Origin of the sequence: Kitasatospora sp. DSM 101779 (assembly GCF_025655475.1) — a bacterium.
Taxonomy (GTDB): Bacteria; Actinomycetota; Actinomycetes; order Streptomycetales; family Streptomycetaceae; genus Kitasatospora.
Genome location: NZ_JAHTIK010000001.1, coordinates 5,056,714 through 5,113,687, shown reverse-complemented (window position 1 = coordinate 5,113,687; position 56,974 = coordinate 5,056,714). Strand labels below are relative to the sequence as shown.

Here is a 56,974-nt window from a genome sequence, read left to right as displayed (position 1 = left end):
CTGGCCAGGACGAGCGCGGCGACCGGCTGCCGCCAGCCGAAGGCGATGCCGGAGACACGGGCGTTGGCGCCGTCGGCGCCGATCGCGGCGGCGGCGAGCAGGGCGACACCGGTCAGCAGAGTGGCCGGGCCGGCCCAGGCGGCGGTGCCGGGGCCGCCGGACGCCGGGGTGACGGTGGTGCCGGCGACCGCGACGGCGAAGACCAGGCCTGCACCGGCCGCGCCCCAGGCGGCGAGCACCGCGCGGCGCCGGTCGGCGCGCAGCAGCGCGGCGAGCGCGGCGAGCACGACGCCCGCGGAGAGCCAGACCGGCGGGGTGCCGGAGCCGCCGGGGTTGGCGAGCAGCAGGCCGAGCGGGGTGGCGGCGGGGCCGCTGAAGACGGGGACGCCGGCCTCCAGCAGCAGTCGCGAGGGGTGCGTCAGCACCTGCAGCGACCAGGGGGCGAGCACCAGGACGGGCACGCCGAGGATGACCAGCACGCGCAGGCCGAGCAGCCGCAGTGCGCTGCCGCCGGAGCCGAAGGCGCCGCCGCGCAGCACCGCGTGGACGAGCGCGGCGAGGCACAGCGGCACCGCGATCGCCCAGGCCAGCGGGACGAAGGCGGTGGAGAGGGTGAGCATGAAAACGGTCATCCAGACCGGCCGCCAGCCGGGCCGGGCGCCCTTGGCGGCGCTCTCGGAGCGGATGCCGAGGCCGGCCGCGATCGCCGCGGCGCGGGCCAGCGGCGGCAGCAGGACGGCGAAGACGGCGGTGCCGATCCGGCCCTGGGCGATCGCGCCGGTGGCGGCGGGCAGCAGCGCGTAGGTGGCGCTGGCCCAGGCGCGGACGATCTTGGACTCGATGAGCGGCCGGGAGACCAGGTACGCGCTGACGGCGGCGAGCGGCACCGACAGCACGACGATCAGGGTGAGCGCCAGGTTGGCGCTGCCGAAGAGCAGCCCGGAGAGCACGGAGAGCACGGCCAGGTACGGCGGGGTCGCGGCGGTGGAGCCGGTGCCGACGGGGTGCCAGGAGTCGGCGTACGTGTGCCACAGCCCGGCCAGGCCGTCGGAGGCCGGGAGCAGGGCGCCGCCGGAGAGGTCGCCGGTGCCGAGCAGGCTGCGGCAGGCGGCCAGGGCGAACACCAGCAGGGCGGCGAAGAGGACCGGCGCCGGGCGCCGGACGAGCTTCTTCAGCAGGACGAACTGCTCGACGACCAGGTCGTCGGCGTCGTCGTCGCCCGGTCCGGACTCGACCGAGCCGTGCCGGCCGGCGCCGTAGTCGTCGGTGCGGCCGATGCCGAGCGAGGAGATCGCCGTCTCGACGGCGAGCCGGGCGGTGGCGCCGGGGGCCGGGAAGAGGCTGCGGTCGTCGAGCGCGTCGGCGGAGCGGGTGCGCTTGCGGCGTTTGCGGGCGAGCAGCAGCCGGGGCAGCCGGATGAGCTCGTGGTTGAGGCCGGCGAGTTCGTCGAACGCCTGCCGGGGGTCCTTGCCGACGAGGTTGGCGAACACCCGCAGCAGGGTGCCGAGGATCATCCGGAGCAGCACGTAGGGAAAGAGCGCGCCACGGGAGTTGGCGAGCAGGGTGTAGACGGCGCCGGCCTTGTCGACCCGGTGCGGGTGCTCCGGACCGCAGTCGATGGCGCGCCGCTCGCGGCTGGCGGCCTCGGCGTGCCGCAGCACGGCGTCGGGGGCGACGACGACCCGGTGGCCGGCGGCGTTGACCCGCCAGCAGAAGTCGACGTCGTCGCGCATCAGCGGCAGCGCCTTGTCGAAGCCGCCGAGCTCCTCGAAGACATCGCGCCGCACCAGCATGCCGGCGGTGGAGACGGCGAGCACCGGGCGGACCTGGTCGTGCTGGCCCTGGTCCTGCTCGCGGCGGTCGAGGCCCGTCCAGCGGCGGCCGGAGCGGGCGATGGTGACGCCGACCTCCAGCAGCTGCCGGCGGTCGTACCAGCTGCGCAGCTTGGGGCCGACCACGGCGGCGGACGGGGTGGAGTCGGCGACCTGGAGGAGCCGGCGCAGCGCGTCGGTCTGCGGCTCGCAGTCGTCGTGCAGCAGCCAGAGCCACTCGGTGGGGTGGACCTCGCGCGGGCCGGTGCGGCCGAGGCCGTCGTCCTGCCGGCCCAGCGGATCGTCGTAGTCGTCCCAGCCGCCGGTGACGGGGTCGTAGCCGGAGGGGTCGAGGCTGTAGGGGAGGTCCTCGGGACGCAGCGGCGGGCTGTTGAAGACGGCCTGGGCAACGGCGTTGCCGAAGCCGGAGCGGCGGCCGAGGACGAGCGGGCCGCTCTCCGGCAGCCAGTCGCCGAGGGTGTCCTGGAGCAGCTGCGGCGAGTCGTCGGTGGAGCCGGTGTCGACGGCGAGGATGCGCTGGACCGGCCGGTCCTGGCCGAGCAGGCCGGCGAGGGCCTGCGGCAGCCAGCGGGCACCGTCGTGCGAGACGATCACGGCGGTGACGAGGTGCCGCGGGTACGCGGGCGGCCGGGCAGCGGAGAAGCCGCTCTGGTGGCTGTAGACAGTCATCGAGTTCGCGGGCCCCAGGGGTTCTTCGGCGGACGCAGCCTTCGGCGGACGCAGCCGGTGGACGACGACGGGTGGTGCGCGCGCCGTCCGGTGGGACCCGGTCCACCGGGGTGGCCGGTGCCCGCGGGGCGGGCGGCGGTGCGCGGGCGCCGGATGACGAGCATCCGGATGGCGCACCACACTAACGGCTCCGCCTCGCGGGGGCGCCGCCGGTACAGGGGAAGGGCAGGCGCGGGGACGCGAAAGCGCCCCACCGATCGGTGGGGCGCCCGGCACAGTGGGGGTTCGGTTCGTCAGACCGCGCTCTTCTTGAGACGACGGCGCTCACGCTCGGAGAGGCCGCCCCAGATGCCGAAGCGCTCGTCGTTGGCGAGGGCGTACTCCAGGCACTCGGAGCGAACCTCGCAGGCGAGGCAGACCTTCTTGGCCTCGCGGGTCGAGCCGCCCTTCTCGGGGAAGAAGGACTCCGGGTCGGTCTGGGCGCAGAGTGCGCGCTCCTGCCAGCCGAGTTCCTCTTCTTCGTCCTCTGCGATGCCGTCACCGATCAAAAGCTCAAAGAGCTCGCTCATCTGGCGCGCCTCCTCTGCCCCTCTTGGCGTCCCCGTGGTGTTGCCGTTGCCTGAGCGGCGGAACGACACGAGTGAAATTACAGTTGCGCCGCTCTGGCCCAGTCAAGCCGAGCTCTGGTATTGGGTCGAGGATTCACTCCCCGGAACCAAGCCGCTACCAATAGTGTACATATCCGGACAACCCGGACATTTGCCCCGGAGTGGACGTAACCGCCCAAAGACTTCGGGAATCTGACGTCGGGTCAGCACCGATCGACCCCGCCGGGACGGTCCGGACGATCGGGCCGCGACCTGCTCCCGATCAAGAAGACGCCCGCGGGGGCGGCCCGGTTGCCCGGGTACCGGGCTGCCTTCCCGGCGATCTTCGCATCGAAACCTAGAGGGTGATTTATCACTCCATCCGGTGGTTGGTGCCTGATCCATCCTGAATGTCCCGGAGATCGGGTTGACACCGGACCCGCAGGTGCGGTCTCCTGTCCACCATGTATCGGTTCGTCTCCCGCCCCGCCGGCCGCCAGGCCGCCCCGCGGGCTGCCTCGAACCAGCTCTGTTGTCGCCTCTGTTCCCGCTGTATCTAGGCGCACGCGTCCCACCGCGCGCCGCACACAGCCCGAACATCGAGGCCGCCCGCGCGACACGTCCCCGAACCACCGCGGATCGGCTCATCCCCCGACCGACCCCGGCCGATCCGAGGACTCCCGTGCGAATGCCCCGCCTCCGCCCGCGCAACCGCGACCGCAAGAAGAACGCACTCGTCACCGCCCGCACCGCCGTGCGCATCGCCGCCCCGCGGCACCCCTGGGCCGACGGCCTGAGCGACGTCTCCATCGCCGGCGACCCGATGGCCTTCCCCCACCTCGCCCGCACCGACCTGCCGCACCACCGGTCCGCCCCGGTCACCGTCGCCGACCGGGCCCGGCTGGTGCGCGAGATCGCCGCCGACCGCGCCCGCTGGGAGCCGCTGGTCCGCTACGACGCCCTCACCCGCTGGTACGCCCGGCTGGAGACCGGCCCCGGCTACGAGGTCTGGCTGCTCAGCTGGCTGCCCGGCCAGAGCAGCGGATTCCACGACCACGGCGACTCCGCCGGTGTGATGGCCGTCGTGCAGGGCGAGCTCACCGAGCGCTCCCTGACGGCGTCCGGCGAGGGCACCCGGGTGCTGCGGCCCGGCACCCAGCGGGTCTTCTCCGGCGGCTACCTCCACGAGATGGTCAACGCCGCGCTGGAGCCCGCCGTCTCCGTCCACCTCTACACGCCCGGCCTGGTGGAGATGAACCAGTACGGCGCCGCCGCCGTGCCGGAGCACCAGCCCGAACCGCGGTAGCCGCCGCACCGGCTGGCAGGATGGCCCCATGCGCATCGTGGCACTGGCTGGCGGAATCGGTGGGGCGCGCTTCCTGCGCGGGCTGAAGGAGGCCGTCGCTCCCGGCGACGAGATCACCGTCATCGGCAACACCGGCGACGACATCCACCTCTTCGGACTGAAGGTCTGCCCCGACCTCGACACCGTGATGTACACCCTCGGGGGCGGCATCCACGAGGAACAGGGCTGGGGGCGGGCCGACGAGACCTGGTCCGTCAAGGAGGAGATGAAGGCGTACGGGGTCGGACCGGACTGGTTCGGGCTCGGCGACCGCGACTTCGCCACCCACATCGTCCGGACGCAGATGATCTCCGCCGGCTACCCGCTCAGCGCCGTCACCGAGGCGCTCTGCCACCGCTGGCAGCCGGGCGTGCGGCTGATCCCGATGAGCGACGACCGGGTCGAGACCCACGTGCGGATCACCGACGAGCAGGGCAGCCGGGCCGTGCACTTCCAGGAGTACTGGGTGCGGCTGCACGCCGAGGTCGCGGCCGAGGCGATCGTGCCGGTCGGCGCGGACACCGCCAAGCCCGCCCCCGGCGTGCTGGAGGCGATCGCCGAGGCCGACGTGATCCTCTTCCCGCCGTCCAACCCCGTGGTGTCCGTCGGCACGATCCTGGCCGTGCCCGGCATCCGGCGGGCGGTCGCCGACGCGGCCGCCCCGGTGGTCGGACTCTCGCCGATCATCGGCGGCGCGCCCGTCCGCGGCATGGCGGACAAGGTGCTGGCCGCCGTCGGCGTCGAGGCCGAGGCCGGCGCCGTCGCCCGCCACTACGGCTCCGACCTGCTGGACGGATGGCTGGTGGACACCGCCGACGAGTCCGCCGTCGCCGCGGTCGAGGAGGCGGGCATCCGCTGCCGCGCCGTCCCGCTGCTGATGACCGACGTGCCGGCGACCGCCGCGATGGCCCGCGCCGCGCTGCAGCTCGCCGCGGAGGTGCGGGGGTGAGCCTGGAGATCCTCCCGGTCACCGGTCTGCCGGAGATCGCACCCGGCGCCGACCTCGCCGAACTCCTCGCCAAGCACGGCACCTTCGAGGACGGCGACATCCTGCTCGTCACCTCGAAGATCGTCAGCAAGGCCGAGGGACGCGTGCTGCAGGCCGCCGACCGGGAGGCCGCCATCGACGCCGAGACCGTCCGGGTGGTCGCCCGGCGCGGCCCGGCGCGGATCGTCGAGAACCGCAACGGCCTGGTGATGGCCGCCGCCGGGGTCGACGCCTCCAACACCGCACCCGGCACCGTCCTGCTGCTGCCCGAGGACCCGGACGCCTCCGCCCGCGCCCTCCGCGAACGCCTCCGGGAACTCACCGGCCGCCGGCTCGCCGTGATCGTCACCGACACCTTCGGCCGCCCGTGGCGCACCGGACTCACCGACGTCGCCGTCGGCGCGGCCGGACTGCCCGTCCTGGAGGACCACCGCGGCCGCACCGACAGCCACGGCAACCCGCTGCAGCTCACCGTCACCGCCACCGCCGACGAACTCGCCGCCGCCGGCGACCTGGTGAAGGGCAAGACCAGCGGCACCCCGGTCGCCGTGGTGCGCGGCCTCGGCCACCTGGTCACCGACGGGCACGGCGAGGGCGTCCGGCCGCTGATCCGGCCCGCCGCCGACGACATGTTCCGCCTCGGCACCTCCGAGGCGCTGCGGCAGGCCGTCACCCTGCGGCGGACCGTCCGCGCCTTCACCGACGAGCCGGTCGACCCGGCCGCCGTCCGGCGCGCGGTCGCCGCCGCGGTCACCGCCCCCGCACCGCACCACACCACCCCGTGGCGGTTCGTCCTGCTGGAGAGCCCGCGGACACGGACCGACCTGCTGGACGCCATGCTGGACGCCTGGCAGCGCGACCTGCGGGAGCTCGACGGCTGGGACGAGGAGCGGATCGCCCGGCGGACGGCCCGCGGGGACGTCCTGCGCAATGCCCCCTACCTGGTGGTGCCCTGCCTGGTCATGGACGGCTCGCACGGGTACCCCGACGGGCGGCGGGCGGCGGCCGAGCGGGAGATGTTCACGGTCGCGATCGGTGCGGCCGTGCAGAACCTGCTGGTGGCCCTCACCGGCGAGGGGTACGGCACCGCCTGGGTGTCGTCCACCATGTTCTGCCGGGACACCGTCCGCACGGTCCTCGACCTGCCCGACGACTGGGACCCAATGGGAGCCGTCGCCGTCGGCCGCCCGGCGCAGGCCCCGAAGGAACGGCCGGAACGCTCGGCGGAGCCGTTCCTGACCGTGCGGTAGCGCTCGCCGCGCCGGGACGTGCAGACCAGGGGCAGCACCTCAGGGGGAGCACCTCAGGGGCAGCACCTCAGGGACGCGTGGGGGCATCTCCCGGCCGAGGTTCGGCCCTGATCGGTCAGGAACACCACCCTCGGACTGCGCAGTTCCCCACGCCCCTGCCGTGCTCTCCGCGGGTGGGACTACCGGTGGCGGTGGTCGTTGGGGGTGAGGCGGGGGCCGTAGCGGGGGGCGCGGGCTCCGGTGAGGCCGATGAGGCGGCAGACGCGGTGCCGCTGCGGGCGGTAGGGCTCCAGCAGTTCGAGCATCTGGGCGTCGTCGCTCCGCGGCCGCCCGGCCAGTGCCCAGCCGACCATGTTCGGCAGGTGGAAGTCGCCGACGGACACCGCGTCGGGATCGCCGTTGGCCCGCTGCAGCGTCTCGGCCGCCGTCCACACCCCGATGCCGGGGACGGCGGTCAGCCGGGCGAAGGCCCGTTCGTGGTCGAAGCCGGACGCCTCCTCCAGCCGCGGTGCGAGCCGGGCCGCCCGGACGACCGTCGCGGAGCGCTTCGGGTCCACCCCGGCGCGGTGCCACTCCCAGCTGGGGATCATCGCCCAGTCGCGGGCGGACGGCGGCACCCGCAGGCCGTCCAGCGGTCCGGGCGCCGTGGTGCCGAAGTCGTGCAGCAGCGTCCGCCAGGCGCGGTAGGCCTCCAGGGTGGTGACCTTCTGCTCCAGGACGGCCGGGACGAGCGAGTCCATCACCAGGCCCGTCCGGGCGAGCCGGACGCCGGGGTGGCTGCGTTGGGCGTCCCGCAGCGGGCCGGGCGGGAGGACGAGCGCGCCGGGGTCGTCCTCGGCGCCGAGCAGCCGGGGCAGTCCGTCGAGCAGCCAGTCCGCGCCGGGGCCCCAGGCCTGGGCCTCGATCTCGGCGGAGCGCGGGGTGATCCGCAGGGTGCCGGGGCCGGCCGGGGTGCGCGAGGCGCGCCAGACCGAGCCGTCGGGGGTGGTGCGGAAGGACGGGTCGGCGGGTCCGCGCCGGAGCGGGAAGAGGGTGCGGCCGAGGTCGAGCGGGTGGCCCGGGCGCCACCGCCGTACCGTGCCCGGCATCACGCCTCACTCCCTCTCGTCCTCGGTGCCCGCCGTGCCGAGCGGGGCGCCTCGAACAATACGCCCGGCGGCGGGACGCCCGGCGCGGCGGACGGCGATCGGCCGGACCGGCCGCGGGGGCGGCGGGTCCGGCCGGTGGTCGGGGGCCGTGGCGGGCGGGGCTCACCGGCCCTGGAGGGTGGCCGCCCAGGCGCGGATGTCGCCGAGCCGGGCGTACAGCTCCTCGCCGGGGCACTCGGTGTTGAACGCGTCCCGGTGGCCGGAGATCGCGTTGAACTCCACCGAGGTGCCCTTCTTGTACTTGCTGCCGTCAGAGGCGGAGACGAGGGTCGCGGTGCCCTGGGCGTCCTTGCCGGTGAGGCCGAGCTTCCAGGCGGCGATCTGGGAGATGCCGTCGATCTGGGCCTGCGGCGCCTCGTCGGTGACGTAGGTGCCGAGGGCGGCGACGCCGGAGGAGTTGGTGTTGAAGCCGAGGGTGTGCGCGCCGAGGACGGGTTCGGCGACGCCGCCGGCTCGGCCCTCGTAGATGGTGCCGCAGCGGTCGACCAGGAAGTTGTAGCCGATGTCCCGCCAGCCGAGGCTCTGCACGTGGTACTGGTAGATCGCCCGGATGACCTTCGGCGAGTCGCCGCAGCTGTAGTCGTTGGCGGTGTCGGTGTGGTGGACGAAGACGGCGCGGACGTCTCCGGTGTAGACGAAGCCGCTCTCCCGGATCGACTCGTCGGCGCCCCAGCCGGCGCGGGTGACGATGCCGGGGCGCGGGGCCGCACCGGCCGTGCGGGGGGCCGGCTCGGCGGGCCGTGGGTCGGGGGCGGCCGCCGGATCGGCGCCGGGGTCGACGAGTTCGGCCCGTAACCCGGCGGGGAAGGGCCGGCTGCCGGCCTTGACGCGGACGGCGACGCCGTTGCTCGGGCCGACCCAGAGCGGGGCGGTGGCGCCGCGTCCGGTGACTTCGTCCGGCCGGTCGTCCTGCTCCGCCGCCAGGTCGTGCCAGGGGCTCCACTCGCCGGTGAGCGCGCTGCGGGTGCGGACCTGCACGCCGCCGTCGATGGTCTCCGACGGGTCGTCCCAGCTGACGCCCACCAGGGCGAAGGTGCCGGTGGTCCGCGGGCCGAGGTCGCGGAGGGTGTCGGGGCCGCGCAGCCCGGAACCCTCCAGGGGGATGGTGGTGACGCCGCCGGGCGAGGGCCTCGCGTGCGCGGGCACGGCGGCCAGGGTCGTCAGCAGCAGGGTGGTCGTGGTGGCGGCCGCCGCGAGGGCGGCCCTTCGTTCAAGGCGCATAAATCGGATATTGACGGCAAAAAACCTCGGCCGCCACGCCGCTCGGCCGAGGTCGACGCCCCTGCCGGACGTCCGTGCGCAGGCCGTAGGCTGGACCGCACCATGACTGCGCCCTTCGCTGCCGACGCCCGCATCCCCGCCGAGCTGCTGCACGCCTATCTGCGCCCCGGTGCCCCCGATGCCGACCCGTCCCGCCCCCTGATCACCTTCTACGACGACTCGACCGGCGAACGGGTCGAGCTCTCCGCGAAGACCTTCGACAACTGGGTCGCCAAGACCGCCAACCTCCTTCAGGACGAGCTGAACGCGGGCCCAGACGACCGCGCCGCGCTGCTGCTGCCCGCCCATTGGCAGACCGCGGTCTGGCTGCTGGCCTGCTGGTCCGTCGGGGTGACCGCCGTACCCGGCGGTGACCCCGGCTCCGCCGATCTGGTGATCAGCGGACCGGACGGACTGGAGGCCGCCGGGGCCTGTTCCGGCGAACGGGTGGCGCTCGCGCTCCGCCCGCTCGGCGGCCGCTTCCCCCAGCGCCCGGACGGCTTCCTCGACTACGCCGCCGAGGTGCCGGGCCAGGGCGACCGGTTCGCCCCGTACTCCCCCGTCCATCCGGACTCCCAGGCACTGGAGACCCACATCGACGGCCTCCCGCTGAAACTGACCGGCGAGCAGACCGTGCAGCTCGCCCGCGAGGGCGCGGCGCGGCTCGGCATCGGCGTCGGCGACCGGGTGCTGTCCACGCTGTCGTACGACGACTGGGCCGGGCTGGAGGCCGGGCTGCTGGCACCGCTCGCGGCCGGCGCCTCGGTGGTGCTCTGCCGGAACTCCGAGGGGTTGACGGCGGATCAGTGGGAGAAGCGCATCGAAGCCGAACGGGTGACGCTACGACTGGGCTGAACCCGAACGGCCGAACCCGGCCACCCGTGCCACCTGGCGGGCCCGAGCCCGCCGACGAACGCCCGCGCACCGGCGGACCCCTTCGGGGCCGTCCGAACGTGCGGGCGTTCCGCCGTTCCTGACGGTTCACCGGACCGGGTCACATCCGCTCGATGCGCGCGGACGGCGGCGCGGGCTCGTCTAGGGTTTCCGGGATGAACAGCGGACAGCGGCGTCCGGGCCTCGTCCCGGACACCTACTCCCGCGCGGCCGACCCGAGCGGCCCGCGGCGCGACGGCTCCCCGCACCTCCCGGCTCCGGGACGCCTGCGGAGAGCCTCGGCCGCCACCCCGGCCGCGGGCGGGCGGGCGGAGCTCCGCCGGGGCCGCCGTTCCGCCGAACGCGGCCGCCGCCTCGCCCGCTGGACGGGGATCACCGCGGCACTGGCGCTGATCGCCGGCTGCGGCGGCGCGTACTTCGCGTTCCGGCACTTCAACGCCAACATCGCCTCGGTGGACGTGCACGTCGGCACGGAGTCCGAGCGGCCGCAGGCCATCGAGGGCGCGGTCAACATCCTGGTGATCGGCACGGACAGCCGGGTCGGCCTCGGCCGCACCTACGGCGACGCGGGCAGCGTCGGGCACGCCGACACCACCCTGCTGCTCCACGTCGCCCGGGACCGCAGCAACGCCACCGTGCTGAGCATCCCGCGCGACCTGATGGTGCAGATCCCGGAGTGCCGCACCGGCGACCGGCGGATCCCCGGCGAACGCCGGGCGATGTTCAACACCAGCCTCGGCGAGGACGGCCGCGACCCCGGCTGCACCTGGACGACGGTCGAGAAGCTGACCGGCATCCGTATCGACCACTTCATGATGGTGAACTTCGAGGCGGTCAAGACGCTCTCCACGGCGGTCGGCGGCGTCGAGGTCTGCGCGGCCAAGAACATCGACGACCCGGACTCCCACCTGCGGATGACCAAGGGCCGCCATGTGGTGGAGGGAGAGGAGGCGCTGGCCTTCGTCCGCACCCGGCACGCCGTCGGCCTCGGCGGCGACCTCACCCGCATCCCGCTCCAGCAGCAGTTCCTCGGCTCGATGATCCGCAAGATCAAGAGCGGCGACACCCTGTCCAGCCCCACCAAGGTCTGGCACCTCGCGGACGCCGCCACCAAGGCGCTCACCGTCGACTCCGGGATCGACGACGTCCGGCGGCTCAAGGACCTCGCGCTGGAGCTGGGCAAGGTCGACACCCGGCACATCACCTTCGCCACCGTGCCGGTGCAGGACGACCCCCGGAACAAGGACCGGCTCGCCCTGCGCCAGCCCGACGCGGCCCAGCTGTTCGCGCTGGTCGCGGCCGACCGCCCGCTGGACTCCGCCGCCCCCGCCGCGTCCTCCCCCGGTGTGTCCGCGGCGTCCGCGGCCGGCGTCGGGGCGCGGTCCTCGGCCACCCCGGCCAGCCGGGCCTCCGGCCACCCGGGGCTCGGCCCGCTGCTCGACCCGTCCGAGGTCGAGGTGACCGTCCGCAACGGCAGCGGGGTCGGCCGGCAGGCCGGGCGGGCCACCGCCGAGCTCCAGGCCAAGGGCTTCAGCAAGGCGACGGTCGGCGGCAACACCCAGGCCGCGGCCGCCAGTTCGATCGGCTACCCGGCCGGCCGGGCGGAAGAGGCAGCCGCGCTCGCCGCGGCGCTCGGGCTGCCCGCCGACTCCGTCCGGCAGAGCGCGCGGCTGAGCGCCGGGGACGGCCTGGTCGTGGTGCTCGGCCGGGACTACGCCGCGCCGACCGCCGCCGCGGGGACGGGCGCCGCCGGCACCGGGCCTTCCTCCCCGGCCTCCGCCGCTCCGCTGCCGACCGCGGTGCCGAAGAACCTGCAACGCGTCCAGGCCGACGACACCGACGTGTGCGCGAAGTAGCGACCGCGGGACGCTACGTCATTTTCCGTCCTGTCACAGTCAGTTCTGTAACCTTTCGGCCGCGCGAAGCGTCCTGTCTGTAGACCGACCGGCCAGGGGGAGCAAGGGGCCGGGCCGGCACGGGGGTGCATCCGTGCCGCCTGCCCGCCGGACGGTCCGGGATCGCCCCACCGGCCGACCGGCCACGGGGGCAGGAGACTGGGCGGACCACATGACGAGCGTTGAGCCGATACCCGGCGGCCGGGCGGGCGCACGGCGGGCCCGGCAGGACGGCACGTCCCGGCGCCGGCCGCGCGGCCGGCGCTGGCTGCGCATCGTGGCCATCACCACCGGGACCACCCTGGTGGTGGGGTGCGGCGCGGGCTACCTGTACTACCGGCACCTCAACGGCAACATCCAGGCCGGCACCAAGAACCTGACGGACGAGCACGGTGCCCGCACCGCGCCGGACGCCAAGGGCCGGACCCCGCTCAACATCCTGATGATCGGCACCGACAGCCGCGGCTCCTCGGAGAACGTGGCGCTCGGCGGCTCGGCCGACGAGGCGTCCCGCCCCGGTCTGGCCGACGTCCAGATGCTGCTGCACGTCTCCGCCGACCGCACCAACGCCTCGATGATCAGCATCCCGCGCGACACCATGGTGACGATCCCGACCTGCCACGACGAGAAGGGCAAGACCTACAAGTCGACCACGCACACCCCGATCAACGAGGCGCTGGCCCGCGGCGGCCCGGGCTGTGTCCTCGGCACCTGGACGAAGCTGACCGGCCTCGACATCGACCACTACATGATGGTCGACTTCAGCGGCGTCGTCCGGATGGCCGACGCCGTCGGCGGCGTGCCCGTCTGCGTGGACCGCAACATGTGGGACCGCTACCGGCCCGGGCACGGCGGCACCGACCTCAAGCTGCCCAAGGGCACCACCAAGGTGAAGGGCGAGGACGCCCTCAAGTGGCTGCGCACCCGCGACGCCTGGGGCTCCGACATCGGCCGCACCAAGGCGCAGCACTTGTACCTCAGCTCGATGATCCGCGAGCTGAAGTCCAGCGGGCGACTGAGCGACCCCGGGCAGCTGATGTCGCTCGCCGAGGCGGCCACCAAGTCGCTGAGCGTCGACACGGGCATCGCCGACCTCAAGAAGCTCTACGACCTCGGCAACGAACTGAAGCAGGTGCCCGCCGAGCGGACGACGACGCTGACCGTCCCGGTGATCGCGGACCCGCAGAACCCGTCGGCCAAGCTGCTCCTCAAGGAGCCCGACGTGGACCAGATCTGGAAGATGCTGTACGCGGACAAGCCGCTGGACGACAAGGGCCCGGCCGCGTCCGCGTCCGCCTCGCCGAGCCCCGCTGCCGTGCCCTCGCCGACGACCGGTGCCGACGCGCCCGCGAAGAGCACGATCGCGGTCACCGTCCAGAACGGCACCGGGATCACCAACCGGGCCGGCGACGTCAAGAAGGCCCTGGTCACGGCCGGGTTCACCAAGGCGGCGACGGCGCCCGGCGGAGGCACCCGGGACACCACGAAGCTCACCTACGGCGCGGGCCAGCAGGCCAAGGCGCAGGTGGTGGCCGCCGCGCTCGGCCTGCCCGCGAGCGCCCTGGCGGAGTCCGGCACGTCGACGACGCTCAGCCTGGTGATCGGCGCGGACTGGAAGAGCGGCACCACCTTCACCGCGGCCCCGGCCCCTACCGCGCTGCCGACCTCCGTCGACGCGGACACCTCGGACAACGACAAGAACTGCATGACCGTCGTCCCGCAGGGCAACCTCTACACCTACTGACGGGTGCTCAGGCGGACGGCCCGTCCCCGCTCTCCGCGAGCGGGGACAGCAGGCCGTCCGCCTCGGCGTACCGCTCGCCGGTGCGCGGGCAGCGCCAGAGGCCCTCGCCGGCCGGCTCCAGCGGCTCGCCGGCCCGGCCGACCCACTTGATCCGGCGGGCCGGCACCCCGGCCACCAACGCGAAGTCGGGAACGTCCCGGTGCACCACCGCGCCGGCCGCGACCAGCGCCCAGCGGCCCACCGTCACCCCGGCGACCAGCACCGCGCGGCCGCCGATCGAACAGCCCCGGCGGAGCGTCACTCCGCGGGCCTGCCAGTCGTCGCCGCGCTTCAGCCGCCCCTCGGGGTCGACCGAGCGCGGGTAGAGGTCGTTGGTGAGCACCGCGGCCGGGCCCACGAAGACGCCGTCCTCGACCACCGCGGGCTCGTACACCAGTGCGTGGTTCTGCAGCTTGACCCGGTCGCCCAGGCGCACGCCCGGGCCGACGTAGGCGCCCCGGCCGATGATGCACTCGGCGCCGATCTCGGCGTGCTCGCGGACCTGCGCGAGGTGCCACACGGTGCTGCCGGGGCCGATCACGGCCCGCTCGTCGACGTCGGCCGTCGGCTCGATCCGGACGTCCGCGTACTCGCCGGTGCCGGCCGGTGCCCCCTCGGTGATCCCCATGGCGCCGAAGATAGCGGCGGAGGGCGCGGCGGGGAGGCGTTTCGCACCCACCCGACCCTGCCGGGCGGGCCGCGCTGCGGCAGCCGGCCCGGCGGGGAGGGGTCAGGCGTTCTCGGTGCGCGGGGCCATCGGCTCGGGGCGCTTGCTGGCGATCACCCGGCGGGCGAGGCTGCGCGGCGAGGTGAGGAAGCCGAAGCCCCAGCTCATGTGCATGGTCGCGAGCGCCACCGGCAGCTGGAGGCGGGCCTTGGCGGACAGCCCGCGGCCCTCCCGGACCGAACCGGCGAGGATGCCCAGCACGTAGCCGCCCGGGACGACCAGGAAGACCGGGTGCACAGCGGCACCCAGCGCCAGGCCGGCCAGGCAGGCGAGCAGCGCCGCCGGCGGGGCCAGGTAGCGCAGGTTCACCGAGCCGCGGTGGTAGCGGGTGACCACCCGGCGCCAGCGGCCGTAGTCCTTGTACTGCTTGGCGAGCGCCCGCACGCTGGGCCGCGGCCGGTAGGTGACCTTCAGCTGCGGGGTGAACCAGATCAGGCCGCCGTCCTGGCGGATGCGGTAGTTCAGCTCCCAGTCCTGGGCGCGGATGAACTCCTCGTTGTAGCCGCCCTGCTGCTCCAGCACCTCGCGGCGGAAGACGCCCAGGTAGACGGTCTCAGCCGGACCGGCCAGGCCGCCGGTGTGGAAGGCCGCGTTGCCGACGCCGATCTTTGAGGTCATGGCGGCGGCGACCGCCTTCTCCCACTCGGTCTCGCCCTCGGCGTGCATGATGCCGCCGACGTTGGCGGCGTCCATCTCGCCGAGCAGTCGGACGGCGGTCGCGATGTAGCCGGGCGTCAGCAGACCGTGCCCGTCGACCCGTACCACGATCGGGTGGCGCGAGCCGCGGATCGCGGCGTTCAGCGCGGCCGGGGTGCGGCCGGTGGGGTTGGGCACGGTCTTGACCCGCGGGTCCTCGGCGACCAGCTCGGCGGCGATCTCGTCCGTCCGGTCGGTGGACGGGCCGAGCGCGATCACCACCTCCAGATCGCCGGCGTACTCCTGTTCCAGGATGTGCCGAACGGCGGTGCGCAGGTGTCGTTCCTCGTTGAGCACCGGCATGATCACGGAGACCGCCGGCAGCTCCTCAGCAGCCTTGGTGTTCATCGCGCCCCACCGTACCGGCGGCGCCCGGGCGATGTCAGGCGAGGGGTCCTGCGGCCGGCCCGACGGGGGCCCCGCAGCTGTCCTGCGCGAGCCCGGAGCCGCCGGGTGGAGCGTTTCGCCGGGCCGGGTGACGGGCGGCGTGCCGTGGCACGGGCGGGCTCGCTGCGGGCCTACCATCCCGAAGATGCCCACCTCGCGCCGTCCCGGACCGCCGCCGCCCCGCCGCGCACGCGGGCACTCCGGCGGCCGGGGCCAGGCCGGCGCAGCCCACGGGGGTGGCGGCGCAGCCCACGGGGGTACGGGCCGCGGCCGTGCCGGGCGGGGCGGTACGGGACAGGGCGCTACGGGGCGGCAGGCCGGCGGAACAGGACGCGGCGGAGTCGGCGGCAGCGGCGCACGCGGCGCACCTCCGGGAGGCAGGCGCGGCCGCGGCGGTTCCGCTCCCCCACCGGCCTCCGGGCGGCGGCTGAGCGGCGGGTTACGCCGCTGGGGCCGCTTGGCCGCCGGAGTCCTCTCGCTGGCCGTGCTGGCCACCTCCTGCGGCGGCTGGGTGGTGCTGCACGGCCTCGGGGAGGCGATCCAGCGGGTGGACGCCATCGGGGGCGGCTCCGACCGGCCCGCCGACGACGGACTCACCACCTTCCTGGTGGCCGGGACGGACGAGCGCGAGGGCATCCCGGAGAACACCCTCAAGAACGTGCTGCACGCGGGCGGCGAGTCCTGCCACTGCACCGACACCCTGATGGTGGTGCAACTCGCCGGGAACGGCGGCCGGGCCACCGTGGTCAGCATCCCCCGCGACTCCTACGTGGAGATCCCGGCCCACCAGGACCCGGCCACCCACCTCCAGGTCCCCGCCGCCAAGGGCAAGATCAACGCGGCGTACGGGATGGGCGGCGCGCCGCTGACCGTCCGCACCGTCGAGCAGGCCACCGGGCTGCGGATCGACCACTACCTGCAGATCGACTTCCTCGGTTTCGTCAGCGCGGTGGATGCACTCGGCGGGGTCGAGGTGTGCACCGCCAAGCCGCTCAAGGACCCGTACTCGGGACTGGACCTGCCGGCCGGTACCAGCAGGCTGGACGGGGCGGGCGCCCTCAAGTACGTGCGGGCCCGGCACGTCGACGGCAGCTCCGACCTCGGCCGGATGCACCGGCAGCAGCGGTTCGTCGCCCAGCTGCTGAGGCAGGCCACCGCGCAGGAGGTGCTGCTCGACCCGGCCCGGCTCGGCACGGTGCTCGGCAGCACGCTGAAGGCGGTCAAGGCCGACAAGGGGCTCTCCACCGGGGCCCTGCTCGACTTCGCGAGCCGGCTCAAGGACCTCTCCGCCGCCTCCGCCGACTTCGCGACGGTGCCGGTGTCCGACGTGGACCACCAGGTCCCCGGGTGGGGGTCGACGGTGCTGTGGGACACCAAGGCCGCGAAGGCGCTGTTCGACACCGTCCGGCAGGGGAAGCCGCTGACCGAGCACTCCGACCCGGTGCCCTCCGTCTCTCCCGCCCCGGGGACGCCGTCGTCCGCCGCGGCCGGGACCGTCCCGGCCGGACAGATCCGGGTCCAGGTGCTGAACGGCACCGGCCTCACCGGCCTCGGCTTCCGGGTCGACGAGGAATTGCGGCGGGCGGGCTTCGCCACCACCGGCACGCCGTCCAATGCGAACGCGGTGACCGCACGCACGGCCGTCCGCTACGACCCGCGCTGGGACGAGTCGGCGAGGACCCTCGCGGCTGCCCTGCCCGGTGCCGAACTCGTGCCCGTGCCCGGTCTGGGGGCCACCCTGCAGGTCGTGGTCGGCGGCGACCACCGGGGACCGGCCGCGCCCGGCACCACGTCCTCCGCCGTGTCCTCCGCTCCGGCTCCCGCCGCAGCCCCGGCCGCGGCCCCTCCGGCGGCGTCCGCCTCCCCCGGGTCCGCGGTGGCTGCGGAGACGGGCAGCGAGATCAGCTGCAGCTGAGTGCCCGTGCGTGTCGGTGCTACAGGAAGTACCGGCCCAGGGTGATCAGCACCAGGGCGGCGAGCGAGAGCCGGTTCAGCAGCACCTGCGGGCGGCCGACCGCCGAGGCCGGCAGGACCTCGGCCGGCCGGCGCTGCGGAGAGGCGGCCGACGCGGAGACCACCCCGGCCATGAAGACCGCGAAGCCGCCGGGGTTGAGGCGCACACCGTCCACCCGGGTCGACCAGGTCCGGACGGACACCTGCTGGCCGTCCTTGAACCGCACGGTCAGCGTGCTCCCGCGTGCCGTCGCACGCTTCACCTCGTCCCAGCTCCGGCGGCGCACCCGCAGGGCCGAGGTCAGCACCAGGCCGTCGCGGTCCTGGCCGATCTGCCAGGTGAGTTCCCTGGAGAGGACGAGCAGAGCCATGAGCGCGCCGCCCAGCGGGGCCACCACTCCGCCGAACCAGGTGGGGCTCGTGGCACTGGTGGTGTGGAGAACCGACAGCACACCGAAGAACGGGCCCCCGGCACAGCGGGCCACCAGTGGCATGCCGACCACCCTGGCAGGTTCGCGTACCTCGTCCACAGGCGTGGCCTCGCCGGACGCGGCGGTCGAGCCGGCGGCCGGGTCGGCTGCGGGAGACGTCTCTGACATGCGGCGATGATGGCAGGGGCCGCTGCGGCGACTGCGGGCAGGGGCTGCAGCCGCCGGCCCGATCGCACGGTGCCGGGGACGCCGAAGGGGCCGGGCGCTCGGCCCGGCCCCTTCGGTTCCGCGGTCCCCCGTACGTACCGCGGACCCCCGTGGGTGGTGCGGTCAGTCGGTGGCGATAGCCGCCAGGATGTTCATCCGTCCGGCCCGGAAGGCCGGGAGGAGGGCGGCGAGGAGGCCGACCACCGCCGAGGCGACCAGGATGCCGACGATGGTGCCGGTCGGGACGGTCAGAATGTCCAGGCCCTGGCCGGCGAGCACCTCGCGGGAGGTGATGCCCCAGGCGAGGCCGAGGCCGGTGCCGAGCAGGGCGCCGAACACCGCGATCACCACGGACTCCAGACGGACCATCCGGCGCAGCTGACGGCGGGACAGGCCGATCGCCCGCAGCAGGCCGATCTCGCGGGTCCGCTCGACCACCGAGAGGGCGAGCGTGTTGACGACGCCGAGGACGGCGACCACGATCGCGAGGCCGAGCAGGCCGTAGACCATGTAGAGCAGCTGGTTGACCTGCTGCTGGATCAGGTCCTTGTAGCCGGCCTGGTCGCGGACGCTGATCTGCGGGTAGGCCTCCAGGGACTTCTGCAGGGCGGTCAGCGTCCGGTCGGGGTCGGCGCCGGGCGCGGCCTTGCCGTAGAGCTGGATGCTGGCGGGCAGGTCCTTCTCCGGGACGACCTTGGTGACCGTGTCGGTGTTGACGATGTAGGCGCCGGAGAACAGCGACTCGCCGGAGTCGATGATCTGGCCGACCGGCAGGGACTGGGTGCGGCCCCGGCCGTAGTCGACCTTGACCTGGTCGCCGACCTTGACCTGGTGCTTGGTGGCCCAGTCCTGGGGGACGGCGATGCCTCCGTCGAAGGCCGCGGTGAGGCTGCCGGCGGTGGTCTTCAGGCGGAAGTCCTCGGTGAACGTCCGGGTGGCGGCGACCAGCTTGGTCTCGGTGGTGGCGCCGTCCGGGGCGGTGACGTTCGCGGGCAGTTCCTTGGCGTCGGTGAGGTGGGCGAGGCCCGGGGTGGCCTTGGCGGCGGAGACCATGGCCGGGGTCAGGGCGGCGCCCATCCCCTGGCCGGCGACGATGTAGTCGGCACCGACGGACTTGTCGATCTGGGCGTTGGCCGAGCTGACCATCGAGGAGGTCACCACGGAGGCGCCGGTGACCAGGGCGAGACCGATCATCAGGGCGGCGGCGGTGGCGCCGGTGCGGCGCGGGTTGCGCATCGCGTTGCGCTGGGCGAGCTTGCCGGACGGGCCGAACAGGGCCGGCAGGAAGGCGCCCAGGACCCGGATGATGCCGGTGGCGAGCAGCGGGCCGATGACCACGAAGCCGATCAGGCTGAGCAGCACGCCGAGGCCGAGCCACTGGCCGCCGGTGGCGGCCTTGTCGGCGCTCGCGGCGGCGGCCAGGCCGGCCGCGCCGAGGCCGGTGACGACCAGGCCGATCACGATGCGGATCCGGTTGGCGGACGCCTCGGCCGGGGTGCCGTGGTCGCGCAGGGCGGCCATCGGGGAGATCCGGGCGGCGCGGCGGGCCGGGAACCAGGCGGCGAGCAGGGTGATCAGCACGCCGACCGCGTAGGAGGCGGCCGGAACCGTCCAGGTGATGTCCAGCGAGGAGGCGTCGAGGTTCATCCCGGCGGCCTTCATCAGCTGGATCAGCAGGGTGGCGATGCCGAGGCCGGCGGCCAGGCCGAGCGTGGAGCCGAGCACGCCGAGGATCAGCGCCTCGACCATCACCGAGCGGTTGACCTGCTTGCGGCTGCCGCCGATGGCGCGCAGCAGGCCGATCTCGCGGGTGCGCTGGGCGACCAGCATGGAGAAGGTGTTGATGATCAGGAAGCCGCCGACCAGCAGCGAGATGCCGGCGAAGCCGAGCATGGCGTACTTCATGAAGTTGAGGAAGGAGCCGACGTCCTTGTTGTTCTCGGCCTTCTGCTCGGCGGCAGTCTTGGCCTCGTATCCGCTGCCGAGGGCGGCGAGCGCCTGCTGCTTGAGCTGATCGTCGCTGCGGCTGCCGTCGCCGAAGAGGTCGACGGTGGTGAAGGCGGTGGTGCCGAGGAGGTCCTGCTGGGCGGTCGGGGTGTCCATGAAGGCCAGCGCCGCACCGGGATTGGTGGTCCGGAAGGTGACGATGCCGGAGATGGTGAAGTCGTAGTTGCCGCTCTTGGTGATGACGCGCAGCGGACTGCCGAGTTCGAGCTTGGCCTTCTTGGCGGTGTCGGCGTCGAGCATGATCTGGCCGGCCCCCTTGGGGGCGCTGCCGGAGGTGATGTCGACGGACTTGCGCGGGGTTTCGACCCAGTTGCCGGTGAGTGTGGGCGCACCGGAGGTCGGGCCGACCGCCTTGTTGGTCTTCGGGTCGACCAGGACCGCACTCTGGACCATGACCTGGCCGAGGGCGGTCTTCACGCCGGGCAGGCCGGCGAGCTTCTGCACGGTGTCGACGGGGACGGTGCTGGCCGCGCCGCCCTCCTGCTCGTCGGCGGTGAGCTTGTCCTTGGCCTGGCCGACGGACAGGTCGGAGGCGGTGGAGGCGAAGAGCCGGTCGAAGGTGCCGGTGGCGGTGTTGGAGAAGACGAGCGTGCCGGACACGAAGGCCACGGACAGCACGACGGCGATCAGTGAGAGGATCATTCGCCCCTTGTGGGCGAAGAAGCTCCGTAGTGAGGTCTTGAGCAGCATCGGTGCGTCCCCCGGCTCAGCTGGTGCGCTTGCCGTCGAAGCGGCGCATGCGTTCGAGGACGGAGTCGGCGGTGGGGGCGTGCATCTCGTCGACGATCCGGCCGTCTGCGAGGAACAGCACACGGTCCGCGTAGCCGGCGGCGACCGGGTCGTGGGTGACCATGACGATGGTCTGGCCCAGCTCGTCGACCGAGCGGCGCAGGAAGGTGAGCACCTCGGCGCCGGAGCGGGAGTCGAGGTTGCCGGTGGGCTCGTCACCGAAGATGATCTCGGGTCGGGCGGCGAGGGCGCGGGCGACCGCGACGCGCTGCTGCTGGCCGCCGGAGAGCTGGGTCGGCCGGTGCTTGAGGCGCCCGGCGAGGCCGACCGTCTCGATGACCTGGTCGAGCCAGGCGGCGTCGGGCTTGCGGCCGGCGATGTCCATCGGCAGCGTGATGTTCTCCAGGGCGTTCAGCGTGGGCAGCAGGTTGAACGCCTGGAAGATGAAGCCGATCTTGTCCCGGCGGAGCCGGGTCAGCTGCTTGTCCTTGAGACCGGTGATCTCGGCGTCGCCGATCCAGATGCGACCCTCGGTCACCGTGTCGAGGCCGGCCAGGCAGTGCATCAGGGTCGACTTGCCGGAGCCCGAGGGGCCCATGATCGCGGTGAACCGCCCGCGGTGGATGTCCACGTCGACGGCGTCGAGGGCCGTGACCCGGGTCTCCCCGGCGCCGTAGGCCTTGGTCACCTGGCGTGCGGAGGCGGCGAAGGCGCCCTGCCCGCCGGGCGTCTGCTGGTCATGCACGGCTTTGGCTGCCGTCGTCACTGGGTTCTCCTCGGTACGTCGTCCACCCGTCGCCCCACAGCCTGCCAACGGGGACGGGTGCTGCGACATGGTGCAGGCAGCCGTCTTGGAGGTGGGGCCAGCACCACCCCCGAAGGAGGAGCGGGCTGTAGGAACCACGTTAGGAGCGGGCGGGAACCGTCTCGTCCTCCGTCGGGAGGAAGCCGGTTGACCGGGAGATGTACGGGGTGCGGGCGCCCTCCCCCTAGGGGACCGCACCCCGGGTACCAGGGTCAGCCGGCGGCGACCAGCTCCCCGCTGCGGACGAGCGCCGCGGCGAAGGTGTCGACCACGGGCGTGAGCTGCAGTTCCGTCTCCGGTTCGAGGGCGGTGGTGCCGTCCTCCCGGGTGGTGACGTGGCGGTCCAGGACGAACCAGCCCTGGGTGATGTGGCCAGCGCCCATCGAGCTGAGCACCGGGCGCAGCGCGTAGTCCACCGCGAGGACGTGGGCGGGCGAGCCGCCGGTGGCGAGCGGCAGGACGGCCTTGCCGCGCAGCGCGTACTGCGGGAGGACGTCGAGCAGGGTCTTGAGCAGTCCGGAGTAGGCGGCCTTGTAGACGGGGGTGCCGATGACGATGCCGTCTGCCTCGGCGAACAGCTCCAGTGCCCGGGCTATCGCGGGGTCGGAGGTGTCGGCGGAGAGCAGGGCCTCGGCGGGCAGGCTGCGGACCTCGAACGGGACGACGTCGTGGCCGTGCGCGGTGAGCAGGGTGTCGACGTGGCGGAGCAGCCGGGTGGTGCGGGAGGTCGGCGACGGGGAGCCGGAGACGGACAGGACGGTGGCCATGGGTTCACCTCGGGTCGTGGCGGGCCGCTCGACGGGCGGGGCCCGGGAAGGCTGCGGCGGGGCCGCGGCTGGGGCGCGGCGGAGATCGGAAGCGGTACGGCGCGGCGCGCTCCGCCCCGAGGGGCGGAGCGGGCGGTGCGGGCACGGGGTGTCGGCGAGCGGTCAGCCACGACACAGCGAGCGGGCGACACGCAGCAGGTCGACGTGCCGCCGACGCGTGAGGATCCTTCGCTGTCCCATGGCGACGATGCAAGCACGGGCCGTTTCCGCCGGTCAAGGTTGGTTCCAGCAGGTGAACATTCCGCCGATCCGTCCGCGCCGTGCATCAAATCGGATACAAGGGGCCCCGGGGCGGGGGCCGGACAACTGCGGAGTGCCGGTTTCGGGCATCCTCTCCCACATGAACACGTGGCAGGAGGACCGCCCGGGGGGCGGGGGCGCGTACGGGCAGGGCGACGGCGGGTACCGCCAGGGCGGTGCGTCGGCCGAGCCGCCGCTGCCGCCGGAGCTCAACCCGCGCGGTGCCGGGGCGGGCGCTCCGGGCGGCGCCCAGGGGGGTCGCGGCGGCTACGGCGGTGCGGCCGTCCCACCGCAGCAGGGCTACGGCCGGCCGCCGCAGCAGGGCCGCGCCCCGGGGGTGCCGCAGCAGCAGCCCGGCTACGGGCGTCCGACGGGTCCCGGTGCACCGGGCGCGCCGGGTGCACCCGTCCGGCCCGGCGGCCCGGGCGGCCCGGGACCGGACGCGCCGGCCACGGCCTCGCGCTGGCCGCGCAGCCGGAAGATCAAGGTGGGTGCGCTGGCGCTGGTCGCCGCGCTGCTGGTGACCGGCATCGGCACCTACGTGTGGGCCGACTCCCAGCTGAACCACGAGAACGTGCTGGCCCCGTACGACAACCGTCCGGCGGCGGGCAAGGGCACCAACTGGCTGATCGTCGGCTCGGACAGCCGGGAGGGCCTGTCGGACGCCGACGAGGACGCGCTGCACACCGGCTCGGCGCAGGGCAAGCGCAGCGACTCGATGATGCTGCTGCACATCGGCGACAACGGGAACACCCTGATGTCGATCCCGCGCGACTCCTGGGTGACCATCCCGGCGCACCTGGACACCAGCGGCAGCGGCAAGACCGTCCCGCAGACGACCTCGAAGATCAACGCGGCCTTCGCGCGCGGCGGCGGCCGGCTGCTGGTGCAGACGGTGGAGACCAACACCGGGGTGCACATCGACCACTACGCCGAGATCGGCTTCGCCGGCTTCGTCGGGATCGTCGATTCGGTCGGCGGCGTGGACATGTGCATCGAGCAGGACGTCAAGGACCGGGACTCCGGCCTCGACCTGAAGGCCGGCTGCCAGACGCTGAGCGGCAAGCAGTCGCTCGCCTTCGTCCGCCAGCGGCACCAGATGGCCGACCAGGACCTCGGCCGGATGCGCAATCAGCAGAAGTTCCTGAGCGCGCTGGCGAGCCAGGCCGCGTCGCCGGCGACCCTGCTCAACCCGTTCACCTTCTACCCGATGGTGAGCTCGGGCCTGGGCACCCTGATCGTGGACGAGGACGCCGGGCTGACCGACCTCGGCTCGCTCTTCCTGGCCATGAAGGGCGTCTCCGGCGGCGACGGCAAGAGCATCACCGTGCCGATCGGCAACCCGGACTTCCGCACCCCCACCGGCGAGTCGGCGGTCAAGTGGGACGCGACCAAGTCCAAGCAGGTCTTCGACGCCTTCAAGAACGACACCCCGGTGCCGGACCTGAAGAAGTAGGCGCACCGCCGAGCACCGGCGGCGCCCGTGCGGGGCCGCGCGCCGTCCCGAGGACGGTGCGCGGCCCCGCGCGCCGGTTTTGGGGACGGTGCGTCGCCGCTCCGTCACAATGTGCCGCATGTCTCTGGTGACGTCCTTGATCTACCGCCGCCGCCACCCGCTGCTCGGCCGCCTCGTCCAGGAGGCGCTGGCGCTGTACGGGATGGAGGTGCCGGCCGCGGTGGAGATCGGGCCGGGGCTGGAAGTGTTCCACCGCGGCTTCGGCACGGTGCTGCACCCGTACACCACGATCGGTGCCGGGGTGACGCTCTACAACGGGGTCACCGTGGGCCGCGCCGACCCGTGGGTACCGCAGGAGCGGAGCGCGATGCGGCGGGTGGTGCTGGAGGACGGGGTCGTGGTCTGCGCCGGCGCGAAGATCGTCTGCAAGGAGGGTGTGCTGACGGTGGGCGCGGGGACGATCGTCGGTGCCAACGCGGTGCTGACCCGCTCCACCGGGCGCGGGGAGATCTGGGCGGGCATCCCGGCGCGCTGCATCGGCCTGCGCGAGGGGACCGGACCGCTGCAGGCCGAGCCGCACCGACGGGAGCCGCAGCGGCCCGGAACGCCGCAGGTCCCCGGCCCGGCGAGCGGGCGGCTCACCGGACGGGGGACCTGCTGAGGCCCGCGGGGCCTACGGGAGGTTGCGGGCCATGACGATGCGCTGGACCTGGTTGGTGCCCTCGTAGATCTGGGTGATCTTGGCGTCGCGCATCATCCGCTCGACCGGGTAGTCGCGGGTGTAGCCGTAGCCGCCGAGCAGCTGGACGGCGTCGGTGGTGATCTCCATCGCGACGTCGGAGGCGAAGCACTTGGCGGCGGCCCCGAAGAAGGTCAGGTCGCCGTCGGTGCGCTGGGACTTCGCGGCGGCGGCGTACGTGAGCTGGCGGGCGGCCTCCAGCTTCATCGCCATGTCGGCGAGCATGAACTGCACGCCCTGGAACTCGGCGATGGCCTTGCCGAACTGCTTGCGCTCCTGGACGTAGCCCTTGGCGTAGTCGAGGGCGCCCTGGGCGATGCCGATCGCCTGGGCGGCGATGGTGACCCGGGTGTGGTCGAGGGTCTTCATCGCGGTGGCGAAGCCGGTGCCCTCGGCGCCGATCATCCGGTCGGCGGGGATCCGCACGTTGTCGAAGTAGACCTCGCGGGTCGGCGAGCCCTTGATGCCGAGCTTCTTCTCCGGGGCGCCGAAGGAGACGCCCTCGTCGCCCTTCTCGACCACGAACGCGGAGATGCCCCTGGAGCGCTTCTCCGGGTCGGTGACGGCCATGACGGTGTAGAACTCGGAGACGCCGGCGTTGGTGATCCACCGCTTGACGCCGTTGAGGACCCAGAAGTCGCCGTCGCGGACCGCGCGGGTCTTCATGCCGGCCGCGTCGGAGCCGGCCTCCGGCTCGGACAGGCAGTAGGAGAACATGCCCTCGCCGCGGGCCAGCGCGCCGAGGTACTTGGCCTTCAGCTCCTCCGAGCCGGACAGCTGCACCGGCAGCGAGCCGAGCTTGTTGACCGCGGGGATCAGCGAGGAGGAGGCGCAGACCCGGGCGACCTCCTCGATCACGATCACGGTGGCCAGCGCGTCCGCGCCGGCGCCGCCGTACTCCTCGGGCACGTGCACCGCGTGCAGGTCGTTGCCCTGCAGCGCCTCCAGCGCCTCGCTCGGGAAACGGCCCTGCTCGTCGACCTCGGCCGCGAACGGGGCGATCTTCGCCTCGGCCAGCGACCGCACCGCGTCACGGAGCATGTCGTGCTCCTCGGCCAACCGGAAGAGGTCGAAATCCGCTCCGGAATTGCCCGCCATGTGCTCGCCCCTCGCGTGGTTAGTTACCGTTAAGTAGCAGTGTCGCCACTCATTCTAGGCGTGCCCCGGGGTTCCCCGGCAGCGTGACATGCACAACAGGCGGCCGCGCGGCTCAGCGCACGCTGTCGCCGAGGGTGTCGCTGCTGGTGCGGTGCTCGGCCAGGTACTGCTCCATGCGGTCGTTGCGCACCGCCTCCCAGAGCGTGGCCGCCGCCGGCCGGTCGAGCAGCACCACGGACTGCCCGTCCGCGGTGCTGTCGAAGCCGCCGAAGGGCGCGTTCATGAAGCGCACGCCGTCCGGGCGCAGCCCGCGCATGCTCCAGGCGAGCTCGTAGAGGTCGGTGTTGCTGAGCCGGTCGTCCACGCTGACCACGTCGCCGACGGCCTGCAGCAGACCGGTGAGCCGGGCCGGGCTGCCGAGGGTGCCGGCGTCCATGGTCTGGATCATCAGGGCGCGCAGGAAGTTCTGCTGGCGCTTGCTGCGGTCCAGGTCGCCGTTGGGCAGGCCGTGCCGCTCGCGGACGTACAGCAGCGCCTCCGCGCCGTCCATGTGGTGGGTGCCGGCGTCCCACTGGCGGGCGTCGCCGCGGGCCTCGATGGTCTGAGGGATGGTGATGTCGACGCCTCCGACCGCGTCGGTCAGCGCCCGGAAGCCGTTCCAGTCGATCACCCCGATGTGGTCGATGCGGATGCCGGTGAGGTTCTGCACCGTCTCGACCATCAGCGACGGGCCGCCCCAGGAGTAGGCCGCGTTGATCTTCGCCTTCCCGTGGCCGGGGATGTCCACCAGGGTGTCGCGGGCGAGGGAGACGATCGACGCGCTCTTCCGGTCGGCGGCTATGTGCAGCAGCATCATGGTGTCGCTGCGCTGCGCGCCGGCCTTCCAGGCCGGCGCCTTCGCCTCCGTGCCGGTGGTGGGCACGTCCGAGCGGGCGTCCAGGCCGACCAGCAGGAAGGTGGTGCCGGTGTTCGGCACGGCCGTCGGCTGCTTGTCGGCGGGCAGGGTGGGGAAGGCGCCGGGGATCCGCTCCACCGAGGACGCGTAGTGGTCGACCGTCCAGTACGCGACCCCCGTCCCGCCGAGCAGCAGGGCGAACAGCGCCACCAGCGTCCAGACCAGCACCCGGCGGGTGCGCCGCCTGCGCCGGGCCTCGCCGTCCTCGGACGGGGCCGGGCCGCCGGCCGCGTCCGCCCCCTCGTCCCCGTCGTCCGCCCCGTCCGCCCGCACGTCCTCGAAGAGGCTCAGCGGTGCCGGGCGCTCCCCCGCCGCTTCCTCGCGCTCCCTCGCTGCCATGCGCGCATTGTGCCGCCCGGTGCGCCCCCGTGGGTCCGGGTCGGGATTTCGGCAACCCGGCCGTTATCGACGGGTTCGCCGCGCGGCCGGCCCCGGCTACCATCAGTGGCTGCGGCCGCCGGTCACCCCGGGCGGCCCGGCAACCTGGACTGAAGGGGAAGCACGTGGCCCTCCGCATCACGGTGATCGGCACCGGTTACCTCGGCGCGACGCACGCCGCCTGCATGGCGGAGCTCGGCTTCGAGGTGCTCGGCCTGGACATCGACCCGGAGAAGATAGCGTCGCTCGCCGCGGGCCGGGTGCCGATGTACGAGCCCGGACTCGCCGAACTGCTGGTCAAGCACGTCCCCGGCCACGAGGGCTCGACCGGCCGGCTGCGCTTCACCACCTCCTGGGAGGAGGTGGCCGAGTTCGGCGACGTCCACTTCATCTGCACCAACACCCCGCAGAAGAAGGGCGAGTTCGCCGCCGACATGAGCTATGTCGACAGCGCCCTCGACTCGCTGGCCGTCCACCTGACCCGCCCGACCCTCGTGGTCGGCAAGTCGACCGTGCCGGTCGGCAGCGCCGGCCGACTGGCGGAGCGGCTGGCCGCCCTGGCGCCGGTCGGCGAGCAGGCCGAGCTGGCCTGGAACCCGGAGTTCCTCCGCGAGGGCTTCGCGGTCGGCGACACCCTGCACCCGGACCGGCTGGTGGTGGGCGTGCGCAGCGAGCGCGCCGAACGGCTGCTGCGCGAGGTGTACGCGACGCCGGTCTCCGAGGGCGTGCCCTTCGTGGTGACCGACTTCGCCACCGCCGAGCTGGTGAAGGCCGCCGCGAACTCGTTCCTGGCCACGAAGATCTCCTTCATCAACGCGATGGCGGAGGTCTGCGAGTCGGCCGGCGCCGATGTCGTCCAGCTGTCCAAGGCGCTCTCCTACGACGCCCGGATCGGCGGCAAGTTCCTCAACGCCGGTCTCGGCTTCGGCGGCGGCTGCCTGCCCAAGGACATCCGGGCGTTCATGGCCCGGGCCGGCGAGCTGGGCGCGGACCAGGCGCTGACCTTCCTGCGCGAGGTCGACTCGATCAACATGCGGCGCCGTTCGCGGATGGTCGAGCTCGCCCGCGAGCAGTGCGGCGGCGGCTTCCTGGGCCGCCGGGTCGCCGTGCTCGGCGCGGCCTTCAAGCCGAACTCCGACGACATCCGGGACTCCCCCGCGCTGAACGTCGCCGGGCAGATCCAGCTGCAGGGCGCTCAGGTCACCGTGTACGACCCGAAGGCGATGGACAACGCCCGCAAGATGTTCCCCAGCCTGTCGTACGCGGACTCCGCGCTGGAGGCCGTCCAGGGCGCCCACGTGGTGCTGCACCTGACGGAGTGGCAGGAGTTCCGCGAGCTCGACCCGGTGGAGGTCGGCACGCTGGTCGCCGAGCGGCGCATCCTGGACGGCCGGAACGTCCTGGACGCGACCGCCTGGCGGGCCGCGGGCTGGACCTACCGGGCGATGGGCCGGCCCGGCGCGGAATGACCGCGGCCCGGCACGGGTTGTCCCCGGCATGACGTACGGAGACGAGGCGACGGTCCGCAGGATCCTCCGGGAGTCCGGCGACACCTGGGCGGTGGTCGGCCTGTCCACCAACACCCGGCGGGCGGCGTACGGCGTCGCCCGGGTGCTGCAGCGGGCCGGCAAGCGCGTGGTGCCGGTGCACCCGAAGGCCGAGACGGTGCTAGGCGAGCAGGGCTACGCCACGCTCGCCGAGGTGCCCTTCCCGGTCGACGTGGTCGACGTGTTCGTGAACAGCGGCCTGGCCGGCGAAGTCGCCGACCAGGCCGTCGCGGTGGGTGCCAAGGCGGTCTGGTTCCAACTGGACGTGGTGGACGAGGCCGCCTGGGAGCGGACCAGGGCCGCCGGGCTCGACATGGTCATGGACAAGTGCCCGGCCATCGAGCTGCCGCTGCTCTGATCCGTCCCCCGGCTGCCCGCCCCCGCGTCTACTCCACCGGCACCGCGATGTCGCAGACCGGCTCGCCGTCGGCGACGGCGGCCCAGTCCGCGAAGTAGACCTCGCGCGGGGCCGACACCACCGTGCGGTCCTCGGACTTCGCCCACTCGAAGACCGCGTCGTAGGCCGACAGGATCTGCGGGTAGGCCACCTGTGCCTTGGTGATCGTGGTGTACGCCTCGCGGTGCGCGGGCTCCGCGCGGTGGGCGTGCGCGACGGTGCCCGCGTGCGCGGGGTCGATCGGCACGCAGACCTCGACCGGCCCGTCGCTGTCCTCGTTGACCTCGCCGTGGTAGACCACGAACGGCGCCGCGGCCACTCCGCCGTAGGCCCCCGCGGCGGCGATCAGCCGCCCGGACGCCTCCGGGATCCACACCGGCAGGTCCTCCGGCCGGGCGTGCCGCTGCTCGGTGAGCACCAGCTGCTCCGGCACCTCGCGCTCCTCGATCCGGTACATGTCCAATCTCCCTTCGCCTCCCGACAGTCGGATGCGGAGGTGCGCCGCCAGCTCGCGCTGGGCCGAGATCCGGTGCTCGACCGACTCCCAGTAGGCGGCCACCAGTTCGGCGGCGCGCGGCCCGGGCGCGGCCAGCACCTCGGCCACGGTCGCGAGCGGCATGTCCAGCCCGCGCAGCCGGACGATCAGCCGAGCCGCCGGCAGCCGGTCCTCCCGGTAGTACCGGTAGCCGGTGACCGGGTCGACCCGGTCGGGCGGCAACAGGCCCTGCCGGTCGTACAGCCGCAGCGCCTTGGCCGAGAGCCGGGCGCGGCGGGCGAACGCGCCGATGCCGAGCAGTGCTTCGTCCTCCACGTGCTCCACGCTCCCGTCTGCCCCAGGGGCAAGGTCAACCCCGGCCGTCGAGCTGCTCCAGGGTGGCGATGGACGGGCCGCGGACGGCCTGCAGTCGGCGGGCCGCCTCCTCCGCCTCGCGCAGCACCCGGACGGCGTTGTGCCAGGTCAGCTTGGACAGGTCGGCCTCGGACCAGCCGCGGCCGAGGAGTTCGGCGACCAGGTTCGGGTAGCCGGCGACGTCGTCCAGCCCCGCCGGGACGAACGCGGTGCCGTCGAAGTCGCCGCCGATGCCGATGTGGTCGATCCCGGCGACCTCCCGCATGTGGTCGAGGTGGTCGGCGACCGTGGCCGGGGTGGCGACCGGCCGCGGGTGGGCGGCCTCGTGGGCGCGCTGGCAGTCCATCGCGGCGGGGGTGGTCTCCAGCGGGTGGAAGCCGTGCGCGCGCATGTTCTCGTCCGCGGCCAGCGTCCACTCGATCGCGGCGGGCAGCACGAACTTCGGTACGAAGGTGGCCATCGCCAGGCCGCCGTTGGCCGGCAGTGCGGCCAGCACGTCGTCCGGGACGTTGCGCGGGTGGTCGCAGACGGCCCGTGCGGAGGAGTGCGAGAAGATCACCGGCGCCTCGGCGACCCGGAGCGCGGTCCGCATGGTCTCGGCGGAGGTGTGCGAGAGGTCGACCAGCATGCCGAGCCGGTTCATCTCGCGGACGACCTCCTCGCCGAAGGCGGTCAGTCCGCCCGCGGCCGGCTCGTCGGTGGCGGAGTCCGCCCACGGCACGTTGTCGTTGTGAGTGAGCGTCAGGTACCGCACGCCCAGGGTGTACAGGGCGCGCAGGGTGGCCAGCGAGCTGTCGATCGAGTGCCCGCCCTCGGCACCCATCAGCGAGGCGATCCGGCCCTCGGCGCGGGCCGCCTCCATGTCGTCCGCGGTCAGCGCAAGGCGCAGCACCGCGGGGTAGCGCGCGGTCAGGGCGTGCACGAAGTCGATCTGCTCCAGGGTGGCGCTCACCGCCCGGTCACCGGCGAAGTCGCTGCGCACGTACACCGACCAGAACTGCGCACCGACCCCGCCGGCGCGGAGCCGGCCGAGGTCGGTGTGCAGGCGGGCGCTCTGGTCGGCCGCCAGGTCGAGCGCGTCCAGGTCGTAGCCGACCTGGGAGCGCATCGCCCAGGGGAGGTCGTTGTGCCCGTCCACCACGGGGGTGTCGCGGAGCACGGCGCGGGCGCGGTCGAGCAGTTCAGGGGTCATCCCCCCGTTCTACACCGGCGCACCCGCCCGGCCCGGGCGATCGACGGGGCTCAGCCCTGGCTGCCGGCCACGCGGGCGCGGAGCTTCTTGCCCTTCTCGGTGGCCTGGGTGTTCAGCTCGGCCTGGAAGTCCACCATCCGCTCGGCGAGCTCCGGGTCGAAGGCGGCGAGCATCCGCACGGCCAGCAGGCCGGCGTTGCGGGCGCCGGCGATCGACACGGTGGCCACCGGCACGCCGGCGGGCATCTGCACGATCGACATCAGGCTGTCCATGCCGTCCAGGTACTTCAGCGGCACCGGGACGCCGATCACCGGCAGCGGCGTGACCGAGGCCAGCATGCCCGGGAGGTGGGCGGCGCCGCCGGCGCCGGCGATGATCGCCTTCAGGCCGCGGGCGTGCGCCTGCTCGCCGTACGCCACCATCTCGCGCGGCATGCGGTGGGCGGAGACGACGTCCACCTCGAAGGGGACCTCGAACTCGGCCAGCGCCTGCGCGGCGGCCTCCATCACGGGCCAGTCGGAGTCCGAGCCCATGACGATGCCGACGAGCGGAGCCTCGGGGTTGGTCATTCGGTGATCGTTCCTCGCAGGTAGGCGGCCGCGTGGCGGGCGCGCTCACGGACGTCGTCGAGGTCGTCCCCGACGACGTTGACGTGGCCGACCTTGCGGCCCGGCTTCACGTCCTTGCCGTACATGTGGATCTTGAGGCCGGGGTCGCGGGCCATGCAGTGCAGGAAGGCGTGGTACATGTCCGGGTAGTCGCCGCCGAGCACGTTGACCATGACCGTCCACGGGGCGCGCGGGCGCGGGTCGCCGAGCGGCAGGTCGAGGACGGCCCGCAGGTGGTTCTCGAACTGCGAGGTGAACGAGCCGTCCTGGGACCAGTGGCCGGAGTTGTGCGGGCGCATCGCCAGCTCGTTGACGAGGATGCGTCCGTCCCGGGTCTGGAACAGCTCCACCGCGAGGTGGCCGGTGATGTCCAGCGCACCGGCGATCCGCAGGGCGAGCTGCTGGGCCTCGGCGGCCAGCTCCGGGTCGAGGTCCGGCGCGGGCGCGGTGACCTCGGCGCAGACTCCGTTCTCCTGGACGCTCTCCACCACCGGGTAGGCGACCGCCTGGCCGCTGGGCGAGCGGACCACGTTCGCGGCCAGCTCGCGGAGGAAGTCGACCTTCTCCTCGGCCAGCACCGGTACGCCGGCCAGGAAGGGCGCGGCCGCCTCGGCCTCGTCGGCGACCACCCACACGCCCTTGCCGTCGTAGCCGCCGCGGACGGTCTTCAGGACGACCGGGTAGCCGGTGCCCTCCTCGGCGAAGGCGGTGACGTCGGCCGGGTCGGCGACGATCCGGTGGCGCGGGCAGGGCACGTCGATCGAGTCCAGCTTCGCCCGCATCACACCCTTGTCCTGGGCGTTCACCAGGGCGTCCGGGCCGGGGCGGACGGCGACGCCGTCGGCCTGCAGCGCGCGCAGGTGCTCGGTCGGCACGTGCTCGTGGTCGAAGGTGATCACGTCGCAGTCGGCGGCGAAGCGGCGCAGCGTCTCCAGGTCCCGGTAGTCGCCGAGGACGACGTCGGACACCACCTGGGCCGCCGAGTCCTGCGGGGTGTCGGCGAGGAGCTTGAAACGGATGCCGAGCGGGATGCCGGCCTGGTGCGCCATGCGCGCCAGCTGCCCGCCACCGATCACGCCGACCACTGGAAATTTTGCATTGCCCGCGAAAGTCACGCTGCCCAGGATATCCGGGCCGGTCGGAGCCGGTGCACCGGCCGTTCACCCGGAGGCGGGAGGGTAACCGGGCGCCGATGGGGCCTGTGGGAGCGAGTAGCCTGGTGGCCCGGGCCCTCGCCGCGCACGTGCGTACACGAGACGCCCGCCAGCGGTGCGCCCGCGCGGGCACCTCCCGTCCTCCCGTACGTCACTCAGGAGACACCCGGATGACCACGACCACCGCGACGAAGCCGTCGCTGCCGCAGCGCCTGCGCGGCATGTCCGGCGAGGTGATCAAGTTCGGCGTCGTCGGACTGAGCGGCGTGCTGGTCAACTTCGTCGTCTTCTGGGTCTGCATCAACGGCCTGAACCTGGCCTCGCTGCGCTCCAACGTGGCGGCGACGCTGGTGGCCATCGCCACCAACTACCTGGGCTACCGGTACTGGCTCTACAAGGACCGCGACGCGGCCTCCCGCAAGCGGGAGATCACGCTGTTCCTGGTGTTCAGCGGCGCCGGCATGCTGATCGAGACCGGTGTGCTGGGCTTCTCGGTCTACGTGCTGGGCCTGGACACGCACTTGGAACAGGTCGCCGCCAAGGTGGCCGGTCTCGCGGTCGGCACGGTGTTCCGCTTCGTCTCGTACCGCACCTGGGTGTTCAAGGCGATGCCGGAGCTGTCCGAGCCCGAGACCGCGGCCGAGCCCGAGGTGGTCACCGAGGCCGAGCTGCTGCTGGCGGCCGAGGAGCCGCACTACGTGAAGTGACGCCCCGGCCGGGCCGCGCTCAGGCGTGCGGCCGGGCGCTGTTCTCGTCCTCGTCCCGGCCGCTGCCGAGGAAGAGGGCGAACACCGGGGGCTTGAGCGAGAGCAGTTCCAGGCGGGCGCCGTCCGCCTCCGCGAGGTCGCGGGCGACGGCCAGGCCGATGCCGGTCGAGTTGCGTCCGCTGACCGCCCGTTCGAAGACCCGGTTGCCGAGCTCGGGCGGGACGCCCGGGCCCTCGTCCTGCACCTCGGCGACGACCGAGGAGCCGGTGCGGCGCACCCGCAGGGTGATGTCGCCGCCTCCGTGCATCAGCGAGTTCTCGATCAGGGTGGCCATCACCTGGGCCACCGTGCCGGGCGTGCCGATCACGGTGGTACCGCGCATGCCCTCCATCAGCAGCCGGCGGCCGGCCGCCCGCAGCGGTGCGCTCCACTCCTCGACCTGCTGCTTGAGCACCTCGTCGAGGTCGAAGGTGACGGCGGTCGGGCTGGCCGGGTCGCGCTGGTTGGTGAGCAGCCGCTGGACGACGTCGGTGAGCCGCTCCACCTGCTGGAGGGCGATCGTCGCCTCCTCCTTGACGGTGTCCGGCTCCTCGGCGAGCGCGGTGATCTCCTCCAGGCGCATGGAGAGCGCGGTGAGCGGGGTGCGCAGCTGGTGCGAGGCGTCGGCGGCGAGCCGGCGCTCGGCGGTGAGCATCCGGGCGATCCGCACCGCGCTGACGTCCAGCACCTCGGCGATCCGGTCGAGCTCGGGCACGCCGTACCGGCGGTCGCGGGGGCGCGGGTCGCCGGACCCGAGGCGCTCGGCGGTCTCGGCGAGTTCGGTGAGCGGGCGGGCGAGCCGCTTGGCCTGCCAGACCGCGAGGGCGACCGCGGCCTGGACGGCGAGCAGGGCGACGACGCCGAGCAGCAGCAGCATGTTGCCGATCTCGTGGTCGACGTCCTCGCGGGACTGCTGGACGGTCACCTTCTCGCCGCTGGCACCCTCCTCGGTGGCGGTCAGCGCCGGGCCGTCGACCGGCCGGCCGGCCGCGATGAGCGGCTGGCCGGGGATGTCGACGGTGACGAAGGAGCCGTCGGTGACCTGGGCGGCGAACTTCTCGCCGGTCACCGGTTCGCCCGCGGCGAGCCGGTTCTCGACCAGGCCGAGGACCCGCACGGCCGCGGCGTCGACCCGGTCCTCGGCGGCGTTGACGATGCTCTGCTTCTCGATGAGCGCCAGCGGGACGCAGAACACCGCGACCACCACCAGGACGACACCCAGCAGCGAGTTGATCATTCTGCGCTTCACGCCGGGGAACGCCTTCGCTCAGTCGGTTCGGTGCTTCGGTGCCGTGTGCTTCGGTGCTGCTGCGGTGCGGGCGGCCGGGGTCAGTTCTTCTCGAACCGGAAGCCGACACCGCGGACGGTGGCGATGTAGCGCGGGTTGGCGGCGTCGTCGCCGAGCTTCTTGCGCAGCCAGGAGATGTGCATGTCCAGGGTCTTGGTGGACGTCCACCAGGTGGTGTCCCAGACCTGGCGCATGATCTCCTCGCGGGTGACCACCCGGCCGGCGTCCCGCACCAGGACGCGCAGCAGCTCGAACTCCTTGGCGGAGAGGGTGAGCTCCTCTTCGCCGAGCCAGGCGCGGTGCGACTCGATGTCGATCTTCACGCCGTGTGCGCCGGTGGTGAGCTGGTCGACGTTGCCGCGGCGGAGCAGCGCCCGGACGCGGGCGAGCAGCTCGGCCAGCCGGAAGGGCTTGGTGACGTAGTCGTCGGCGCCGGCGTCGAGGCCGACCACCGTGTCCACCTCGTCGGCCCGCGCGGTGAGCACCAGCACGGGGCAGCTGCGCCCGTCGGCGCGCAGTCTGCGGCAGACCTCCAGGCCGTCCATCTCGGGCAGGCCGAGGTCCAGGACGATCAGGTCGACGTCCTCGGCGAGGCCCGCCGCCAGTGCGGCCGGGCCGTCCTCGCGGACGAGCACGTCGTACCCCTCGCGACGGAGCGCGCGGGCCAGCGGTTCGGAGATTGCCGGGTCGTCCTCGGCCAGCAGCACACAGGTCATGGGGGTGATGGTAGTCCGCTCCGGTGATCGCCAGGTGCTGTGAACTGTTTCACAGAACCGTGATCGTTACCTTGGGCCCGCCATGTCCGCGCCGAGAACCGCTTTGGAGGCCGAGGCACAGATATTTCACCATTCGATCTTCGTTTCGAAGGAAGATTTTCCGAGTTACCATCGAATGGACGACCTGTAGCTGCTGGGGCTTTACTCGGACAATACCGACGCCTGTGCACTTGTCATCCGATGTCATGTCATCGCCCCCGTACAGTGGTCCGGTCCCCGCCCGCCACCACCCCCTCGGCGGACGAACACAGGCAAGGAACCCACCACACATGGCGACTACCACCCTGGACGCCGGCATCCGTCCGGCCCCTTCCAGTGGCAAGACCTTCTTCGGGCACCCCCGAGGGCTCGCCACCCTCTTCATGACCGAGATGTGGGAGCGCTTCAGCTTCTACGGCATGCGTGCCCTGCTGGTGCTCTACATGACCGCCGCCACCACCGAGGGCGGCCTCGGCATGAAGATCGCCGTGGCGACGGCGGTCTACAGCGTCTACAACGCGATGGTGTACCTGCTCGCCCTGCCGGGCGGCTGGATCGCCGACCGCTTCCTCGGCGCCCGCAAGACCGTGGCGCTCGGCGGAACGATCATCATGATCGGCCACTTCCTGCTGGCCGTGCCGTTCTCGGCCTCGTTCTTCACCGGCCTCGGCTTCATCGCGCTCGGCTCCGGCCTGCTCAAGGCCAACATCTCGACGATGGTCGGCCACCTGTACGACGGCCCGAACGACCCGCGTCGCGACGGCGGCTTCACGATCTTCTACATGGGCATCAACCTCGGTGCCTTCGCCGCCCCGCTGGTCATCGGCACCGTCGGCCAGAGCGTCAACTGGCACCTGGGCTTCGCCCTCGCCGGCGTCGGCATGGCGCTCGGCCTCGGCCAGTTCCTGCTCGGCACCCGCCACCTGGCCGCGGCCAGCGACGTCGTGACCTCCCCGATGCCGGCCGACGAGAAGCGCGCGATCCTCCGCAAGGCCGGCCTGTGGCTGGCCGTCGCGGTCGCGTTCTACGCCGTCGTCGTGCTGAGCGGCCGCTTCACCATCGACTGGGCGATCTGGCCGCTGTCGATCGCGGGCATCGCGATCCCGGTGTTCGTCTTCGCCCGGGTGAAGCGCGACAAGGACCTCGACGAGGCCGAGCAGTCCAAGATGAGCGGCTACATCTGGTTCTTCGTGGCCGCCGCCGTGTTCTGGATGATCTACGACCAGTCCGGCTCCACGCTGAGCGTCTTCGCCGACGACAGCACCGCCTCCACGCTGTTCGGGTTCAACTTCCCGTCCAGCTGGTTCCAGTCGCTGAACCCGCTCTACATCATGGCGCTGGCCCCGGTCTTCGCCTGGCTCTGGGTGGCGCTCTCGCGCCGCGGCAAGAACCCCAGCACCACCATGAAGTTCGCCGTCGGCCTGCTGATGATCGGCGCGTCCTTCCTGGTCATGATGCTGGCGATGGCCGCCGCCGCAGGCGGCGTCAAGGTCACCCCGCTGTGGCTGGCCGTGGTCTACCTGGTCCAGACGGTCGGCGAGCTGACCCTCTCCCCCGTCGGCCTCTCCGTCACCACCAAGCTGGCCCCGGCGAAGTACGCCAGCCAGATGATGGGCGTCTGGTTCCTCGCCGTCACCGCCGGTGACTGCGTGGCCGCCATCATCCAGCTGGTGCTGGGCGACGCCACCGGCACCACCTGGTACTTCGCCGTCCAGGGCGTGGCCGCGATCGTCGCCGGCCTCGGCCTCGCGATGTACCGCAAGAAGGTCGTCCGCCTCATGGGCGACGTGCACTGACGCACCCGCCCTGACGCAGTGCGCAGCGGCCCGGCACGGATCCCCCGTGCCGGGCCGCTGCCGTACCCCGCCGACCGGCGGGGTACACCCGGGCGGAATCCCGCCGGTCGGCGGTTGTCCCGGGCGGGGCGAACCGGAAAAACTGGTCCCGACCAGGGCACAACCCTGCACGGAACGAGGGAGGGCGCGGATCGCGCCCTCCCTTTCCCGTGGCGTCCGGCTTTCCCGTGGCGTCCGGCTCTCCCGTGGCGTCCGCGTGATGCGGCTCAGACCTCGCGCACGCCGTTGCGCCAGACCGCCGCGGTCAGCGGCACGCCGGGCCGGTACGCGAGGTGCACGTGCGAGGGGGCGTCCAGCAGCAGCAGGTCCGCCCGGGCACCCACGGTGACCGTGCCGACGTCCGTGCGGCGCAGTGCCCGGGCGCCGGTCGCGGTCGCCGCGTACACCGCCTCGTCCGGGGTCATGCCCATCTCGCGCACCGCCACCGCGATGCAGAACGCCATGGAGCTGGTGAAGCTCGACCCCGGGTTGCAGTCGGTGGAGAGCGCCACGGCGGCGCCCGCGTCCAGCAGTCGACGGGCGTCCGGGTACGTGGCGCGGGTGGAGAACTCGGCGCCCGGCAGCAGCGTCGCCACCGTCTCCGACCCCGCCAGCGCGGCCACGTCCTCGTCCGTCAGGTGGGTGCAGTGGTCCGCCGAGGCCGCCCCCAGCTCCACCGCGAGCTGCACGCCCGGGCCGTACGACAGCTGGTTGGCGTGCACCCGCGGCACCAGGCCGCGGGCCGCGCCCGCGGTGAGGACGGCCCTCGCCTGGTCGCCGTCGAAGGCGCCGCGCTCGCAGAAGACGTCCACCCACTTGGCGTGCGGGGCGCAGGCGTCCAGCATCTCGCCGGTCACCAGCTCCACGTAGCCGGCCGGGTCGTCCGCGAACTCGGGGGCCACCACGTGGGCGCCGAGGTAGGTGGTCTCCGGGGTGTGCCCCGCGGCGATGCGCAGCGCCCGGGCCTCGTCCTCGACGGTCAGGCCGTAGCCGGACTTGCACTCCACCGTGGTGGTGCCCTGGCGCAGTGCCTCGCGCAGGAAGCGGGCGAGGTTGGCGTCGAGCTCGGCGTCCGAGGCGGCGCGGGTGGCGGCCACCGTCGTCCGGATGCCGCCCGCCGAGTAGGACCGGCCGGACATCCGGGCGTTGAACTCGGCGGTGCGGTCGCCGGCGAAGACCAGGTGGGAGTGCGAGTCGACGAAGCCGGGGAGCAGGGCGCGGCCGGCCGCGTCGAAGCTGTCGTCCGCGGCGGGGGCGGCGGCCGCCGGACCGACCCAGGCGATGCGGTCGCCGTCCACCACCACGGCCGCCTCCTCGACCAGCCCCAGCGGGCCCGCGCCGAGCCCGGGGTCGTTGGTGACCAGACTGCCGATGCCGGTGATGAGGGTGCTCAACGTTCGTCCTTTCGAGGTCGGTCTGGCGTGCACTGCAGGGCAGCGACACCAGGGGCGCGTGAGGGCACCTCCCGGCCGGAGGCCGGGGGAGAACTGCGCACTTCGGATGCGGCCCACGGACGAAGCGAGGTCGACCCCGTTCCGTCACGATGCCCGCTCGCGGACTGCGCAGGTCCACGCGCCCCTGAGGGGTTGCCCCCGTGCCTCAGGTCCCGAGGGAGGTGATGGCGTTGCGGAGGGCGGTGGGGACGTCGGGGACGAACTGGTGGATGCCGTCCTTGACGACGTGGCGGCCGCCGACCACCACGTGGCGGACGTCCGCCGCGGTGGCCGCGAACACCGCGGTCTCCGCCCCGAGCTGCGGCCCGGGCCCGGCGGTGCGGACGCTGTCCAGGGCGACGGCGGTGAAGTCGGCGAGCGCGCCGGCCTCGATCCGGCCCGCCTCGGGCCAGCCGAGGGAGGCGTGGCCGTCCTCGGTGCCGGCGCGGAGCAGGGCGTGCGCCGTCCAGTGTCCGCGGGTACGGGTGCGGAGCCGCTCGTTGAGCTCCAGGGCCCGCGCCTCCTCGAAGGGGTCGATGATCGCGTGGCTGTCGCTGCCGAGGCTGATCGGGCAGCCGGAGCTGGCGAGCCGGCGGGCCGGGCCGATGCCGTCCGCGAGGTCCCGTTCGGTGGTGGGGCACATGCAGATCGTGGTGCCGGAGTCGCCGAGCAGCCGGACGTCCTCGTCGGTGAGGTGGGTGGCGTGCACCGCGGAGGTCCGGGGGCCGAGCACGCCGTGGTCGGCGAGCAGGCGGGTGGGGGTGACGCCGTGGGCGGTGAGGCAGGCGTCGTTCTCCGCGGTCTGCTCGGAGAGGTGGACGTGCAGCGGCGCCTTCCGCATGGCGGCCCAGTGCGCGACCGTGGCCAGCTGGTCGGCGGGCACGGCGCGGACGGAGTGGACGGCGGCGCCGATCCGGGCGTGCTCGGTCGGCTTGAGGGCGTCCGCGCGGGCGGCCCAGGCGTCGGCGTCGCCGTCGCTGAACCGCAGCTGCGGCTTGGTGACCTCCTCGCCGAAGCCGGAGGAGAGGTAGCAGGTGTCGAGCAGGGTGATCCGGATGCCGGCCCGGTTCGCCGCCTCGACGAGCGCGAGGCCCATCGCGTTGGGGTCCTCGTAGCGCGCCCCGCCGGGTGCGTGGTGCAGGTAGTGGAACTCGCCGACGGCGGTGATGCCGGCGAGGGCCATCTCGGCGTAGACGGCGGTGGCGAGGTCGAGGTAGCTGTCCGGGTCGAGGGCGCCGGCGAAGCGGTACATGGTGTCCCGCCAGGTCCAGAAGGTGCCGGAGCCGACCTGGACGTTGCCGCGCAGCGCGCGGTGGAAGGCGTGCGAGTGCGCGTTGGCCTGGCCGGGCAGCAGCAGCCCGCCGAGCCGGACGGCGCCGGGCGGGCAGGGCCCGCTGTCGGGGGTGACGTGGCCGATCCGCCCGCCGGGCCCGACGGTGATCAGTACGTCCCTCTCCACGACGGTGCCGCTGGCGTGCGGCAGCCAGGCGTACTCCGCCCAGTACGTCAGCCCTGACATGCGAGGTCCTCCAGTACGTCGGCGAGCGCGGCCACACCCGCGAGGCAGTCGTTCTCCTCGGCGTGCTCCGCCGGGGAGTGCGAGACTCCGCTCGGGTTACGTACGAACAGCATGGCGGTCGGAATGGCCGATGCCAGGATTCCGGCGTCGTGTCCCGCACCGGTGGGCAGCACCGGCACCGGGCGGCCGTCGGCGCGGCCGATGACGCGGGCGAGCCGGTCGCGCAGCGGTCCGTCGAAGTCGACGACGGGCGTGTACGACTCGCGGGTCAGCTCGACCCGGACGCCGTCCCGCTCGCCGCGCTCGTACGCGGCCTGCCGGATCTCCTCGACGACCCGGTCGAGGGTGGCCTCGTCGGCGGCGCGGGAGTCGAGCCAGCCGCGGACGAGGGAGGCGATGGCGTTGGTGCCGTTGGGCTCGACGGCGACCTTGCCGAAGGTGGCGAGGGCGCCGGCCAGCTTGGCCTTCTTCCGCGCGGCGAGCACGGTGTTGGCGTAGGTGAGCATCGGGTCGCGGCGGTCCTCGATGCGGGTGGTGCCGGCGTGGTTGGCCTCGCCGTGGAAGTCGAACCGCCAGCGGCCGTGCGGCCAGATCGCGCTGGCCACGCCGACGCTCTGCCCCTCGGCCAGGTAGCGGCCCTGCTCGACGTGGAGTTCGACGAACGCGCCGATGCGGCCGAGGCGTTCGCGGTCGGCACCGATGGCGTCGGGGTCGTACCCGGCCTTCTCCATGGCGTCGGGCAGCCGGACGCCGTCGGCGTCGCGCAGGTCGTGCGCCTGGTCCTTGGAGAGGACGCCGGCGGTGAGCCGGGAGCCGATGCAGGCGACGCCGAACCGGGCACCCTCCTCGTCCCCGAAGTTGACAATCGCCAGCGGCTTGGTGACCCCGGCCCCTCGGGAGCGGAGTTCGTCCAGGGCGGCGAAGGCGGAGACCACACCGAGCGGGCCGTCGAAGGCGCCGCCGTCCGGCACGGAGTCCAGGTGCGAGCCGGTGACCACGGCGCCCTCGCCGTGCGGATCGCCCAGCCAGGCCCACTGGTTGCCGTTGCGGTCGAGTTCGTACTGCAGGCCGCGGTCGCGGGCCTGCTGCTCGAACCAGGCCCGGCATTCGGCGTCGGCGGAGTTCCAGGCGAAACGGCGGTAGCCGCCGGACGAGGCGGAGCGGCCCACGGGGAGCAGCTCCGCCCACATCCGCTGGAAGCTGTCGGTCACAGCTCGCCCATGGGGACGCGCACGCCCCGCTCGCCGGCGACCTCGACGGCGCGGTCGTAACCGGCGTCGACGTGCCGGATGACGCCCATGCCCGGGTCGTTGGTGAGCACCCGGCGGATCTTCTCGCCGGCGAGGGCGGTGCCGTCGGCGACGGTGACCTGGCCGGCGTGGATCGAGCGGCCGATGCCGACGCCGCCGCCGTGGTGGATGGAGACCCAGGAGGCGCCGGAGGCGACGTTGACCATGGCGTTGAGCAGCGGCCAGTCGGCGATGGCGTCGGAGCCGTCGAGCATGGACTCGGTCTCGCGGTACGGGGAGGCGACGGAGCCGCAGTCGAGGTGGTCGCGGCCGATGACGATCGGGGCGGACAGCTCGCCGGAGGCGACCATGTCGTTGAAGCGCTCGCCGGCCTTGTCGCGCTCGCCGTAGCCGAGCCAGCAGATGCGCGCCGGGAGGCCCTGGAAGTGGACCTTCTCCTGGGCCATCTTGATCCAGCGGTGCAGCGACTCGTTCTCCGGGAAGAGGTCGAGCACGGCCTTGTCGGTCTTGGCGATGTCCTGCGGGTCGCCGGAGAGCGCGGCCCAGCGGAACGGGCCCTTGCCCTCGCAGAACAGCGGGCGGATGTAGGCCGGGACGAAGCCGGGGAAGGCGAACGCCCGGTCGTAGCCGGCGAGCTGGGCCTCGCCGCGGATCGAGTTGCCGTAGTCGAAGACCTCGGCGCCGCGGTCCTGGAAGCCGACCATGGCCTCGACGTGCTTGGCCATCGACTCGCGGGAGCGCTCGGTGAACTCGGCGGGCTTCTCGGCGGCGTAGGTGGCCATGTCGTCGAAGGCGACGCCGATCGGCAGGTAGCTCAGCGGGTCGTGGGCGCTGGTCTGGTCGGTGACGATGTCGATCGGGGCGTCCATCGCGAGCAGCTGCGGGACGAGCTCGGCGGCGTTGCCGAGCAGGCCGATGGAGAGCGGCTGCTTCTTGTCCCGGGCGGCGGTGGCGAGTTCGAGGGCGTGGGCGAGGTTCTTGGCCTCCACGTCCAGGTAGCGGTGCTCGATCCGGCGGGCGATCCGGGAGGGGTCGCAGTCGATGCAGATCGCGACGCCGCCGTTCATGGTGACGGCGAGCGGCTGGGCGCCGCCCATGCCGCCGAGGCCGGCGGTGAGGGTGATGGTGCCTTCGAGGGTGCCGTTGAACTTCTTGTCGGCGACGGCCGCGAAGGTCTCGTAGGTGCCCTGGAGGATGCCCTGGGTGCCGATGTAGATCCACGAGCCGGCGGTCATCTGGCCGTACATGGTGAGGCCGAGCGACTCCAGGCGGCGGAACTCCTCCCAGTTCGCCCAGTCGCCGACCAGGTTGGAGTTGGCGATCAGGACGCGCGGCGCCCACTCGTGGGTCTGCATGACGCCGACCGGCCGGCCGGACTGCACCAGCATGGTCTCGTCCTGCTTGAGGTTCTGCAGGGTGCGCACCATGGCGTCGTACGAGCGCCAGTCGCGGGCCGCCTTGCCAGTGCCTCCGTAGACGACGAGCTTCGAGGGGTGCTCGGCGACCTCCGGGTCGAGGTTGTTCATGAGCATCCGCAGGGCGGCCTCCTGCTGCCAGCCCTGTGCGGTCAGCTGCGTCCCCCGTGCCGCGCGCACCTCGCGCGGGCCGCTCACCTGGTCCACCATGCCTCCGGCCTCCTTGCGGATGAATTCATTCAGGCTTACCGAGACTGAATATATCCAGTCATTCACTCGGAAGCCAGACCTCAGCACCAATCGGACCAGGATCCGTCCCGCCCCGCGCGGCGGCACGCCTCCGGAACGCGACGGCGGGCGGTGGGACCCCGTCCCGCCGCCCGCCGTGGAATCGCACCGTCAGCCCGCGCGCAGCGCCGCCAGCTGCTGCTCGAAGGGCACCACCTCGGGCTCCGCCCGGGGCCGGGGCGGGCGGAGGGCGAGCAGGTCGGCGAGCTCCCCGCCGGCCCGGGCGATCCGCGGGGCGAGCCCCTCGGCGTCGCCGCCGGGGCCCCAGTCCTCGGAGGCGGCGAACACCGCGGTCGGGGCCACGACCGCCCGCAGGTGGGCGAAGAGCGGCCGCAGTGCGTGCTCCAGGGCCAGCGAGTGCCGGGCGCTACCGCCGGTGGCGGCGATCAGCACCGGGGTGCCGGTCAGCGCCTCCCGGTCCAGCACGTCGAAGAAGGACTTGAACAGCCCGCTGTACGAGGCGCTGAAGACCGGCGTGACCGCGATCAGGCCGTCCGCGGCCTCCACCGACTCCAGGGCGGACCGCAGCTCGGGCCCGGGGAAGCCGGTCACCAGGTGGTCGGCGATCGGCCTGGCGAGGCCGCGCAGCTCGACCACCTCGACCTCCACCTCCCGCCGGCCCTCCAGCGCCGTCCGGACGGCGCCGGCCAGGCGGTCGGCGAGCAGCCGGGTGGACGAGGGGACGGACAGGCCGGCCGACACGGCGACCAGCTTGAGCGGGGCGGTCATCGGGCCTCCTCGGTGGTGTTCTCGGCGGCGGTCCGCTGCGCGAGCAGCGAGGCGTGGGTGGGGGCCTCCGGCACGCCGGCCGGCCGGCCGTTGGCGAACTCCTTGCGCAGCACCGGGACGACCTCTTCGCCGAGCAGGTCGAGCTGCTCCAGGACGGTCTTCAGCGGCAGACCGGCGTGGTCGACCAGGAAGAGCTGGCGCTGGTAGTCGCCGAAGGTCTCGCGGAAGGTGAGCGTCTTGTCGATCACCTGCTGCGGGCTGCCGACGGTCAGCGGGGTCTGCTCGGTGAACTCCTCCAGCGAGGGTCCGTGCCCGTAGACCGGGGCGTTGTCGAAGTACGGGCGGAACTCGCGCACCGCGTCCTGCGAGTTGCGGCGCATGAAGACCTGCCCGCCGAGGCCGACGACGGCCTGCTCAGCGGTGCCGTGGCCGTAGTGCGCGTACCGCTCGCGGTAGAGGTTGACCAGGCGCTGGAAGTGCTCCTTCGGCCAGAAGATGTTGTTGGCGAAGAAGCCGTCGCCGTAGTACGCGGCCTGCTCGGCGATCTCGGGGCTGCGGATCGAGCCGTGCCAGACGAACGGCGGGACGCCGTCCAGCGGGCGCGGTGTCGAGGTGAAGCCCTGGAGCGGGGTGCGGAAGCGGCCCTTCCAGTCGACCACGTCCTCGCGCCAGAGCTTGTGCAGCAGCGCGTAGTTCTCGATCGCGAGCGGGATGCCCTGGCGGATGTCCTGGCCGAACCACGGGTAGACCGGTCCGGTGTTGCCGCGGCCGAGCATCAGGTCGACCCGGCCGTCGGCCAGGTGCTGCAGCATCGCGAAGTCCTCGGCGATCTTCACCGGGTCGTTGGTGGTGATCAGCGTGGTCGAGGTGGAGAGGATCAGCCGGTCGGTGCGGGCCGCGATGTGGCCGAGCATGGTCGTCGGCGAGGACGGCACGAACGGCGGGTTGTGGTGCTCGCCGGTCGCGAAGACGTCCAGGCCCACTTCCTCGGCCTTCTGCGCGATCGCCACCATGGCCTTGATCCGCTCGTGCTCGCTCGGCGTGCGGCCGGTGGTCGGGTCCTCGGTGACGTCGCCCACGGTGAAGATCCCGAACTGCATGGCTCTCACTCTCCAGATCGTTCAGATTTCAACTACGTCGGGCTGAACGACCCTGCCGCGGCGGCTATTCCCGCCGCGTCCGACCGGCTCAGGCGGCCGCGCCGCCCTCCCAGTCGATGCCGATCTCGGCCAGCCAGGCGCGATCCCGGGCGTCGATGGCGGCCGGCTCCCGGCCGGCCCCGCCCTCGCCCTCCGGGGCCTCCCGCGGTGCCCGGGCCGGTGGACGCGGGATCTCCTGGACCGGGCCCAACCCGTACCGCTCGGCGGCCTCGGCGGCGGCCCGCTCGGCGGCGGTCGGCTCGGTGATCCCGATGTGCACGGCGGACTCGTCGCCCGCGTCCAGCACGGTGATGCCCGGGTCCGGCGGGCGGCGCAGCACGATCCGCCGGCCGCAGGTCGGACAGGACCACTCGTCGGCCCCGTCGGCCATCCGCGCGGTCGGTCTCATCTGGTGGATCACCCGCATCCCGTTCACCCCCGTCCGGCCCGCGACCGGGCCCTGTCTGGGGGATGCCCGCTCCCGGGTGGGCGCCAACCCGTCGAACCGCGCACAGTTGCCCCCGGCGCGCCACCGAGTGCCCCCGCGCACCGGGCGCGGGGCACGGCGGGCCGGGGGCGGCCGCGCGGTGACCACTCCTGCGCGGCGGCTACTCCAGGAACAGCCCGCGGGCCGCCGCCGACTGCTCGATGGCCTCCAGGCGGGCCTCGGCACCGGGGATCTCGTCGCACATGGTCTGCAGCAGCACCCGGCCGAGCATCATCGGGGCGCAGGCGGTGTCGAAGACCAGACCGGTGCCGACCGCGGCGGGCAGCATCAGGTCGGAGAGCTTGGCAACCGGCGCGAAGGCGCTGTCGGCGACCGTCACCACCGTCAGACCGCACTCCCGGGCGGTGATCAGAGCGTCCATCAGCTCCCGCGGGTAGCGGGGCAGTGCGAAGCAGGCCAGTGCGGTGGCGCCGGCCGAAGCGGCCTGCTCGATCCGGTCGGCCAGCATCGAACCGCCCTCGTCCAGCAGGCGTACGTCCGGGTGCACCTTGGCGGCGAAGTAGGCGAAACCGTGCGCCTGGGCCGAGGCGGCCCGCAGGCCGATCACCGGCAGCGGACGGGAGGCGGCGAGCAGCCGGGCCGCGCGGACGATCGGCTCCGGGTCGGCGAGCAGCTCGGCGAGGTGGCGCAGGTGCTCGATCTCGGCCAGCACCGCCTGCTGGTGCTCGTTGCGGACCGCGTCCGCGGGGGTCTCGGCGGCCGGCGCGGACTCCCCCGCTCCGAGCTCGCGCAGCTGCTTGCGCAGGGCCGGGTAGCCGTCGTAGCCGAGCGCGACCGCGAAGCGGGTCACCGACGGCTGGCTGACGCCGGCCAGCTCGGCGACCTCCACGCTGGACAGGAACGGCGCCTCGGTGGCGTGCCGGACGAGGGAGTGCGCGATCCGGCGCTGGGTGGGGGTGAGCCGGTGGCCCTCGAACAGCTGGAGGAGTCGGGCGGAGGGGCCCGCGGTACCGGTCTCGTCCAGGGCTGTCATCGGCGGTTCCTCCGGGCTCGTGAGCGCTGCGCACCGTTGGCGGCGGCGGCTTGGACGACTGTCGCGCAGTCCTGGCATACGGGCAACGGTGTTTCGCGGGTCGGGACGGACCCGGACGTCGGCCCGGTGGCGGCCGTCGTCCGCCGGTGCCGTGTCGGGGTCGCCCCCGGGGCCACCCCGAGACGGCCCTGATCCGTCCCCGAGATCGCCCTCCGGCGGTGGACCCCGGCCCGGCCCCGCGGCCAGGCTGGGCCCATGGACCTCTCCAAGGACGACCTCGCGCGCGACCTCGACGCCGCCGTGCAGACCCGCAAGGAGCTCGGCAAGGAGTACGAGGCGGAGATCGTCGACTCCTTCCTCGCGCGCCTGGACGAGCGGCTCGACGCCCGGGTCGAGCAGCGCGTGGCCGAGCGCCTCGGCGCCGCCGAGCCCGTACGGCGGCCCGGGAACCCGCAGTTCAAGGTGCAGGTGCTCTCGCTGGTGATGGGCATCCCGCTGTCCGCGATCGCCGCCGAGAGCGCCCGGCTGCCCGGACTGATCGTCTGCTGGGCGGGCATCGTCGGCATCAACATCTCCTCCGCGCGGGCCGGCCGCCGGGAGCGGCGGCGGGACGACCGGTACTGAGCCCGGCCGTCCCGCCGTGGCATCAGGCCAGCGGGCCGGCGACCCGCTCGACCGCGGCGACCAGTGCGCCGGAGGCGACCAGCGCGGCGGCGGCCTCCAGGTCGGGCGAGAGGAAGCGGTCCCGGCCGGGGCCGCCGACGCCGGCCTCGCGGGCCGCGGCGATCGCGGCGGCGGTGGCCGGGGCGAGCGGGCCGCTGCCGCCCTCGGCCCGGATCTCCAGCGCCCGGGCCGAGGCGACCAGCTCGACGGCCAGCACCCGGGTCAGGTTGGTGACCGCCTGGCGCAGCTTGCGCGCGGCCGACCAGCCCATCGACACGTGGTCCTCCTGCATCGCGGAGGACGGGATGGAGTCCACCGAGGCCGGGACGGCGAGCCGCTTGTTCTCGCTGACCAGGGCGGCCTGGGTGTACTGGGCGATCATCAGGCCGGAGTCCACGCCCGGATCGTCGGCGAGGAAGGCCGGCAGGCCGTGCGAGCGGGCCTTGTCGAGCAGCCGGTCGGTGCGGCGCTCGGAGATCGAGCCGAGGTCCGCGGCGGCGATGGCGAGGAAGTCCAGCACGTACGCGACAGGAGCGCCGTGGAAGTTGCCGTTGGACTCGACCCGGCCGTCCGGCAGCACCACCGGGTTGTCGACGGACGCGGCGAGCTCGCGCTCGGCGACGGTGCGGGCGTACGCGACGGTGTCGCGGCCGGCGCCGGCGACCTGCGGGGCGCAGCGGATCGAGTAGGCGTCCTGGACGCGCGGCGCATCGTCCTGGTGGTGGCCGGTCAGGCCGGAGCCCTTGAGCACGGCCAGCATGTTGGCGGCGGAGAGCGCCTGGCCGGGGTGCGGGCGGATCGGGGCGTGCAGCTCGGGGGCGAGCACCTTGTCGGTGCCGAGCAGTGCCTCCAGGCTCATCGCCGCGGTGATGTCCGCGGTGGTGAACAGCTTCTGCAGGTCGGCGATGGCCATGACCAGCATGCCGAGCATGCCGTCGGTGCCGTTGATGAGGGCGAGGCCCTCCTTCTCCAGCAGCTCGACCGGCTCGATGCCGGCGGCGGCGAGCAGCTCGGCGGCGTCCTTCTCGACGCCGTCGGGGCCGAACGCGGTGCCCTCGCCCATCAGCACCAGGGCGCAGTGCGAGAGCGGGGCGAGGTCGCCGGAGCAGCCGAGCGAGCCGAACTCGCGGACGGCCGGGGTGATGCCGGCGTTGAGCAGGGCGGCCATGGTCTCGGCGACCAGCGGGCGGACGCCGGTGCGGCCGGAGGCGAGGGTCTTCATGCGCAGGAAGACCAGGGCGCGGACGACCTCGCGCTCGACCACGGGGCCCATGCCGGCGGCGTGCGAGCGCACCAGGGAGCGCTGCAGCTGGGCGCGCAGCTCGGGGCTGATGTGCCGGACGGCGAGGGCGCCGAAGCCGGTGGAGACGCCGTAGACCGGGCGCGGCTCGGCGGCGAGCGCGTCGATCCGGGCGCGGGCGCCGGCCATCTCGGCGAGCGCGTCCGGGCCGATCTCGACCCGGGCGTTGCCGCGGGCGACGGCGAGGACGTCCTCGGCAGTGACGTCGGCCTTGCCGACCTGGACCAGTGGCGCGTCGGGGGCCACAGCACCGTGCATATCCATATGCACAATGAGATCAGGTGAATGGGAATCTGACAACCGCTGGCCGGACGCGTCCCGCGGCGACCGGGGGCAGGATTTCCGTCAGGACGGTGCGGTGCCGCAGGCTGGGCACGGCGGACACGGCATGCGGAGGGTCGATGGCACGGGCGACGGTACGGCGCCGGGTGGTCCGGCTGCGCGGCGACGAGGCGGGCGTGCGCCCGGACGCGCTGGCGGCCGAGGAACCGCTGGAGATACGGCTCGGCGGCGAGCCGCTGACCGTCACCATGCGCACCCCCGGCCACGACTTCGACCTGGTAGCGGGCTTCCTGGTCGGCGAGGGCGTCGTCCACCGCACCGAGCAGCTGGCCGCGCTGCGGTACTGCGCGGGCACCGACGACGAGGGCGTCAACAGCTACAACGTGGTGGACGCGACGGTGCGCGGCGACGCGGCCCCGCTCTCCGGGCACCGCAACCTGCTCACCACCAGCGCCTGCGGGCTCTGCGGCCGGGACACCGTCGAGGCGGTGCGCACGCACAGCCGCTGGCCGGTCGACCGGGACGCCCTGCGGGTCTCCCCCGCCCTGCTCTACGCCCTGCCGGAGCGGCTCCGCGCGGCGCAGCGGGCGTTCGACTCCACCGGGGGGCTGCACGCGGCCGGGCTGTTCGACGCGGACGGCAGGCTGCTGTGCGCCCGCGAGGACGTCGGACGGCACAACGCGGTGGACAAGGTGATCGGCTGGGCCCTTCGGGAGGGCCGGCTGCCGCTCACCGGGCACGTGCTGCTGGTGAGCGGGCGGGCCTCGTTCGAGCTGACCCAGAAGGCGGCGCTGGCGGGCGTGCCGCTGCTGGCCGCGGTGTCGGCGCCGTCCTCGCTCGCGGTCGAGCTCGCCGAGGAGCTCGGCCTCACCCTGGTGGGCTTCCTGCGCGGCGAGAGCGCCAACGTGTACACCGCCACGGAGCGGGTGGCGACCGGCTGACGGGCCGCCACCCGGCGCTCGGTCAGTTCCTGCGGCGCATCGCCATCACGACGACGACGATGACGATCAGGACGATGCCGAGGATCACGACGCCGATCACGATGCCGGCGACCGTGCCGAAGAAGCTCTTCTTCTTCTTGGACTTGGACTTGGACTTCGCCGTCTTGGTCTTCTGCTTGGACGCCGCCGGGGCGAGGGCGGGTGCCGCCGCCCGGCCGATCGCCCGGGCCTGGGCGGGCGCCTGGGCCGGCGCCTGCGCCGGGGCCTGCTGAACGGCTGCCGCGGGTGCGGTGCGGGGCGTCGCCGCCGATGCCTCGCCGCCGGCCAGCGCAGAGCCGCCGACCGCCAGTGCCAGTGCGAGCAGTGCCCCCGCCAACTTGGTGCGCATGGTCCCTCCCAGGTCCCCCGATGCTGTCCGGCCACTGTCGCAGCCGCGGCCCGCGGGGCACAGCCCCCGCGCGGCCCCTGTGGCCCAGCTGTGACGTACCCCGCGCGGGCCCGTCGCAGCCGCACCCGTCGGATGCCCCGCCGCGGCGGTTCCACTCCCCCAGGACCGGGGGCGCGCCACCAGGAGCGCGTGAGGGCCCCCACGCGCCCCTGACGTGGCCTCCCGAGTGCGCCTTTGACGACAGGCCCGCTAGTCCGGTGGCGGGGACGTCGGGCCGGAGAGGGCGACGGCGACCAGGGCGCGCAGGGCGGCGGCGATCTGGCCGAGCGGCAGGGTGGTGTCGTCGGCGAAGAGTTCGACCAGCCAGCCGCCGGCCGCGTTGGGGCCGCCCGCGGCGACCATCGCCTTGTAGCCGCTGACCACCATCACGGCCTCCTCGGAGGGGTCGTTGCCCGCGGCACCGGCCCGCAGGGCGAAGCCGCCGCCCCGGGCGGCCCGCCGGGTGAGCGGGTAGTGGCGGAGGTCGAACACGGCGTCCGGCGCCTCGATCTGGGCGCGCTGGGTGGCGGCACCGGAGCTGCTCGGGCCGCTGGTCATCCGGTACACGGCGTGCTGGGCGGTGCGCATCAGGTGCGAGCCCGGGGGCACGTACGAGACCCACCAGGCGACGGCGTCGAGCAGCCGGGCGGAGGTCTCGGCGACGGTGACCATCCGGGCCAGGGTGTCGGCGGGGTGGCTGGTGCGGTGGACCTCGTTCTGGTCGAGTGCGGCCAGCACGGTGGTGAGCAGCTGGCCGGGGTCGGCGCTGCGGGCGGCTCCGCGGAAACGCCGGCGGTCGCCGTTGCCGCGCTGGCCTGGGCCGCCGCGGCGGCCGTCGGCCCGGTGGTGCGGGTCTGCGGCGTCGGCGAGCAGCACCGTCGGGTCTGGCGAGAAGCCGGGGCCGTGGCTGCGGCCTGCCACCACGGGGTGGGCGGCGCGGGAGGCCTTGGCGCGGTACTGGGCGGCGTCGGCCAGCCGGAAGAGCCGGTCGGCGGTGGAGACCGGGCCGATGGAGTCACCGGTGGAGGCGACGCCGCAGGCGACGCCCTCGCCCTCGGTGAGCTGCAGGGCGCGGGCGCAGAGGTCCTCGGCGACGGCCACCACCTCGTCGGCCTTCTGGCCCTCGACGAGCAGGCAGAACTCGTCACCGCCGAGGCGGGCGGCGAGACTGCCGGGCAGTTTGGCGGCGCAGAGCGAGAGCTGGTGGGCGAACCGTTCCAGCAGGCGGTCGCCCATCTCGTGGCCGAGCTGGTCGTTGACCCGTTTGAGGCCGTTGACGTCGCAGACGACCAGGCTGACGACGGTGTTGTCGCGGTTGTGGGCCTGCAGGGCGCTCTCCAGCCGGGCGTCGACGGCGCGCCGGTTGGCGAGGCCGGTGAGCGGGTCGGTGAAGGCGAGGCGGCGCAGGTCCGCGAGGCGCTCGGTCTGCGAGAGGCCGGCGGAGATCTGGGCGGCGAGCAGGGTGGCGTAGTCGACGTCGGCCTCGTCGAAGACCGGCAGGCCGGCGCTGCGGGCGAGGTACAGCTCGCCCCAGGCCTGGCCGTGCAGGACGATCGGCGCGACCAGGCAGCACTCGCGGCCGCGCCTGCGCAGTCCGGCGGCGCGCTGCAGGCAGAAGGCGCCGGCGGCCGGGTGGTCCGGTGCGGGGCCGGGGTCGGTGTCCTCGGCGGTCTGCACCCAGGCGCGGGGCAGCCGGCCGGTCGTCCAGTGCTCGTCGAGGTAGGTGACGATCTCCGGGAAGTCGGCCACCGGGTAGGACTCGTCCTCCGGGAACTCCTCCTCGCCGGCGGCGAGTTCGCCGTAGTTGGCGAGCACCCGGAGCCGTCCGGACTCGCGGTCCCAGACGGAGACGGCGGCCATGGTGGCCTCCAGCGCGGCGGTCGCGCGGACGGCGGCGGCGCGGACGGCCTCCAGCGGCGTCAGCGCCCCGGCCATGTCGTGGGCGAGTTCGACGACCGCGCGCAGGCGCGCGTCCGGGGTGGAAGGGGGTCGGCCGGCTCCGTCCGCCGCCCTGTCCGCCTCACCGCTCAACCGGATCGCCTCGTCCCTTGGTCCGCCCTGGTGCGTATCCATCCTGGACCAAGATTATGGCGGTTTGGTAAGGCATTGCCCGGTTTGTCAAGGTGAAGTCGTGCGGGTCTGCGGCACGCGCGAGGGGCACCGCATCAGGGGCGCCCCGGGGCACTTCCCGGGAGGGTCACTCCGGGTCGTGGCTCCGGCTGAGCAGCCAGGGCTCGACCAGGCCGAGGCCGCGCACCGGGCGCCGCCACATCGGCTGCAGGTGGAAGGGGAAGCCGCCCTCGGCCTGCCGGCCCGCCGGGTCGTCCGGCACGTGCGGCGGGGCGGCGCCGGTCTGCTCCAGCGCGGTGGCGAACTCGCCGTCGACGAGCACGGCGTCCCGCGGGGCGATGGAGGTGAGCCGGCTGGCCAGGTTGACGGTGGTGCCGAAGACGTCGCCCATCCGGGAGGTGACGGTGCCGAACGCCATGCCGACCCGCAGCGCGGGCATGGTGTCCTCCTTGGCGAGCGTCTCCACCAGACAGAGGGCGATCTCGGCGGCGACCGCCGGGTCCTCGGTGACGTAGAGGATCTCGTCGCCGAGGGTCTTGACCACCCGGCCGCCCTGGCCGGCGATGAGGTCGGAGCAGGTGGTCTCGAAGGTCTCGACGAGTGAGCCGAGCTCCTCCTCCTCCAGCCGGCGGGAGAGCCGGGTGAAGCCGACCAGGTCGGCGAAGCCGACGGCGAGCCGGCCGCTGGTGATCTCGTTGTCCTCGGCGGCGTGCACCACGCGGCCGGTGACGGCGGCGAGCTGGCGGCGCCAGACGTACACCAGGAACTGCTCCAGCTCGGGCAGCAGCAGCTCGGTGAGCGGATAGGCGACCTCGGCGCGGGTGAGGCCGGGCTCGACGGCCTGGGTGAGGTTCTCCAGGAAGGTGTCCATCTGCCAGCCGGCGAGCCGGGCGGTGGTCTGGCCGGTGGAGCGGGCGACCTGGATCGCCATCGGCTCGCTGAGCAGACCGGACTCGATGAGGCCGGCGAGGCGGCGCAGGGCGATCACGTCGTTGTCGGTGAGCGCCCGGGACTGGCCGATGTCGGGGAAGCCCATCGCCCGCCAGAACCGGGTGGCGAGCTCCATCGGCACGTCGGCCGCGCGGGCGGCCTGGTAGGGGGTGTATTTGCGCGGGGCGTCGAGGATCAGCCGTTCCAGGTCCAGCGCGACGGTGCGCTCGCCCGCCCCGCCCGTGCCGTGGTCACCGTTGCCGTTGCCGTTGCCCGATTCCTCGCCTGCCACCGGTCCATCCCCGTGCGGTCGCCGCACTTCCTCTTGTCCTGCCTGTCAAGGGCGGCCGACCACCCGGGGGTAGTGGCGCGCCTCACACCGCTGCCAGGTGGAATGTTCGCACGGAATCCCGCAATCCGGGGCATCCGTCCGGATCAGGCGGAGTCCGGACGCTCCGGGCGGACGTGCACGACGTCGCCGGCGGCCACCGGGTGGCGGGTGCCGTCCGGCGTGCGCACCACCAGCCGCCCGTCGCCGTCCACCGCGACGGCCTCACCGGCGAGTTCGCGCTCGCCCGGCAGCTGTACCCGCACCGGGCGGCCGAGCGTCGTGCAGCGGGCGGTGTAGGCGGGCAGCAGCCCGCTCGCGTGCGGGTCGCCGGCGGCGGCCCGCCACTCGCCGTACAGCTCGGCGATCTCGCGCAGCAGGCCGCGCAGCAGGGTCTGCCGGTCGGTGACGGCGGCGCCGGCGAGGGCGAGCGAGGAGGCGGTGGGCACCGGGAGTTCGTCGGCGCGCAGCGAGACGTTGATGCCGAGTCCGGCGACGACGGCGCCGCCGGAGAGTTCGGTGAGGATGCCGCCGATCTTGCGCTCCTCGCCGCCGACGGTGACCTGCAGGTCGTTCGGCCACTTGAGGCCGGTGTCGAGCTCGGCGATCCGGGCGACGGTGGCGGCCGCGGCGACGCCGACCAGGATCGGCAGCCAGCCGTACCGCTCGACCGGCACACCGGTGGGCCGCAGCAGCATCGACAGGAAGAGGCCGGAGCGCGGCGGGGCGCTCCAGCGGCGCTCCATCCGGCCGCGGCCGGCGTTCTGGGCCTCGGCGACCAGCACGGCGCCCTCGGCGGCGCCGGCCCGGGCCCGCGCGGCGAGGTCGGTGTTGGTGGAGCCGGTCTCGGTGACGACGTCGAAGGAGGTCCACAGACCGCCGGGGACGACCAGGTCACGGCGGAGGGCCGCGGTGTCCAGCGGCGGGCGCTCCAGGTCCGTCCAGGGGGAGGGTCCGGCGCTCTGGCCGAGGCCGCGCAGGCCGCTGCGGCGGGGACGGGTGGGTTCGGGCTGCTCGGCGTCGGTCACCTGGCCAGCCTACCGACGGGGCCGCGCGGCGGCCGCCGCGGCGCAAGGGGCGCGGGGCCCGGCGCGGGCCCGGTGGTGGGTGCGCGGAGGGTGGGTGCGGGCGCCCCGGCCACAGGCCGTCCCATCGTGCCGCAGATGGGCGTTCCGACACACTGTGTCGCTGGCCATAACACGATTCGCGCGCGGCTGGCTACGCTACTTGGCGGTAGTCGCAGTGCCGCCCTGCCCTCATGCCGTCGTCGGCTTCGGGAGCGGCCAAGGACCAGGGAGAGCCACCTCAATGACCGAGGCGCCGTACGACCCCCACACCACCGCCGGGAAACTCGCCGACCTGCGGCGCAGGATCGACGAGGCGGTGCACTCCGGCTCCGCCGCGGCCGTCGAGAAGCAGCATGCCAAGGGCAAGCTGACGGCGCGTGAGCGGGTTGTCGAGCTGCTGGACGAGGACTCGTTCGTCGAGTTCGACGAGTTCGCCCGGCACCGTTCGACCAACTTCGGCCAGGAGAAGAACCGGCCGTACGGCGACGGCGTGGTGACCGGCTACGGCACGATCGACGGCCGTCAGGTCGCCGTCTTCGCGCAGGACTTCACGGTCTTCGGCGGCTCCCTCGGCGAGGTGTTCGGCGAGAAGATCGTCAAGGTGATGGACTTCGCGCTGAAGACCGGCTGCCCGGTCATCGGCATCAACGACTCCGGCGGCGCGCGCATCCAGGAGGGCGTGGTCTCGCTCGGCCTGTACGGCGAGATCTTCCGCCGCAACGTGCACGCCTCCGGTGTGGTCCCGCAGATCTCGCTGATCATGGGCCCCTGCGCGGGCGGCGCGGTGTACTCCCCCGCGATCACCGACTTCGTGGTGATGGCCGACCAGACCTCGCACATGTTCATCACCGGCCCGGACGTCATCAAGACGGTCACCGGCGAGGACGTCGGCATGGAGGAGCTGGGCGGCGCCCGCACCCACAACACCAAGTCGGGCAACGCCCACTACCTCGCCGCGGACGAGAAGGAGGCGATCGAGTACGTCAAGAACCTCCTGTCGTACCTGCCCTCCAACAACCTCTCGGACCCGCCGGCCTACGCCGAGCAGGCCGACCTCTCGATCACCGACGAGGACCTCGAACTCGACACCATCGTGCCGGACTCGGCGAACCAGCCGTACGACATGCACAAGGTGATCGAGCACGTGCTGGACGACGGCGAGTTCCTGGAGACCCAGCCGCTGTTCGCCGGCAACATCATCACCGGCTTCGGCCGGGTCGAGGGCCACCCGGTCGGCATCGTCGGCAACCAGCCGATGGACCTCGCCGGCTGCCTGGACATCGACGCCAGCGAGAAGGCCGCCCGCTTCGTGCGGACCTGTGACAGCTTCAACATCCCGGTGCTGACCTTCGTCGACGTGCCCGGCTTCCTGCCCGGCACCGGCCAGGAGTGGGACGGCATCATCCGCCGCGGCGCCAAGCTGATCTACGCCTACGCCGAGGCCACCGTCCCGCTGATCACCGTGATCACCCGCAAGGCCTTCGGCGGCGCCTACGACGTCATGGGCTCCAAGCACCTCGGCGCCGACCTCAACCTGGCCTGGCCGACCGCGCAGATCGCCGTCATGGGCGCCCAGGGCGCGGCCAACATCGTCTACCGCCGCGAGCTGTCCGCGGCCGCGAAGGCGGGCGAGGACGTCGACGCCCGCCGCGCCGAGCTGGTCGCCGAGTACGAGGACACCCTGCTCAACCCGTACCTGGCCGCCGAGCGCGGATACGTGGACGCGGTCATCGCCCCGAGCGAGACCCGCCGGCACATCGTCCGCGGACTGCGGGCGCTGCGCGGCAAGCGGGAGACGCTGCCGCCGAAGAAGCACGGCAACATTCCGCTGTAGTCCGTTCCGGGAGAGGATCGACCCATGGCCCCCATCCAGGTGCTGCACGGGCAGCCGACCCCCGAGGAGCTGGCCACCGTCCTGGCGGTGGTCCAATCCCGGGCCGCCGCCGCACAGGCCGCCGCCGAGGCGGCCGGCCGGGCGGGCGGCCCGGCCTCCCCGTGGCGCGACCACGCGCGGAAGATGCGCAGCATGCCGACCCCCGGCCCCGCCGCCTGGC

General features: G+C 73.5%; 47 protein-coding genes and 1 pseudogene (2 of these 48 running past the window's edge). 17 read left to right on the top strand and 31 right to left on the bottom strand.

What is annotated here, in order from left to right:
- Positions 1-2,501, bottom strand: the 5' portion of a protein-coding gene (locus KSNIM_RS23375; protein WP_263105122.1) for a glycosyltransferase family 2 protein. Its footprint begins 1,447 nt before the window's first position; the window shows 2,501 of its 3,948 coding nt (coding positions 1-2,501); the start codon lies at positions 2,499-2,501; its stop codon lies beyond the left edge, outside the window.
- A gap of 293 nt (positions 2,502-2,794) precedes the next feature.
- Positions 2,795-3,070, bottom strand: coding sequence for a WhiB family transcriptional regulator (locus KSNIM_RS23370; protein WP_030276170.1), 276 nt, complete (start codon positions 3,068-3,070; stop codon positions 2,795-2,797).
- An 841-nt stretch (positions 3,071-3,911) separates the two neighbouring features.
- On the opposite strand from KSNIM_RS23370, the gene KSNIM_RS23365 reads away from it, so the two are divergent.
- From KSNIM_RS23365 to KSNIM_RS23355, 3 genes are read left to right on the top strand one after another with little or no spacing between them, the layout of a single operon-like run.
- Positions 3,912-4,394, top strand: coding sequence for a cysteine dioxygenase (locus tag KSNIM_RS23365; RefSeq protein WP_263108072.1), 483 nt, complete (start codon positions 3,912-3,914; stop codon positions 4,392-4,394).
- A 28-nt stretch (positions 4,395-4,422) separates the two neighbouring features.
- Positions 4,423-5,382, top strand: coding sequence for a 2-phospho-L-lactate transferase (cofD, locus tag KSNIM_RS23360; protein WP_263105121.1), 960 nt, complete (start codon positions 4,423-4,425; stop codon positions 5,380-5,382).
- A complete protein-coding gene (locus KSNIM_RS23355) occupies positions 5,379-6,671 on the top strand; it encodes a coenzyme F420-0:L-glutamate ligase (protein ID WP_263105120.1) in 1,293 nt (430 codons plus the stop codon). The genes cofD and KSNIM_RS23355 overlap by 4 nt, the downstream gene beginning before the upstream one ends.
- 179 nt (positions 6,672-6,850) lie before the next feature.
- Here the strand turns inward: KSNIM_RS23355 and KSNIM_RS23350 are convergent, their stop codons facing one another.
- Both KSNIM_RS23350 and KSNIM_RS23345 read right to left on the bottom strand, forming a co-directional pair.
- Entirely contained in the window at positions 6,851-7,759 is a 909-nt protein-coding gene (locus KSNIM_RS23350) for a DNA-3-methyladenine glycosylase family protein (RefSeq protein ID WP_263108071.1), read from the bottom strand.
- A 162-nt stretch (positions 7,760-7,921) separates the two neighbouring features.
- Positions 7,922-9,040, bottom strand: a complete 1,119-nt coding sequence (locus KSNIM_RS23345) for a peptidoglycan recognition protein (protein ID WP_263105119.1) — start codon at positions 9,038-9,040, stop codon at positions 7,922-7,924.
- A 102-nt stretch (positions 9,041-9,142) separates the two neighbouring features.
- Between KSNIM_RS23345 and KSNIM_RS23340 the strand changes: the two genes are divergently transcribed.
- From KSNIM_RS23340 to KSNIM_RS23330, 3 genes are all read left to right on the top strand, one after another.
- Positions 9,143-9,934: a TIGR03089 family protein gene (locus KSNIM_RS23340; RefSeq protein ID WP_263105118.1), complete on the top strand. Its 792-nt coding sequence runs from the start codon at positions 9,143-9,145 to the stop codon at positions 9,932-9,934.
- Positions 9,935-10,128: 194 nt separating this feature from the next.
- Positions 10,129-11,829, top strand: coding sequence for an LCP family protein (locus tag KSNIM_RS23335; RefSeq protein WP_263105116.1), 1,701 nt, complete (start codon positions 10,129-10,131; stop codon positions 11,827-11,829).
- Between the two features lie 211 nt (positions 11,830-12,040).
- Complete coding sequence (locus KSNIM_RS23330) at positions 12,041-13,612, top strand: LCP family protein (RefSeq protein WP_263105115.1); 1,572 nt, start codon at positions 12,041-12,043, stop codon at positions 13,610-13,612.
- A 7-nt stretch (positions 13,613-13,619) separates the two neighbouring features.
- Here the strand turns inward: KSNIM_RS23330 and KSNIM_RS23325 are convergent, their stop codons facing one another.
- Positions 13,620-14,279, bottom strand: coding sequence for an acyltransferase (locus KSNIM_RS23325; RefSeq protein WP_263105114.1), 660 nt, complete (start codon positions 14,277-14,279; stop codon positions 13,620-13,622).
- 102 nt (positions 14,280-14,381) lie between these two features.
- Positions 14,382-15,422, bottom strand: a complete 1,041-nt coding sequence (locus KSNIM_RS23320) for a glycosyltransferase family 2 protein (RefSeq protein WP_263105113.1) — start codon at positions 15,420-15,422, stop codon at positions 14,382-14,384.
- A gap of 496 nt (positions 15,423-15,918) precedes the next feature.
- On the opposite strand from KSNIM_RS23320, the gene KSNIM_RS23315 reads away from it, so the two are divergent.
- On the top strand, positions 15,919-17,376 hold the full coding sequence (locus tag KSNIM_RS23315) for an LCP family protein (protein WP_263105112.1): 1,458 nt from the start codon (positions 15,919-15,921) through the stop codon (positions 17,374-17,376).
- A 19-nt stretch (positions 17,377-17,395) separates the two neighbouring features.
- Here KSNIM_RS23315 and KSNIM_RS23310 read toward each other — a convergent pair whose 3' ends face one another.
- The 4 genes from KSNIM_RS23310 to ssuE form a co-directional block, all read right to left on the bottom strand.
- Positions 17,396-18,013: a hypothetical protein gene (locus KSNIM_RS23310; RefSeq protein ID WP_263105111.1), complete on the bottom strand. Its 618-nt coding sequence runs from the start codon at positions 18,011-18,013 to the stop codon at positions 17,396-17,398.
- Positions 18,014-18,175: 162 nt separating this feature from the next.
- Positions 18,176-20,749 carry an ABC transporter permease gene (locus KSNIM_RS23305; RefSeq protein ID WP_263105110.1) on the bottom strand — a complete coding sequence of 858 codons (2,574 nt, stop codon included), beginning with the start codon at positions 20,747-20,749 and terminating at the stop codon, positions 18,176-18,178.
- 16 nt (positions 20,750-20,765) lie between these two features.
- Positions 20,766-21,554, bottom strand: a complete 789-nt coding sequence (locus tag KSNIM_RS23300) for an ABC transporter ATP-binding protein (protein ID WP_263105109.1) — start codon at positions 21,552-21,554, stop codon at positions 20,766-20,768.
- Between the two features lie 251 nt (positions 21,555-21,805).
- A complete protein-coding gene (gene ssuE, locus KSNIM_RS23295; RefSeq protein ID WP_263105108.1) occupies positions 21,806-22,360 on the bottom strand; it encodes an NADPH-dependent FMN reductase in 555 nt (184 codons plus the stop codon).
- A gap of 400 nt (positions 22,361-22,760) precedes the next feature.
- Between ssuE and KSNIM_RS23290 the strand changes: the two genes are divergently transcribed.
- Both KSNIM_RS23290 and KSNIM_RS23285 read left to right on the top strand, forming a co-directional pair.
- Positions 22,761-24,116, top strand: coding sequence for an LCP family protein (locus tag KSNIM_RS23290; protein WP_263105107.1), 1,356 nt, complete (start codon positions 22,761-22,763; stop codon positions 24,114-24,116).
- A gap of 118 nt (positions 24,117-24,234) precedes the next feature.
- On the top strand, positions 24,235-24,777 hold the full coding sequence (locus KSNIM_RS23285; protein WP_263105106.1) for a serine O-acetyltransferase: 543 nt from the start codon (positions 24,235-24,237) through the stop codon (positions 24,775-24,777).
- A gap of 12 nt (positions 24,778-24,789) precedes the next feature.
- Here KSNIM_RS23285 and KSNIM_RS23280 read toward each other — a convergent pair whose 3' ends face one another.
- On the bottom strand, positions 24,790-25,953 hold the full coding sequence (locus KSNIM_RS23280) for an acyl-CoA dehydrogenase family protein (protein WP_263105105.1): 1,164 nt from the start codon (positions 25,951-25,953) through the stop codon (positions 24,790-24,792).
- 112 nt (positions 25,954-26,065) lie between these two features.
- Positions 26,066-27,247, bottom strand: a complete 1,182-nt coding sequence (locus KSNIM_RS23275) for an LCP family protein (protein ID WP_263105104.1) — start codon at positions 27,245-27,247, stop codon at positions 26,066-26,068.
- 164 nt (positions 27,248-27,411) lie between these two features.
- On the opposite strand from KSNIM_RS23275, the gene KSNIM_RS23270 reads away from it, so the two are divergent.
- Together KSNIM_RS23270 and KSNIM_RS23265 are read left to right on the top strand one after the other, a co-directional pair.
- Entirely contained in the window at positions 27,412-28,755 is a 1,344-nt protein-coding gene (locus KSNIM_RS23270) for a UDP-glucose dehydrogenase family protein (RefSeq protein ID WP_263105103.1), read from the top strand.
- A 28-nt stretch (positions 28,756-28,783) separates the two neighbouring features.
- The gene (locus tag KSNIM_RS23265) at positions 28,784-29,191 is read left to right on the top strand and encodes a CoA-binding protein (protein ID WP_263105102.1); all 408 of its coding nucleotides are present in this window, start codon (positions 28,784-28,786) and stop codon (positions 29,189-29,191) included.
- 28 nt (positions 29,192-29,219) lie between these two features.
- On the opposite strand, the gene KSNIM_RS23260 is transcribed toward KSNIM_RS23265, so the two are convergent.
- The 4 genes from KSNIM_RS23260 to KSNIM_RS23245 are packed head-to-tail and all read right to left on the bottom strand — an operon-like array spanning position 29,220 to position 32,995.
- Entirely contained in the window at positions 29,220-30,050 is an 831-nt protein-coding gene (locus tag KSNIM_RS23260; protein WP_263105101.1) for a MerR family transcriptional regulator, read from the bottom strand.
- Between the two features lie 25 nt (positions 30,051-30,075).
- Positions 30,076-31,272: a dipeptidase gene (locus KSNIM_RS23255; protein ID WP_263105100.1), complete on the bottom strand. Its 1,197-nt coding sequence runs from the start codon at positions 31,270-31,272 to the stop codon at positions 30,076-30,078.
- A gap of 50 nt (positions 31,273-31,322) precedes the next feature.
- A complete protein-coding gene (gene purE, locus KSNIM_RS23250; protein WP_263105099.1) occupies positions 31,323-31,841 on the bottom strand; it encodes a 5-(carboxyamino)imidazole ribonucleotide mutase in 519 nt (172 codons plus the stop codon).
- Positions 31,838-32,995 carry a 5-(carboxyamino)imidazole ribonucleotide synthase gene (locus KSNIM_RS23245; RefSeq protein ID WP_411543759.1) on the bottom strand — a complete coding sequence of 386 codons (1,158 nt, stop codon included), beginning with the start codon at positions 32,993-32,995 and terminating at the stop codon, positions 31,838-31,840. Before KSNIM_RS23245 ends, purE begins: the two co-directional genes overlap by 4 nt.
- A 209-nt stretch (positions 32,996-33,204) precedes the next feature.
- Between KSNIM_RS23245 and KSNIM_RS23240 the strand changes: the two genes are divergently transcribed.
- Positions 33,205-33,741 (top strand): GtrA family protein, encoded by a 537-nt coding sequence (locus KSNIM_RS23240; RefSeq protein ID WP_263105097.1) that lies wholly within the window; start codon positions 33,205-33,207, stop codon positions 33,739-33,741.
- Positions 33,742-33,760: 19 nt separating this feature from the next.
- Here KSNIM_RS23240 and KSNIM_RS23235 read toward each other — a convergent pair whose 3' ends face one another.
- Both KSNIM_RS23235 and KSNIM_RS23230 read right to left on the bottom strand, forming a co-directional pair.
- Positions 33,761-35,029 (bottom strand): ATP-binding protein, encoded by a 1,269-nt coding sequence (locus KSNIM_RS23235; RefSeq protein WP_263105096.1) that lies wholly within the window; start codon positions 35,027-35,029, stop codon positions 33,761-33,763.
- 80 nt (positions 35,030-35,109) lie between these two features.
- Entirely contained in the window at positions 35,110-35,784 is a 675-nt protein-coding gene (locus KSNIM_RS23230; protein WP_030263072.1) for a response regulator transcription factor, read from the bottom strand.
- Positions 35,785-36,113: 329 nt separating this feature from the next.
- Here KSNIM_RS23230 and KSNIM_RS23225 point away from each other — a divergent pair, with 329 nt between their 5' ends.
- Positions 36,114-37,619: a peptide MFS transporter gene (locus KSNIM_RS23225; protein WP_263105095.1), complete on the top strand. Its 1,506-nt coding sequence runs from the start codon at positions 36,114-36,116 to the stop codon at positions 37,617-37,619.
- A gap of 266 nt (positions 37,620-37,885) precedes the next feature.
- On the opposite strand, the gene hutI is transcribed toward KSNIM_RS23225, so the two are convergent.
- From hutI to KSNIM_RS23185, 8 genes are all read right to left on the bottom strand, one after another.
- Positions 37,886-39,052 carry an imidazolonepropionase gene (gene hutI / locus KSNIM_RS23220; protein WP_263105094.1) on the bottom strand — a complete coding sequence of 389 codons (1,167 nt, stop codon included), beginning with the start codon at positions 39,050-39,052 and terminating at the stop codon, positions 37,886-37,888.
- A 205-nt stretch (positions 39,053-39,257) separates the two neighbouring features.
- Entirely contained in the window at positions 39,258-40,610 is a 1,353-nt protein-coding gene (locus tag KSNIM_RS23215) for a formimidoylglutamate deiminase (protein ID WP_263105093.1), read from the bottom strand.
- The gene (locus KSNIM_RS23210) at positions 40,598-41,800 is read right to left on the bottom strand and encodes an allantoate amidohydrolase (RefSeq protein WP_263108070.1); all 1,203 of its coding nucleotides are present in this window, start codon (positions 41,798-41,800) and stop codon (positions 40,598-40,600) included. The genes KSNIM_RS23215 and KSNIM_RS23210 overlap by 13 nt, the downstream gene beginning before the upstream one ends.
- A 17-nt stretch (positions 41,801-41,817) precedes the next feature.
- Positions 41,818-43,473, bottom strand: coding sequence for a urocanate hydratase (gene hutU / locus KSNIM_RS23205; protein WP_263108069.1), 1,656 nt, complete (start codon positions 43,471-43,473; stop codon positions 41,818-41,820).
- A gap of 201 nt (positions 43,474-43,674) precedes the next feature.
- A complete protein-coding gene (locus KSNIM_RS23200; protein WP_263105092.1) occupies positions 43,675-44,292 on the bottom strand; it encodes a CE1759 family FMN reductase in 618 nt (205 codons plus the stop codon).
- Entirely contained in the window at positions 44,289-45,392 is a 1,104-nt protein-coding gene (locus tag KSNIM_RS23195) for an LLM class flavin-dependent oxidoreductase (RefSeq protein ID WP_263105091.1), read from the bottom strand. The genes KSNIM_RS23200 and KSNIM_RS23195 overlap by 4 nt, the downstream gene beginning before the upstream one ends.
- Positions 45,393-45,480: 88 nt before the next feature.
- A complete protein-coding gene (locus tag KSNIM_RS23190; protein ID WP_263105090.1) occupies positions 45,481-45,840 on the bottom strand; it encodes a hypothetical protein in 360 nt (119 codons plus the stop codon).
- 199 nt (positions 45,841-46,039) lie between these two features.
- Entirely contained in the window at positions 46,040-46,912 is an 873-nt protein-coding gene (locus tag KSNIM_RS23185) for a MurR/RpiR family transcriptional regulator (protein WP_263105089.1), read from the bottom strand.
- Between the two features lie 255 nt (positions 46,913-47,167).
- Here KSNIM_RS23185 and KSNIM_RS23180 point away from each other — a divergent pair, with 255 nt between their 5' ends.
- Positions 47,168-47,536, top strand: a complete 369-nt coding sequence (locus KSNIM_RS23180; RefSeq protein ID WP_263105088.1) for a hypothetical protein — start codon at positions 47,168-47,170, stop codon at positions 47,534-47,536.
- A 22-nt stretch (positions 47,537-47,558) separates the two neighbouring features.
- Here the strand turns inward: KSNIM_RS23180 and hutH are convergent, their stop codons facing one another.
- A complete protein-coding gene (gene hutH, locus KSNIM_RS23175) occupies positions 47,559-49,133 on the bottom strand; it encodes a histidine ammonia-lyase (protein ID WP_411543758.1) in 1,575 nt (524 codons plus the stop codon).
- 143 nt (positions 49,134-49,276) lie between these two features.
- Between hutH and fdhD the strand changes: the two genes are divergently transcribed.
- On the top strand, positions 49,277-50,098 hold the full coding sequence (gene fdhD / locus KSNIM_RS23170; RefSeq protein ID WP_263105086.1) for a formate dehydrogenase accessory sulfurtransferase FdhD: 822 nt from the start codon (positions 49,277-49,279) through the stop codon (positions 50,096-50,098).
- Between the two features lie 22 nt (positions 50,099-50,120).
- On the opposite strand, the gene KSNIM_RS23165 is transcribed toward fdhD, so the two are convergent.
- The 4 genes and pseudogenes from KSNIM_RS23165 to KSNIM_RS23150 all read right to left on the bottom strand — a co-directional run bounded on the left by KSNIM_RS23165 (position 50,121) and on the right by KSNIM_RS23150 (position 54,833).
- Positions 50,121-50,486 (bottom strand): hypothetical protein, encoded by a 366-nt coding sequence (locus tag KSNIM_RS23165; protein ID WP_263105085.1) that lies wholly within the window; start codon positions 50,484-50,486, stop codon positions 50,121-50,123.
- A gap of 819 nt (positions 50,487-51,305) precedes the next feature.
- Positions 51,306-52,460 (bottom strand): annotated as a pseudogene (locus tag KSNIM_RS39135) (diguanylate cyclase domain-containing protein); the annotation flags it as partial.
- Positions 52,461-52,722: 262 nt separating this feature from the next.
- A complete protein-coding gene (locus KSNIM_RS23155) occupies positions 52,723-53,817 on the bottom strand; it encodes an adenylate/guanylate cyclase domain-containing protein (protein ID WP_263105083.1) in 1,095 nt (364 codons plus the stop codon).
- A gap of 143 nt (positions 53,818-53,960) precedes the next feature.
- Positions 53,961-54,833 (bottom strand): biotin--[acetyl-CoA-carboxylase] ligase, encoded by an 873-nt coding sequence (locus tag KSNIM_RS23150; RefSeq protein WP_263108068.1) that lies wholly within the window; start codon positions 54,831-54,833, stop codon positions 53,961-53,963.
- Positions 54,834-55,161: 328 nt separating this feature from the next.
- On the opposite strand from KSNIM_RS23150, the gene KSNIM_RS23145 reads away from it, so the two are divergent.
- Entirely contained in the window at positions 55,162-56,754 is a 1,593-nt protein-coding gene (locus tag KSNIM_RS23145) for an acyl-CoA carboxylase subunit beta (RefSeq protein ID WP_263105082.1), read from the top strand.
- Between the two features lie 24 nt (positions 56,755-56,778).
- A protein-coding gene (locus tag KSNIM_RS23140) for an acyl-CoA carboxylase subunit epsilon (protein ID WP_263105081.1) crosses the window boundary here: on the top strand, positions 56,779-56,974 show its 5' portion. It continues 23 nt past the right edge of the window; 196 of the gene's 219 nt are visible here — the first part of the coding sequence; its start codon is at positions 56,779-56,781; the stop codon falls past the right edge of the window.

Bases quoted from the DNA above. Each gene is read 5' to 3' on its own strand.
- fdhD (WP_263105086.1), top strand. From the start codon at position 49,277: ATGGCACGGGCGACGGTACGGCGCCGGGTGGTCCGGCTGCGCGGCGAC.
- KSNIM_RS23145 (WP_263105082.1), top strand. From the start codon at position 55,162: ATGACCGAGGCGCCGTACGACCCCCACACCACCGCCGGGAAACTCGCC.
- KSNIM_RS23330 (WP_263105115.1), top strand. From the start codon at position 12,041: ATGACGAGCGTTGAGCCGATACCCGGCGGCCGGGCGGGCGCACGGCGG.
- KSNIM_RS23340 (WP_263105118.1), top strand. From the start codon at position 9,143: ATGACTGCGCCCTTCGCTGCCGACGCCCGCATCCCCGCCGAGCTGCTG.
- KSNIM_RS23210 (WP_263108070.1), bottom strand. From the start codon at position 41,800: ATGTGGGCGGAGCTGCTCCCCGTGGGCCGCTCCGCCTCGTCCGGCGGC.
- KSNIM_RS23180 (WP_263105088.1), top strand. From the start codon at position 47,168: ATGGACCTCTCCAAGGACGACCTCGCGCGCGACCTCGACGCCGCCGTG.
- KSNIM_RS23350 (WP_263108071.1), bottom strand. From the start codon at position 7,759: ATGCCGGGCACGGTACGGCGGTGGCGCCCGGGCCACCCGCTCGACCTC.
- KSNIM_RS23215 (WP_263105093.1), bottom strand. From the start codon at position 40,610: ATGTCAGGGCTGACGTACTGGGCGGAGTACGCCTGGCTGCCGCACGCC.
- KSNIM_RS23335 (WP_263105116.1), top strand. From the start codon at position 10,129: ATGAACAGCGGACAGCGGCGTCCGGGCCTCGTCCCGGACACCTACTCC.
- KSNIM_RS23195 (WP_263105091.1), bottom strand. From the start codon at position 45,392: ATGCAGTTCGGGATCTTCACCGTGGGCGACGTCACCGAGGACCCGACC.
- ssuE (WP_263105108.1), bottom strand. From the start codon at position 22,360: ATGGCCACCGTCCTGTCCGTCTCCGGCTCCCCGTCGCCGACCTCCCGC.
- KSNIM_RS23190 (WP_263105090.1), bottom strand. From the start codon at position 45,840: ATGAGACCGACCGCGCGGATGGCCGACGGGGCCGACGAGTGGTCCTGT.
- KSNIM_RS23285 (WP_263105106.1), top strand. From the start codon at position 24,235: ATGTCTCTGGTGACGTCCTTGATCTACCGCCGCCGCCACCCGCTGCTC.
- KSNIM_RS23255 (WP_263105100.1), bottom strand. From the start codon at position 31,272: ATGACCCCTGAACTGCTCGACCGCGCCCGCGCCGTGCTCCGCGACACC.
- KSNIM_RS23275 (WP_263105104.1), bottom strand. From the start codon at position 27,247: ATGGCAGCGAGGGAGCGCGAGGAAGCGGCGGGGGAGCGCCCGGCACCG.
- KSNIM_RS23370 (WP_030276170.1), bottom strand. From the start codon at position 3,070: ATGAGCGAGCTCTTTGAGCTTTTGATCGGTGACGGCATCGCAGAGGAC.
- cofD (WP_263105121.1), top strand. From the start codon at position 4,423: ATGCGCATCGTGGCACTGGCTGGCGGAATCGGTGGGGCGCGCTTCCTG.
- KSNIM_RS23290 (WP_263105107.1), top strand. From the start codon at position 22,761: ATGAACACGTGGCAGGAGGACCGCCCGGGGGGCGGGGGCGCGTACGGG.
- hutH (WP_411543758.1), bottom strand. From the start codon at position 49,133: ATGCACGGTGCTGTGGCCCCCGACGCGCCACTGGTCCAGGTCGGCAAG.
- KSNIM_RS23185 (WP_263105089.1), bottom strand. From the start codon at position 46,912: ATGACAGCCCTGGACGAGACCGGTACCGCGGGCCCCTCCGCCCGACTC.
- KSNIM_RS23345 (WP_263105119.1), bottom strand. From the start codon at position 9,040: ATGCGCCTTGAACGAAGGGCCGCCCTCGCGGCGGCCGCCACCACGACC.
- KSNIM_RS23325 (WP_263105114.1), bottom strand. From the start codon at position 14,279: ATGGGGATCACCGAGGGGGCACCGGCCGGCACCGGCGAGTACGCGGAC.
- KSNIM_RS23320 (WP_263105113.1), bottom strand. From the start codon at position 15,422: ATGAACACCAAGGCTGCTGAGGAGCTGCCGGCGGTCTCCGTGATCATG.
- KSNIM_RS23200 (WP_263105092.1), bottom strand. From the start codon at position 44,292: ATGACCGCCCCGCTCAAGCTGGTCGCCGTGTCGGCCGGCCTGTCCGTC.
- KSNIM_RS23365 (WP_263108072.1), top strand. From the start codon at position 3,912: ATGGCCTTCCCCCACCTCGCCCGCACCGACCTGCCGCACCACCGGTCC.
- purE (WP_263105099.1), bottom strand. From the start codon at position 31,841: ATGACCAACCCCGAGGCTCCGCTCGTCGGCATCGTCATGGGCTCGGAC.
- KSNIM_RS23310 (WP_263105111.1), bottom strand. From the start codon at position 18,013: ATGTCAGAGACGTCTCCCGCAGCCGACCCGGCCGCCGGCTCGACCGCC.
- KSNIM_RS23225 (WP_263105095.1), top strand. From the start codon at position 36,114: ATGGCGACTACCACCCTGGACGCCGGCATCCGTCCGGCCCCTTCCAGT.
- KSNIM_RS23240 (WP_263105097.1), top strand. From the start codon at position 33,205: ATGACCACGACCACCGCGACGAAGCCGTCGCTGCCGCAGCGCCTGCGC.
- KSNIM_RS23265 (WP_263105102.1), top strand. From the start codon at position 28,784: ATGACGTACGGAGACGAGGCGACGGTCCGCAGGATCCTCCGGGAGTCC.
- KSNIM_RS23305 (WP_263105110.1), bottom strand. From the start codon at position 20,749: ATGCTGCTCAAGACCTCACTACGGAGCTTCTTCGCCCACAAGGGGCGA.
- KSNIM_RS23280 (WP_263105105.1), bottom strand. From the start codon at position 25,953: ATGGCGGGCAATTCCGGAGCGGATTTCGACCTCTTCCGGTTGGCCGAG.
- KSNIM_RS23230 (WP_030263072.1), bottom strand. From the start codon at position 35,784: ATGACCTGTGTGCTGCTGGCCGAGGACGACCCGGCAATCTCCGAACCG.
- KSNIM_RS23165 (WP_263105085.1), bottom strand. From the start codon at position 50,486: ATGCGCACCAAGTTGGCGGGGGCACTGCTCGCACTGGCACTGGCGGTC.